Annotated in this window: 44 protein-coding genes (2 of these 44 cut by a window edge); 33 read left to right on the top strand and 11 right to left on the bottom strand. The window is 46.7% G+C overall.

The features are described 5' to 3' along the window. From ACE3MZ_RS10350 to garR, 3 genes are all read right to left on the bottom strand, one after another. A protein-coding gene (locus ACE3MZ_RS10350) for a GntP family permease (protein ID WP_411346351.1) crosses the window boundary here: on the bottom strand, nt 1-1,006 show its 5' portion. It extends 353 nt beyond the left edge of the window; only the first 1,006 of its 1,359 coding nucleotides appear in the window; the start codon lies at nt 1,004-1,006; the stop codon falls past the left edge of the window. Nucleotides 1,007-1,072: 66 nt separating this feature from the next. Further along, nucleotides 1,073-2,518, bottom strand: a complete 1,446-nt coding sequence (locus tag ACE3MZ_RS10355) for a four-carbon acid sugar kinase family protein (RefSeq protein WP_411346352.1) — start codon at nt 2,516-2,518, stop codon at nt 1,073-1,075. A 130-nt stretch (nt 2,519-2,648) separates the two neighbouring features. Further along, nucleotides 2,649-3,566 carry a 2-hydroxy-3-oxopropionate reductase gene (garR, locus tag ACE3MZ_RS10360; protein ID WP_411346753.1) on the bottom strand — a complete coding sequence of 306 codons (918 nt, stop codon included), beginning with the start codon at nt 3,564-3,566 and terminating at the stop codon, nt 2,649-2,651. A 179-nt stretch (nt 3,567-3,745) separates the two neighbouring features. Between garR and ACE3MZ_RS10365 the strand changes: the two genes are divergently transcribed. The 4 genes from ACE3MZ_RS10365 (at nt 3,746) to ACE3MZ_RS10380 (ending at nt 6,007) form a co-directional block, all read left to right on the top strand. Continuing rightward, nucleotides 3,746-4,366, top strand: a complete 621-nt coding sequence (locus tag ACE3MZ_RS10365; RefSeq protein WP_411346353.1) for a GntR family transcriptional regulator — start codon at nt 3,746-3,748, stop codon at nt 4,364-4,366. A 107-nt stretch (nt 4,367-4,473) separates the two neighbouring features. Beyond that, nucleotides 4,474-5,025, top strand: coding sequence for a GNAT family N-acetyltransferase (locus ACE3MZ_RS10370; protein WP_411346354.1), 552 nt, complete (start codon nt 4,474-4,476; stop codon nt 5,023-5,025). Nucleotides 5,026-5,027: 2 nt separating this feature from the next. Continuing rightward, complete coding sequence (locus tag ACE3MZ_RS10375) at nt 5,028-5,579, top strand: NUDIX domain-containing protein (RefSeq protein ID WP_411346355.1); 552 nt, start codon at nt 5,028-5,030, stop codon at nt 5,577-5,579. Next, nucleotides 5,576-6,007 (top strand): VanZ family protein, encoded by a 432-nt coding sequence (locus ACE3MZ_RS10380; protein WP_411346356.1) that lies wholly within the window; start codon nt 5,576-5,578, stop codon nt 6,005-6,007. Before ACE3MZ_RS10375 ends, ACE3MZ_RS10380 begins: the two co-directional genes overlap by 4 nt. Nucleotides 6,008-6,228: 221 nt before the next feature. On the opposite strand, the gene ACE3MZ_RS10385 is transcribed toward ACE3MZ_RS10380, so the two are convergent. The 3 genes from ACE3MZ_RS10385 to ACE3MZ_RS10395 form a co-directional block, all read right to left on the bottom strand. Next, entirely contained in the window at nt 6,229-7,314 is a 1,086-nt protein-coding gene (locus tag ACE3MZ_RS10385) for a S66 peptidase family protein (RefSeq protein ID WP_411346357.1), read from the bottom strand. A 230-nt stretch (nt 7,315-7,544) separates the two neighbouring features. Beyond that, nucleotides 7,545-8,522 (bottom strand): aldo/keto reductase, encoded by a 978-nt coding sequence (locus tag ACE3MZ_RS10390; protein WP_411346358.1) that lies wholly within the window; start codon nt 8,520-8,522, stop codon nt 7,545-7,547. 20 nt (nt 8,523-8,542) lie between these two features. Further along, nucleotides 8,543-9,325, bottom strand: coding sequence for an ABC transporter ATP-binding protein (locus ACE3MZ_RS10395; protein ID WP_411346359.1), 783 nt, complete (start codon nt 9,323-9,325; stop codon nt 8,543-8,545). Nucleotides 9,326-9,430: 105 nt separating this feature from the next. Here ACE3MZ_RS10395 and ACE3MZ_RS10400 point away from each other — a divergent pair, with 105 nt between their 5' ends. From ACE3MZ_RS10400 to ACE3MZ_RS10435, 8 genes are all read left to right on the top strand, one after another. Continuing rightward, entirely contained in the window at nt 9,431-10,396 is a 966-nt protein-coding gene (locus tag ACE3MZ_RS10400) for an ADP-ribosylglycohydrolase family protein (protein ID WP_411346360.1), read from the top strand. A 1-nt stretch (nt 10,397) separates the two neighbouring features. Next, nucleotides 10,398-11,141 (top strand): DUF1361 domain-containing protein, encoded by a 744-nt coding sequence (locus tag ACE3MZ_RS10405; protein WP_411346361.1) that lies wholly within the window; start codon nt 10,398-10,400, stop codon nt 11,139-11,141. A gap of 19 nt (nt 11,142-11,160) precedes the next feature. After that, the gene (locus ACE3MZ_RS10410) at nt 11,161-12,945 is read left to right on the top strand and encodes a sensor histidine kinase (RefSeq protein ID WP_411346362.1); all 1,785 of its coding nucleotides are present in this window, start codon (nt 11,161-11,163) and stop codon (nt 12,943-12,945) included. 57 nt (nt 12,946-13,002) lie between these two features. After that, complete coding sequence (locus tag ACE3MZ_RS10415) at nt 13,003-14,613, top strand: response regulator (protein ID WP_411346363.1); 1,611 nt, start codon at nt 13,003-13,005, stop codon at nt 14,611-14,613. Between the two features lie 883 nt (nt 14,614-15,496). Beyond that, on the top strand, nt 15,497-17,161 hold the full coding sequence (locus ACE3MZ_RS10420) for an extracellular solute-binding protein (protein ID WP_411346364.1): 1,665 nt from the start codon (nt 15,497-15,499) through the stop codon (nt 17,159-17,161). A gap of 123 nt (nt 17,162-17,284) precedes the next feature. Then, nucleotides 17,285-18,178, top strand: coding sequence for an ABC transporter permease (locus ACE3MZ_RS10425; RefSeq protein ID WP_367057191.1), 894 nt, complete (start codon nt 17,285-17,287; stop codon nt 18,176-18,178). 27 nt (nt 18,179-18,205) lie between these two features. Continuing rightward, nucleotides 18,206-19,084, top strand: a complete 879-nt coding sequence (locus tag ACE3MZ_RS10430) for a carbohydrate ABC transporter permease (RefSeq protein WP_411346365.1) — start codon at nt 18,206-18,208, stop codon at nt 19,082-19,084. 535 nt (nt 19,085-19,619) lie between these two features. Further along, entirely contained in the window at nt 19,620-21,695 is a 2,076-nt protein-coding gene (locus ACE3MZ_RS10435; protein ID WP_411346366.1) for a beta-galactosidase, read from the top strand. Nucleotides 21,696-21,857: 162 nt separating this feature from the next. Here ACE3MZ_RS10435 and ACE3MZ_RS10440 read toward each other — a convergent pair whose 3' ends face one another. Further along, on the bottom strand, nt 21,858-22,889 hold the full coding sequence (locus ACE3MZ_RS10440) for an arabinogalactan endo-beta-1,4-galactanase (RefSeq protein ID WP_411346367.1): 1,032 nt from the start codon (nt 22,887-22,889) through the stop codon (nt 21,858-21,860). Between the two features lie 838 nt (nt 22,890-23,727). Between ACE3MZ_RS10440 and ACE3MZ_RS10445 the strand changes: the two genes are divergently transcribed. From ACE3MZ_RS10445 to ACE3MZ_RS10455, 3 genes are all read left to right on the top strand, one after another. Then, the gene (locus ACE3MZ_RS10445) at nt 23,728-25,260 is read left to right on the top strand and encodes an N-acetylmuramoyl-L-alanine amidase (RefSeq protein WP_411346369.1); all 1,533 of its coding nucleotides are present in this window, start codon (nt 23,728-23,730) and stop codon (nt 25,258-25,260) included. Nucleotides 25,261-25,562: 302 nt separating this feature from the next. Beyond that, complete coding sequence (locus ACE3MZ_RS10450) at nt 25,563-26,762, top strand: SH3 domain-containing protein (protein ID WP_411346370.1); 1,200 nt, start codon at nt 25,563-25,565, stop codon at nt 26,760-26,762. 192 nt (nt 26,763-26,954) lie between these two features. Then, nucleotides 26,955-28,574 (top strand): ATP-binding protein, encoded by a 1,620-nt coding sequence (locus ACE3MZ_RS10455; protein ID WP_411346371.1) that lies wholly within the window; start codon nt 26,955-26,957, stop codon nt 28,572-28,574. Between the two features lie 217 nt (nt 28,575-28,791). Here ACE3MZ_RS10455 and acsA read toward each other — a convergent pair whose 3' ends face one another. After that, nucleotides 28,792-30,516, bottom strand: coding sequence for an acetate--CoA ligase (gene acsA, locus ACE3MZ_RS10460; RefSeq protein WP_411346372.1), 1,725 nt, complete (start codon nt 30,514-30,516; stop codon nt 28,792-28,794). Nucleotides 30,517-30,996: 480 nt separating this feature from the next. On the opposite strand from acsA, the gene ACE3MZ_RS10465 reads away from it, so the two are divergent. The 7 genes from ACE3MZ_RS10465 to ACE3MZ_RS10495 all read left to right on the top strand — a co-directional run bounded on the left by ACE3MZ_RS10465 (nt 30,997) and on the right by ACE3MZ_RS10495 (nt 40,173). Then, complete coding sequence (locus ACE3MZ_RS10465; RefSeq protein WP_411346373.1) at nt 30,997-32,103, top strand: acyltransferase family protein; 1,107 nt, start codon at nt 30,997-30,999, stop codon at nt 32,101-32,103. A gap of 328 nt (nt 32,104-32,431) precedes the next feature. After that, on the top strand, nt 32,432-33,064 hold the full coding sequence (locus ACE3MZ_RS10470; RefSeq protein WP_411346374.1) for a GNAT family N-acetyltransferase: 633 nt from the start codon (nt 32,432-32,434) through the stop codon (nt 33,062-33,064). Nucleotides 33,065-33,184: 120 nt separating this feature from the next. Next, nucleotides 33,185-34,363, top strand: coding sequence for an acetoin utilization protein AcuC (locus ACE3MZ_RS10475; RefSeq protein WP_411346754.1), 1,179 nt, complete (start codon nt 33,185-33,187; stop codon nt 34,361-34,363). Between the two features lie 334 nt (nt 34,364-34,697). Next, nucleotides 34,698-35,255, top strand: coding sequence for an imm11 family protein (locus ACE3MZ_RS10480; RefSeq protein WP_411346375.1), 558 nt, complete (start codon nt 34,698-34,700; stop codon nt 35,253-35,255). 187 nt (nt 35,256-35,442) lie between these two features. After that, nucleotides 35,443-36,576, top strand: coding sequence for a glucose-1-phosphate adenylyltransferase (locus ACE3MZ_RS10485; RefSeq protein WP_411346376.1), 1,134 nt, complete (start codon nt 35,443-35,445; stop codon nt 36,574-36,576). A 21-nt stretch (nt 36,577-36,597) separates the two neighbouring features. Then, a complete protein-coding gene (gene glgD, locus ACE3MZ_RS10490; protein ID WP_411346755.1) occupies nt 36,598-37,701 on the top strand; it encodes a glucose-1-phosphate adenylyltransferase subunit GlgD in 1,104 nt (367 codons plus the stop codon). Nucleotides 37,702-37,734: 33 nt separating this feature from the next. Further along, complete coding sequence (locus ACE3MZ_RS10495; protein ID WP_411346377.1) at nt 37,735-40,173, top strand: glycogen/starch/alpha-glucan phosphorylase; 2,439 nt, start codon at nt 37,735-37,737, stop codon at nt 40,171-40,173. Between the two features lie 129 nt (nt 40,174-40,302). On the opposite strand, the gene ACE3MZ_RS10500 is transcribed toward ACE3MZ_RS10495, so the two are convergent. Further along, on the bottom strand, nt 40,303-41,583 hold the full coding sequence (locus tag ACE3MZ_RS10500) for a helix-turn-helix domain-containing protein (RefSeq protein WP_411346378.1): 1,281 nt from the start codon (nt 41,581-41,583) through the stop codon (nt 40,303-40,305). 344 nt (nt 41,584-41,927) lie between these two features. On the opposite strand from ACE3MZ_RS10500, the gene bglX reads away from it, so the two are divergent. The 3 genes from bglX to ACE3MZ_RS10515 all read left to right on the top strand — a co-directional run bounded on the left by bglX (nt 41,928) and on the right by ACE3MZ_RS10515 (nt 47,880). Beyond that, on the top strand, nt 41,928-44,183 hold the full coding sequence (bglX, locus tag ACE3MZ_RS10505; protein WP_411346379.1) for a beta-glucosidase BglX: 2,256 nt from the start codon (nt 41,928-41,930) through the stop codon (nt 44,181-44,183). Nucleotides 44,184-44,918: 735 nt separating this feature from the next. Then, nucleotides 44,919-45,776 (top strand): BglG family transcription antiterminator LicT, encoded by an 858-nt coding sequence (gene licT / locus ACE3MZ_RS10510; protein ID WP_411346380.1) that lies wholly within the window; start codon nt 44,919-44,921, stop codon nt 45,774-45,776. A gap of 175 nt (nt 45,777-45,951) precedes the next feature. Then, nucleotides 45,952-47,880, top strand: coding sequence for a beta-glucoside-specific PTS transporter subunit IIABC (locus ACE3MZ_RS10515; protein WP_411346381.1), 1,929 nt, complete (start codon nt 45,952-45,954; stop codon nt 47,878-47,880). Nucleotides 47,881-48,642: 762 nt separating this feature from the next. Here ACE3MZ_RS10515 and ACE3MZ_RS10520 read toward each other — a convergent pair. Beyond that, complete coding sequence (locus ACE3MZ_RS10520) at nt 48,643-49,944, bottom strand: oligosaccharide MFS transporter (protein WP_411346382.1); 1,302 nt, start codon at nt 49,942-49,944, stop codon at nt 48,643-48,645. A 230-nt stretch (nt 49,945-50,174) separates the two neighbouring features. Then, entirely contained in the window at nt 50,175-51,149 is a 975-nt protein-coding gene (locus ACE3MZ_RS10525) for a family 43 glycosylhydrolase (protein ID WP_411346383.1), read from the bottom strand. A 540-nt stretch (nt 51,150-51,689) separates the two neighbouring features. Here ACE3MZ_RS10525 and ACE3MZ_RS10530 point away from each other — a divergent pair. The 8 genes from ACE3MZ_RS10530 to ACE3MZ_RS10565 form a co-directional block, all read left to right on the top strand. After that, nucleotides 51,690-52,115, top strand: coding sequence for a chemotaxis protein CheW (locus tag ACE3MZ_RS10530; RefSeq protein WP_411346384.1), 426 nt, complete (start codon nt 51,690-51,692; stop codon nt 52,113-52,115). 419 nt (nt 52,116-52,534) lie between these two features. Next, a complete protein-coding gene (locus ACE3MZ_RS10535) occupies nt 52,535-53,206 on the top strand; it encodes a phospholipase D-like domain-containing protein (RefSeq protein ID WP_411346385.1) in 672 nt (223 codons plus the stop codon). Between the two features lie 188 nt (nt 53,207-53,394). Further along, nucleotides 53,395-53,961, top strand: coding sequence for a GNAT family N-acetyltransferase (locus tag ACE3MZ_RS10540; protein WP_411346386.1), 567 nt, complete (start codon nt 53,395-53,397; stop codon nt 53,959-53,961). A 193-nt stretch (nt 53,962-54,154) separates the two neighbouring features. Continuing rightward, nucleotides 54,155-54,700, top strand: a complete 546-nt coding sequence (locus tag ACE3MZ_RS10545; RefSeq protein WP_411346387.1) for a GNAT family N-acetyltransferase — start codon at nt 54,155-54,157, stop codon at nt 54,698-54,700. A gap of 12 nt (nt 54,701-54,712) precedes the next feature. Beyond that, entirely contained in the window at nt 54,713-55,252 is a 540-nt protein-coding gene (locus tag ACE3MZ_RS10550; protein ID WP_411346388.1) for a GNAT family N-acetyltransferase, read from the top strand. A gap of 1 nt (nt 55,253) precedes the next feature. Then, the gene (locus ACE3MZ_RS10555) at nt 55,254-55,958 is read left to right on the top strand and encodes a response regulator transcription factor (protein ID WP_411346389.1); all 705 of its coding nucleotides are present in this window, start codon (nt 55,254-55,256) and stop codon (nt 55,956-55,958) included. Next, nucleotides 55,955-57,418, top strand: coding sequence for an ATP-binding protein (locus tag ACE3MZ_RS10560; RefSeq protein WP_411346390.1), 1,464 nt, complete (start codon nt 55,955-55,957; stop codon nt 57,416-57,418). The genes ACE3MZ_RS10555 and ACE3MZ_RS10560 overlap by 4 nt, the downstream gene beginning before the upstream one ends. Before the next feature lie 99 nt (nt 57,419-57,517). Next, nucleotides 57,518-57,671, top strand: partial view of a PepSY domain-containing protein gene (locus ACE3MZ_RS10565; protein WP_411346391.1) — the beginning only. It continues 878 nt past the right edge of the window; only the first 154 of its 1,032 coding nucleotides appear in the window; its start codon is at nt 57,518-57,520; the stop codon falls past the right edge of the window.

Consider the following 57,671-nt stretch of genomic DNA (forward strand, 5'->3'; position numbering starts at 1 on the left):
CACCGACACCACTGGCAGTCAGAATTTTATTAAATCCGCCACCTGCACCGATCAGCAATACGATGGAAGCGACTGGACCGAGACAATCATTGGTAAAGGTGAGCAATTGCTTGCTGTTGAAGCCGCGTGCATACCCGAATGAATAGAGCGAGAATAGTAGCGCGATCAATAGTGCAATTACGGGACTACCAATAAAATCAACGACCTGACGGAACATATTCGTTTCCGGCAAAATCAGACTGACAACGGTAGAGATCAGCATCAGAATCACCGGCAGCAAAATCGTAAACAATGTAATGCCGAAGCCGGGTAATTCCTTTTGCTTCGTTTCGGTAAATTGCTCCATCAGCTCGCTGCTGCCTTGAACTACAATCCGTTTGGAAATCCAGCTGCCGTACAGTGGACCGGCAATCGCTGCCGCCGGGATAGATACGATCAGCGCGAGGAAGATTGTTTTACCAACATCCGCGCTGAAAATGCCTACTGCCAGCATTGCCGCCGGATGGGGCGGAATCAGACTATGTACAACCGCAAGCCCAGCGAGCAGCGAGATGCCGATTTTGATCAGCGAGGTGCCGGTTTTCTTGGCGATGACAAAGACGAGCGGGAATAGCAGTACAATACCAACCTGAATAAAGACGGGAATCCCGCAAATGACAGCGACAACCATCATCGCCCAGTGAACATTTTTCTCGCCAAAGACGCGTACCATTGTATTGGCAATACGCTCGGCACCGCCGGATTCCGCCATCAGTTTACCAAGCATCGTACCGAGTCCCAGTACAATTGCGATAAAGCCGAGGACACTGGCGACTCCTTCCTGAAACGAGCTAACGATATCTTTGAGCGGCATACCGGCGATCAGACCCATAAATACCGCACCGAGAATGAGGGCGATAAACGGATTCATTTTGAAGCGGGCAATCAATACGATCAGCCCGATAATAGAGATGGCTGCATAGAGCAGCAGACTAGCATTATGACTTAAACCGAATACAGCGTACATAGGTTGTCCCTCCTGCATACATTTGGTAGGGAGAGCAGTGAAGGCTCTCCGTCTACCGATTGGAATTTACGAGTGATGCTGTTGTATGTTGTCTACAGTTTCCCGGAGTGTGGTATCGTTGCCGACATTGCCAGGGAATACGATATAAGGAATGCCATGGAATTTGGCTTCTGCACCTGTCAGCCAGACCGGGATACCAGCGCTCACCTGACCAAGTACTAGCGCACGTTGAATGGATAGACCACGGGTAGCGACATCACTTGAAGTGATTCCGCCCTTGGCGATAATAAACTTCGGAGCGACCTGCAACGATTGCACAATATGCACCAGCGCCGCAGAGACGGTAGCACTAATCTGGAAATTGTCCACCTTAGTACTTGCGGTAATCAGGCGACGACTGCTATACACAACGACATTGGTTCCGCTAGATAGATGGGTATTGGCTGCATGCTGTACACGCTGGATTTCTGGCTCACGGGTAGCATCATCCAATAGCTGCTCCACATTCATTTCCAATCCGATCACATGCTCCAATTGCAATAACTGCTCCAGCTGGCGCGTTGTCTTCTGTACGTACGAGCCAACAATGACGATACCGCCGTGCTCACTTTGCGCATCCGCAATGAGCTGATCCGCCGAAAGGTAATCTACATCGTTAATGCCTGCATACGATTTGACAAAGGAAGCTGCTGTACGGAAAATAAAGCGTTTACCATTATGCTCTGCCCGTAGTAGTGCCAATGACAGCAGATCCATATCAGCGTACGAGATGACATTTGCGATAATCGGTACATTGTCTGTTGCCTGCATGAGCAGTGCATCGACCTGTTGGGGATGGCTACGCAGTTGCTCTAGCGAAATGACCAGACATTGAGAGGCGGTGAAGCGATCTGCCGTTTTCTCGGCTACCCATTGTGTAAGATCGCCGTTCTTGTATCCGAATACGCTATCCTGCGCAAATTCGGTTTCGTGCACTGGAATCAGCACATCGTTATCTAGCATATAGTGGGTATTATTGATCGTAAATCGTCCGCCTTCTAAGAAAGCCGGAATGATCAGGTGCCCGTCAAAAGAATGCCCCTGTCGCTTCGACACCTCCTCTGCCAGCACATCGATTTCCAGTGGATAATACCCGCGCAGCATCGAATCACTGCGGCTAATGAACGTAAATTCCTGTCCAACCTTGTCTGCCACTTTGCATACATTAGCGGCAATTTCGCGATTGATGCGCTCAGCGCTATCCGCATCCATTCCGCGTGTATTGGTCAAAATATAAAATACCGGCTCTGGCGCTAGAAAAGCCTGTCGCAATAGTTGCTCATCCCACTGCGTGAGTACATAAATATCATGTACCGTCTGTACACCGGTTGGATCATCATCCAACACGATGATTTTGCGATTGCGTTGTTGTTGCCATTGCGCAATCTGCTGCCGTGCGCCGTCCAGCGGCGCTTCAGCAGGCAGATGTTGCGAAAGTTGTTCCAGTGTTACTTTGGAAAAAGGGGTATTCATTCTGCTCACCTCATGTCGTGATTTTGGTAGTATTTGTACGGCGGGCTAATATATGCGATAAATTGGCGGGTATTGGTGAAAATGACTCTTATCCCATACAGTCATGCTAATGATCAGTGGATCACAGATATCAATTTGCGGAATTCGCTCGAACCTCAACGCCTGCCAACTTTTCAAAATACTGCACGATACCGCCGTGATCATCTGCTGCTTTGCCATCAACTTTTAACGTATGGAAGATTTCGAGCAGTTGGCTGCTGAGCGGTAGCGGAACTCCGATGTCATGCGCTGTTTCCATTACATTGGTCATATCCTTCAGATTAATATCGATTCGTCCGCCAGCGACAAAGTTACGTTCCAGAATGAGCGGTACTTTGGCATCCAGTACGGCACTGCCTGCCAGACCGCTACGAATCGCCTGATACATATTGCCAATATCGATCCCGGCTTTGGCAGCGAAGACGAGTGCTTCCGACATCGCAGCAATATTCAGGTTGACGATAATCTGATTTGCCAGCTTGGCAGTCGCCCCAGAGCCATTATCGCCAACTCGAATCACCTGACTACCCATCACTTGCAGTATTGGCAAAATGGAAGTGAATACGCTCTCATCTCCGCCCACCATAATAGCCAACGTGCCGTCGATCGCTTTGGGTTCGCCACCACTAACAGGGGCATCGATCATATGTAAACCGGCAGCTTGTACAGCGGTGGCAATATCCCGTGAGATGACTGGTGATATGGAACTCATATCGACAATAATAGTGCCCGGAGCCGCCCCTTGCAGAACACCATTCTCACCAAGTACGACCTGCTGTACATGACTGGAGTTCGGCAACATCGTGAACACGATCTCGCTCTGCGCTGCCACATCTGCCGGAGTTGCACCACTATTCGCACCTTGTGACATGAGATGATCTACGGCGGCTGTATTAATATCAAATACTGTCACCTGATGACCAGCTTGTAGCAAGTTACTCACCATAGGTCGTCCCATAATACCTAACCCGATAAATCCTAAACGTTTTTGCATTGTATTTCCTCCTATCCTGCTTTTGAAAGCGGTATCAGTCTCTCTTCGAAAGTTATTGTACACAATAATTTAATTTTTGTATACAATTTTGAATAAAATGTATTCTTTTTAAATTTGATCTCTTGAAAGCTTCTTAGTATCAGGTTGTGCATTAAAATGATTTTCGCTAAAGTAAACTACAGAGGTGAACAACAATGGAACAGGATCATGGCAAAGTGCGTTCCGCTTATGCACAATCGTATGAAGTGATGCGGGATATGATTTTGAACGGTCATTTAAAACAGGGAATCAAGTTAACAGAGGAAAAGCTGGCTACCGAGCTGGGCGTCAGCCGTACACCGATTCGTGAAGCGATCCGCAAGCTGGAGCAGGAAGGGCTAATCGTCAACAAACGAGTGGTCAAGCTGACGGAGACGGATTTGCGTAATACATTTGAATTACGCATGCTGCTCGAAGGGTATGCTGCGCGCAGTGCCGCCACATTTCTATCCACCGTTGAGCTAGATAAGCTCAAGCACTGTGTGCAGATTGGCAGAGAAGGTAGCAAGGACGAGATTATGGAAGCTAACCGCGAATTTCACGAAATCATTATGCAGGCGAGCAACAATGCGCGGATGATCGATCTATTTGATCAGATGCAATCGGTCATTTACTTGTTCCGGCAAAAAGTTGTACTGCATGATCGACCATTTCTGATCGAAGAACATGCGCGGATTTGCGAAGCGATTCAGGCGCATGACGGCGATACGGCAGAGAAGCTGATGAAGGAGCATTTGCAGGCGGATTTAGACTTTTGTCTGCATTTGATTCGTTAAGGGGTAGTATGTATTCGTAAGTTGATCGTTCATAAGATGATCTCAAAGAAGCAAGCTAAGATTGCAAACAAGTATGAAATCCACACAACCCAAGGAGGTCGCACAACATGATTATCCGCCATGCCAGACCGGGCGATGAAGCAGGGATTGCCATCGTTCATGTACATAGCTGGCAGAAGACCTATGCTGGGTTGCTGGATATGGCGTATTTACAGCAATTGTCCGTGCCGCAACGTCAGCAGGCATGGCAGGAGCAATTGAAACGAATGAATGAGCAGTATCAGTTACTAGTGTTAGAGAATGAAGCGGGCGTAATTACCGGCTTTATTAGCGGTGGAAGCAGTCGTGAACTATCTGTATCCAACATAAACGGACAGCGCGAAGGGGAGATCTACGCGCTGTATTTGGTATCATCTGCACAAGGGCAAGGCTGGGGTGGACAATTGCTGTCCCGAATGCTGCAATGGCTGCAACAACAGCAGTATGATCATGTGATCGTCTGGGCACTGCGCGACAATCCAGCTGTGCGCTTTTACCAACACTATGGAGCTGTACCTTACAAGGAACAAACGATCAAAATCGGCGGCAAATTGTACCGCGAAACCGCACTGCGATGGAGAGATATACAGAAGCAATCTTACATAGTAAAGGAGTGGTGAAGATGAGTATACGCATATCCTGTCTCTGTCTGTTTGAGCATGAGGGACGATATTTGTTTCAAGAAGCGATCTATGCCAGCAGTGGACGCATCATGTACCGCCCAATCGGTGGAACGATGGAATATGGCGAGCGCAGTATCGATACCGTTGTGCGCGAAGTGCAGGAGGAGATTGGTGCTGTTATTGAGCAGCCTAGCTTACGTTATGTGATCGAAAATCATTACCAAACCAATAGACTAGAAATCGCCGAAATCAACGGTGTACAGGTGGAGGAGCTGCCTGAACAGCCGCAATATGGACATGATCTGGCTTTTATTTATGAAGGGAAATTGCCGGATCAACAGTGGTATGAGCAGGAAGTGATCGAAGGTATAGAAGGAGAGACGACGTATCGAGCAGTGTGGAAAACGCTAGAGGAGATAGAGCAACATCAACATGCATTGCTAGTACCGAATGGATTGTTGGAATTGCTGCTTTCTGATACGACGGGGGAGCACTACACTTCGTTTGAGCATCATAGAGTACAATCGTCATCTTCCATGCAATCTGTATGATGCGAACAAGAATCGCTGCTTTTTTGGTGATTGGGTATACGATTTTGCTGGTGTATTGGATGTTTTTCGGATTTGGTCGTCATGCGCCGGACGAGGATACGCCGTATCGGTATAATGTGATTCCACTGCGAACCATTGCTGATTTTGCAACGATGCGTATTGGGACGACGATGGATCAGTGGATTAATTTGCTAGGAAATGTCGCCGTGTTTGTGCCGTTTGGCTTATTGATTCCAGTCGTGCGTAGTATGAGGGTGTTGCCGTTTGCAGGTGGATTTGCATTATTCATTCTGGTACTGGAAATCTTGCAGTTGATAACGAGACGTGGAACATTCGATGTGGATGATATTGTGCTGAATACGCTGGGCGCTTGTCTGGGCTACGGTATTTTGCATGGCGTTCGGCATCTATTAATAAGAAGAAAATGATAACATCCCCTGTGGCTGCATCTGGATCGTACACTGACTTGGGAACGGATTATTTTCAAAGTTCCGGTAGGTATAAGTCAGTTTGTCGATATGAGCAGCACAGGGGAAATTGTGGTAAGAATACGTATGAAGTTAGGATTGAAGGTAAAGCTGTTAATCAAGTGATGCTTTGCTACATCTAGTAAAGCTTTTTTCAGAAGGTAGCTTTCGAAATGTAGCGCTTAAATCAGCGTCTGAACAATATTTCCTTTGCCGTCTGTCACTGTAATCTCTGCTTTTGCGCCGTTAATCAACGTTACCTGCGGTGGAATATGACCGATATCCACGTTGTAAATAACCGGGAAATCCAGCTCATCAAACGCACTGTGTAACGCATCGATCAGTTTGAAGTTTTTTACCGGTACATAACCAGCAGGACGACCGATCAATACAGCACTGGTATACTGGAACCAGCCACTTTGCTGTAATTGCCACAGATGACGGTATATATCGGCGGCGTTCATCTCGCAGCTCTCTAGATACCAGATGATACCGTCTTCTTTTCCATATTGCTCAATAAAAGAGGGAACTGGTGCCCAAACGGTTCCTGTTAACGGCGTTAGTACATCCAGACATCCGCCCAGCAGTCGACCAGACACACTGATCTCGGCTTGCTTCTGTTGTTCCTGACCGAGAATCTCCCAGCGTGTCGGCGCATCCAGCTTGAATCCCGCTTTGCTAAAATCACTAGTTGATTGGTAATGAGCAGACGACTGCTGTTCCACTGGTTGCCCGGCAACGGCGGTCAACAGATCATGCCAGCGCGATGTCGTCTCGTCATCCGCCCGTGCAATATCGACGCCGCTCGGTCCGTGAGCACTAGCATAACCAGTATACAAGGTATATACGAATGTTAACGTACTCGTATCAGAAAAGCCCAGAATCCATTTTGGTGGCAATGTCCGAATTTGCTCCCAATCTAGTAGCGGCAGTAGTTCCATCAGAAATTCGCCGCCCCACGGTGGAATGATGGCTTTGATCTGCGGATCAAGCAGGAATTGTTGCAGCTCAGCGGCACGTTCTTTTTTCGGTACACTTACGCATTTGTCATCTGTCCATACACTGGTGCCGATCACTGGCTCATAGCCAAGTGATGTCAAATAATCGCGCATATCATGAACAAGATGATGCAGCTGGGTGGGCACTCCACTGGATGGCGCGGTAACGGCAACCTTGTCGCCGGGCTGTAATGCAGGTGGAAACTGTATGTGCTGTGGATATGTAAAATTCGAATCGGTATGAGCGGAATGCTTGGAGAAATGGGACATCGGTTAACCTCCTTTGAATAGGAACAACATAGTAATATAACTAGAAGATGCGTAGAATGTGCATCCAACATAGAGTATGAAATCATTGCATATAACGCATAGTATAATCGTAACGTATGCAGGAAAAGGATGTAAACATGGATCAACAGATTGCATATCCATGTACATCCCGTATACCTCTGTAAGAGGCTAAACCTACATAACAAGGATAGAGAGAACGATCATGCTACTTACCAGAGACGATAGGTAGCGAATGGTTCGCTATAACGAAACGGCTTGCTCAGATGCTCCAATTCGGCTTTTACTTCATCGCTCAGCGTAATATTGACGCTATGCATATTATTGTGTAGCTGGGAAACAGACGTGGCACCAGCGATGATGCTGGATACTGCCGGTTGCTCCATCAGCCATGCTAATGACAGTACCGCCGGATCGATAGACATCGAGCGCGATAACCAGCTGATTCCGTCAGCCAGACCGATACGTTCGCCAGTCATCAGACGATTAAATGAAGGGTCTTTATCCGCACGCGATCCAGCTGGTGCTTCGTCCTCTTGCGAATATTTGCCAGTCAGAATGCCACCTGCCAATGGAAAATAAGGAATGATACCTACGCCCTGATCCAGACAGAGCGGAATCAATTCCTGTTCCGGAGTGCGGTCGGCAAGGGAATACGACGTTTGCAAAGAGATAAAGCGCTCTACTCCCAAGCGGTCGCTCAGACCTAGCGCCTTCATTAGCTCCCATGCAGCATAGTTGGAAGCGCCGATATATCGAACTTTACCGGACTGCACCATATGCTCCAGCGTACGCAATGTTTCGTCCAGCGGCGTTTTCGGATCAAACGTATGAATCTGGTATAGATCAACATGATCGGTTTGCAGTCGGCGCAGACTGTCGTCCAGCTCACGCTGCAAATGATAACGCGATGACCCTTGCTGATTGGCACCATCCCCGCGTGGTAATCCTGCTTTGGTGGCGAGAATAACCTGCTGCCGTTTGCCATTTTTCAAGCCTTCGCCAATAATTTCCTCCGAAGCAGTATTGGCGTAAATGTTGGCAGTATCGATAAAGTTAATGCCGCTATCAATGGCAGCATGCAAAATTTGAATCGATGTTTTTTTATCGGCACGTTTACCGAAGGAATTGGTTCCGAGACCGAGCAGGGAAACTTGCAAGCCGCTGCGGCCGAGATATCTGTATTTCATAGATGAATGACTCCTTTCGGCTAGTTGCCAGTTAGACGGATGGAATAGCGCTCTCCAGGTTCTGGGCGCACATCGACACCGGTTTGGAAAAATTCGCTCAGACGCTGGGAGTCCAGCATATCCGCTGTATTGCCAGCGGCGAATATATCGCCATCGCGCAGCAACAGCGTTTTGTTAAAGCAAGGCATAATCTCTTCAATATGATGGGTGACATAGATTAGTGTTGGTGCGTTTTCCTGCATGGCAATTTGTTGAACCCGGTGCAATAGCTGATCGCGTGCGAAAATATCCAGCCCGGTACATGGCTCATCCAGAATGAGCAATTCCGGTGACGCCATCAGTGCGCGGGCAATGAGGATACGTTGCCGCTCTCCTTGAGATAGGGTATCATAAGTGCGTCCGGTCAGATGCTGCGCATCCAGTTGACGCATCAGGAGTTGTGCTTGTTCGCGATCACTGTCGGCAACTTCGGTATAAATGCCGATTGATGCAAATTTGCCGCTCAGTACGATCTGTTCTGCCACATCGCGACCGTGTAATCGCTGCTGTAATGAAGTACTAACCCAGCCGATCTTTTTGCGATGCTCGCGCAGATCGACCTCGCCGAATCTCTCCCCAAGTACAGAGATATTTCCGGTGGTGGGCCAGATGTATCCGTTGATCATGTTAAGCAGTGTCGTTTTGCCGGAGCCGTTCAGACCTAGCAGACACCAGTGTTCGCCAGGCTGTACTTGCCAAGACACGTCGCCGATGATCAGCCCGGTTTCCCTGCGCCAGCTGGCGTGCTGAATATCAATAATCATGCTGCTCACTCCTCTATAGATTACATACGATTATAGCATCAATGTTATGTGGAATCATACGCATAAACAAGGAATATACCAACTTACCGAAAGGAAAGATACCTTATGAATACAAATGAACGTGTACGCGATGGCATTATCGGGCTGTTTGTCGGTGATGCAGTAGGCGTACCTTATGAATTTCAAAATCGTCAGGAAATTGCCGCTCATCCAGCAACAGATATGATTGGCTATGGCACGCACAATCAACCGCCAGGAACATGGTCTGACGATAGTACGATGACGTATTGTTTGTTGTACAGTTTGATAATGCATCCACAATTGAATACAGATGATCTCGGTCGTCGATTTATTCAGTGGTATCGGCAGGGATTATGGACAGCGCATGATGAGCTGTTTGACATCGGTATTGCGACTCGGCAAGCGATTGCCATCATCGAAAGTGGCACTGTACCTGTAGAAGAAGCGGGCGGAACGGACGAGTACAGCAATGGCAACGGTTCGCTGATGCGTATTTTGCCACTTGTGTATCGACTGGATGGACTAGATATTGCTACACGGTATGAATGGGTGCGCCGTGTATCTTCGCTTACGCATCGGCATCCGGTATCGCTACTCGCAGGCGTGATCTATATTGAATTGGGACTGGAATTGCTACATGCCAGTGGACGTTCGATCGCCGATTGTTATGCGGCGGCATGCCAGACGATACAAATGAATTATGCACAGCATGCTGAATATGCACGATTTGAACGTGTGGTAAACGGTTCGCTGACTCATGCTTCTATAGAAGAGATTTCATCAAGCGGCTATGTGCTGCATACGATGGAAGCATCGATCTGGACACTGCTGCATACAGATCATTATGAAGATGCGGTGCTGAAGGCAGTTAATCTTGGGCTGGATACCGATACGACTGGTGCAGTAACGGGCGGGCTTGCGGGCATTTATTACGGATATGAGCAGATTCCTGCACATTGGCGGAAGCAACTGGTGCGGCGGGAAGAAATTGAGGAAGTTTGTGAGCGATTTGCCGCGACATTGTCTCATGCAGGGCAAGGAGGAGCGTAGCATGAATGATAGTATCTGGGGAACAAAGCCGTGGACAGGCAAGTTGATATTGTTAGGTGCGCTCTTGGTCGCGACATTGTTTTGCGTCTGGCTCGGTATGCATCTGCGCGTATATACGGGACGTGAGCTGTATCGCTTTTTGAACTGGGATATATTCCTTGCGTGGGTGCCGGTTGTACTTGCACTTATACTGGATGGCATATTGAGTTTGTATACACAGCGGCGCATGCGCTGGCACGGTAAGCTGCTGGTTGGATTTGTGGGCTTGTGCTGGTTGTTGTTTTACCCGAATGCGGCTTATCTAGTGACAGATCTGATTCATCCGTTTGTGCATTATCGTCCCAATGGACGTTTTGTTAAGGATCTGGAATTCTGGTATCATCTGTATTTATTTTTCAGTGCTGGTTTGCTTGGTTTGGGGTTGGGCGCTTATGCGCTATCGTCGGTGCAGCAGCATATTGCTGAAGCTTACGGGCAGGTGCGCGGCTGGATTTTCGCGGCGATGATTCTGGTATTGAGTAGCATTGGTATTTACATTGGGCGGTTTATTCGCTGGAATAGCTGGGATGTATTTACTGATCCCCATAAGATCCTAAATGATGTTATGATGATCATAACAGACCCGTCGGAGCTTCATTTTATGGCCGTATTTACCGGCATGATCCTGATGATCAGTGTGCTGGGTTATATTTTGATGAGAGGCGGCATGTATATGATCCGCCGCACCAGCCAACGCTGGGGATGATGAAGGAGTGCGAAGAACGATGTACCGCTATAACCTGTTCACCAAGATTGTCCTGCTTGTCGTATTGATGCTGATTCCGGTAATTGTGCTGTATAGTTATTCCAATCGTACGACTGCGGATGTGCTGAGTGAGGAGCTTAACAAGTCCAATATGAATCAGCTTAGCTTTTTTCAAAATCAGGTGAATACGAATATTGAGCTGCTGGCATCGTGGCCGAATCTGCTCATTCATGATCCCGATATTGTGAGCTTTAACGATCTGTATTTGCAAAATGATTATCTAAATCTGGATGCAATCAATTTGGTCAAGCGCATCCAGAGCAAGCTGGCAATTCAGGAAAGTTCCTCAAACTGGCGCAGCCATCTGTCCATTTATTCGCCGTCTTTGCAGCGACTTGTAACGGATAACGATGTGACCAGCATTAACAAAAGGGAAGCCTTGCAAAGCTTTCATTCTGGTTGGCAAGTAAGTCGTGAACCGGGCGGGAATATGACAGGTACGACGAATGGCACGGCGATCACGTTGCCGCCGACGTTTCTATTCTCATGGACATCCATTTCACCATATAATGCAACCGTAGAAGCAGACAATATCAGTACCGTTGTCAAAGTACAATTTGATAGCGGTAACATACAGGATATGCTAGATAAATTCAAAAGCGATGGACGCCGCGATCCATTTTATTACAATCCGTCCTTCGGCACCATCTATAATCGTTCGGCAGATCACGGGCTGACTGATCAATTGATTGCGTCCTTGCATGAACAGCCGCTGCAAGATTTGGAAAGTCGGACGATCAATGTGCAAGGCAAGCCGTATATGGTCAACGTAGTGCGTTCCGAGGCGACGGGCTGGTATATGGTTGATTATATTCCGCTGGATGATATTTTGAAGCCGATCTACGATTCGAATCGGTTATTTTATTTGGCGATGATCGTACTGCTGCTCATGAGCTGCCTTGCTTCTTATCTGCTGTATGCGCAGGTGCAGGTGCCGATGCGGCAATTGATCTACGGATTCAATCGACTCAAGCAGGAAGATTACTCCGTTCGCATCAAGCCGAAGGGACGTAACGAATTTGCATATTTGGCGGATCGCTTCAATTCGATGGTATCGCAGATTCAGACGCTGTTTGAGCATGTGTATTTGGAAAAGATTCATGTGCGTGAGGCACGGCTGAAGCAGCTGCAATCGCAGATCAATCCGCACTTCTTCTATAATTGTTTTTCATTTATTACGAGTATGGCGAAGCTGAACAACCAGCAGGCAGTGATTGCGATGTCCAAAAATCTATCCCAGTATTACCGTTATACAACGCGTCAGGAGCGCGATCTGGTGCCGCTAGCAGAAGAAACGGCGTTTGTTAGCAACTATTTGGCAATTCAGCAAATGCGCATGTCGCGGCTTCATTATACAATTGAGTTAGAAGATGAACTGCGCGAAGTACCGATTCCGCCGCTTATGATCCAGCCGTTAGTTGAGAATGCAGTCATTCACGGGGTAGAGCCATATTCGGCAGCAGGGCATATTGGCATCAAAGGCTGGCGCGAACAAGATCGCTGGTATATTAGCGTCGAAGACGATGGCAAAGGCTTAGATGAGGAACGCCGCTTTAAATTGTGGAACAGCTTGCAGCAGCCGCTTGGTGAGGAAATGGGCTGCGGGCTGTGGAATGTGCATCAACGGATGCAACTGCGCTTTGGCGAGGATGCGGGTGTCATTTTGTCGCAATCCGATCTGGGCGGACTAAAAGTAACACTGAGTTGGCAAGTAGAAATGGCAGATAGCCGTACCATTGCGTAAACGGCTTGAGTGCAATGGACAGAGTAACAGAGAAAGAGATCGGGGAAGTGAATGAACATGGTAAATATTTTGCTGGTGGATGATGAATCGTATGTAACGGAAAGTTTGGCGCTGACCATTCCGTGGGAACAACTGCGCATTGATCAAGTATTTTGCGCCGAATCAGTGAATCAGGCATTATCGCTGCTCACGGAAAAGGAGATCGATATTGTGGTAACCGATATTCGGATGCCGGATCGCGATGGGTTGGAGCTGCTAGGCGAATTGTCCCGCAATTGGCCTGCCGTACGCTCGCTCGTGCTGACCGGACATTCGGATTTTGAATACGCGCAAAAGGCGATTCGATTGAAAGCGAGCGATTATATTTTAAAACCTGTGGACGACGATCAGTTTATGGAGAGTGTCGGCAAGGCAGTGACTGCGATTGAGCAGGAATGGGGACAGCTGGATAAATACAATCGGCTTGCCTATCGTCGTCAGTCGGAACTGGAAGTGCTGCGTGATGGATTGCTGAGCGATATGTTACTTGGGCGTGAACTGAATGAACGCGAGCTGCTGGAACGACTGAGCAATTACGAGATTGCCTTACAGCCTGGGCGTGTAGCACGGATGTTATACATGTCTACAGGCGATTCGCTGCGTGGGATGGAGGAGAGTGAAGCTAGACTGCTGGAATATGCTGTTGGTAATATTGCTGTTGAATTGCTCGGCAGTCAGGCACCTGTCTGGTTTGGTCGCGCTCCGCACAGTGGGCTAGTCATGCTCTGGCAGACGTCTGCCGATGCGCTTAGCGATGAGGAGAGCCAGCGTTTGCAGGAGTTGGTCGATAGTGCACGTACGTATTTGAAAATGACATTGTCTGTCTATGTGAGTGAGCCATTCGCGTTTCCCACGGAGATTGCGACTGCGTATCGCCATGTACTGCGCTCTGCTCAGCATTCATCCGGCAACAATGAGCCGCAGATTCACCTGCTACAACCGGAAGGCACCGTTCGTGAACGTCCAGTAATTATCAAATATATGGAGCCGCTGTATCGTCCGCCTACCCTGATCCATCTGTTGGAATCCGGTCAATGGAGCGGTGCACGCGATAAAGTAATGGCAGTGCTAGACACATTGGAGCCGTTACCGCTCACCCATGAACATCTGTATGAAGTATATTTGGCAGTTAGCAATGCGTTGGTGTACATGTCGCACCACCATGGACATATGCTTGGCGAAAGTGATGCGGGCGGACTTGATCCATTTTCCGCTCAACATATTACAGGCTCGCTGGATCGCCTGCGCAGCTGGTGCATCAATGTATTGGGACGCTTAGAAGTCCAACAAACCGCATCCCACGCCGAACCAAGTCGCAGCCGCGTCGTCAAACAAGTACAAGAAATCGTCTCCGAAAGTCTCGGTCAAGATGTATCCGTCAAAAGCATCGCCGACCGCGTCTATCTACATCCCGTTTACCTGTCCAAAATCTACAAAGCGGAAACGAGCGAAGGTCTGGGCGACTACATTATCCGCATTCGCATGGAAAAAGCATTATACATGCTCAAACATACCAATCGCAAAATTTACGAAATCACCGCCGAACTAGGCTACCAGAATCCACAATACTTTAGCAAACTGTTCAAAAAGCACTACGGCATGACACCAAACGAATTCAGAGATAGCTGAGAAGAAATCAATAATTGCGCTGGAGCGAGGACCGCTCCGCAAAGGGACAAAGGCATGAACTCCAGTGGACGGACGAGAATCTACGAATGAGAAGGTAATTGTAGATTCTCGCCCATTTCCATTTCAAACGCTAGAAAAAGCATAATCCATCGTCGACCAAATCAAACACAACAACAAGCCCAATGCGGTTGTATATTTGCTACACATAACAAACAAAGCAGATGCTTCAATGACAAACACCAGCACGAACGCAATGAGCCACATTTAAAAAAAGACGGATTGCCCACCAAATACGTCAAAAACCCATTTAAATAATACAATCAGTGTTACTAAAACAAGCACAAATAAAAATCAAGAAAATGAATTCTACATACATAAGCAATACAACATTAACGATAAAATTCTGTGATCAAATACTATCCACAAAGCAATAAACCAACAAGAGAACATCGCAAAATCTCCATTCACTAACCTACTACTCCCTCCCCAAAGTTGGATTATTGCCACCCTCCTTCATCGAAGTTACTTTTAACCCGATCACTATACATGAGGGAAATGCGTCTAAGCGGAGGGAAGGGAATTGGGGAAAAGGACGACTTTGGAGCTGCGGGAATCTTCATTCTCTCCTAATCCAAAAGATTCCCGCGGCTCCACCTGAGTCCGTTCCCCAATCCCTTCCCACAGCGAAGTATACCCCCCCACCAAACTAAAGGTATAAACAAACTCCACACCACCCAGTGGCAAAATCCCCCCCCAACATGTTGCAAAAGGTGCAGGAATATTAACTTCGTATCATAGGCGGAATCGTAACCCTCCCGTATAATAAAAACATGAACAACAGATTACGACATGCAGTGTTTAACCTGAAGGGGGAGCAAGAAACATGGGAATGAAAAAATTAGCTGCGGTTCTGCTGACAACCGTGCTGACAGCTGGAAGTTTAGCGGCGTGTGGCGGCGGTGGCGGAAGCAGTACAACGGCATCGGCTACAACTGAAAACGCATACAAAGAGAAATACGATCCACCGGTAACGATCTCAACCGTATGGGGAGTCGATCCGACACTGCAATTTAAAAATGGGGAAACGATTGAAAACAACGTAGCGACCAAATGGGCAAAAGATAAACTCGGTATTGATATCAAATCACTCTGGTCTGTAACAGACACGAACGGAGCATTTGCTACCAAAATGCGTCTGGCAATGTCTTCTGGACAGGAAATGCCTGATGTTGTAACGATCGGCGACGCACAACTCGCACAGGATCTGATCGACTCTGGTATGTTCAGCGAAGTAGGACCACTGTTTGACAAATATGCATCTGATACATGGAAAAAAGCGATGGAGCAAGATCCGAACGCATGGAACCCATACATCCGCGAAGGCAAAAAGATGGGGATCCCGGTTCTCGATTATGCATACAACCACGATTATGTACTCTGGATTCGTCAAGACTGGCTGGACAAGCTGAACATGAAAGCACCAACCACGATGGACGAGCTGGAAACCGTAATGGCAGCATTCAAAGACAAAAACCCGGATGGTCTGTCCCCGGATAAAGTCGTTCCACTGAGCATCGGCTTCAAATCGTCGATGAACACATGGATGGGCGATCCATCTTGGATCTTCGGCGCTTACGGCACATTGCCACAACAATGGAATGTAGCTGCTGACGGCACGCTGCAATACGGTTCGATCCAACCGGGCATGAAGCAAGGTCTGGAAAAACTGAAAGAATGGTTTGACAAAGGCTACATCCCGAAAGAAGCAGCACTGTGGGATGAGAACAAAACATCCGAACCAGCTGTTGCAGGTACGGCAGGTATCATCCCAGGTCCTTACTGGATGAGCGGCTGGCCTCTGCAAGACACGGTGAAAAACGCACCGGGTGCAGTATGGAAGCCAATCTCGATTCCTGTAGGTCCTGACGGTAAAGCAATGCGTCACGGCACAAGCACAACGAACGGTGTCATTCTGATCAACAAAAACATGAAACACCCTGAAGCTCTGTTCACGTACGAAAACTACATGTTCGATAACCTGGCGAACCCGACCAAAGATAGTGAATTTAATAACGGTCTGTTCAAAGGATATGACTACGATCTCGACGCATCTGGCAAAAACGTACCAATCGACAAAATTGATGGCGGCTACGTAAACAGCGTTCGTTACTTGCTTGTACGCGACGGTGCTCGTATTCCGAATGCACAAATGGATGCGCTGTTGAAACTGGCTGACGGTTCCCAACCGGAAACTCGTCTGGAACGCGACGTTGCTACCAACTATGGTAAAGAAACACCGGATGCAGCCAAAGTGCTGATGTCCCAAAAAGACATTTCGTATCCTGACATGTTTACTGGTCCAACCACACAAAGCATGAAAACCAAAATGGACTATCTGAACAAAATCCAAAGCCAGACCTTCAACGAAATCATCTACGGCAAATCTCCGATCGATTCGTTTGATACGTTTGTACAAACATGGAAATCGTCCGGTGGCGATGATGTAACCAAAGAAGTCAACGACTGGTATAGCAGCATCAAAAAATAAACTAGAATAGCAAACCAACTGTAGCAGGTACAGCCGCATACAAGGAGATAACGACCTGGACTCCGGGTCGTTATTTTCTTAAATGGCTATGCCCGCATCGCCCCAACTGTAGGAGGAGAGTATATGAAAACATTAAAGAAAACGTGGCCGTTCCACGTGATGCTGCTACCGTCAATGATTTTCCTGCTGTTATTCAGCTACCTGCCGATGGGCGGGATTGTGATGGCGTTTCAAAATTACAAGCCTTGGCTCGGTTTCACCGGTTCCGAATGGGTCGGGCTGGACAACTTCCGCTATCTGTTTGAACGTCAAGATAGCGTACAGGTGATCTGGAATACGCTGATCATCGCTGTACTGAAATTGATCTTTAACCTGCTTGTCCCATTTGTATTTGCGATTTTGCTGAATGAAATCCGTCGCGTCAAATTGCAACGGACGATTCAGACGCTTGTCTATCTGCCTCACTTTCTATCCTGGGTTATTCTGGGCGGTATCCTGATCGACCTGCTGGCAACGGATGGTTTTGCCAACCGGATTCTCAGCTCGGTCTTCGGCATTCAGCCGATCTTTTTCCTCGGAGATAATGACTGGTTCCGCTTTACGGTGATCGTATCGGATGTGTGGAAGGAATTTGGTTATAACACGATCATCTTCCTCGCTGCTCTGGCAGGCATTAACCCGGCGCTGTATGAAGCTGCCGAAATGGATGGCGCTACTCGCTGGAAACAGACACTGCATATCACGATGCCAGCAATCTTCCCGATTGCAGCCGTTGTCGGCACACTCGCACTCGGTAACGTTTTGAACGCTGGTTTTGACCAGATCTTCAACCTGTACAACCCGCTCGTTTATGAAAAAGGCGATATTATCGATACATTTGTGTATCGCACCGCAATCTTGAACGGCGAAATGGGCTTCGGTACAGCAATTGGTCTGTTCAAATCGGTTATCAGTATGGTGCTGATCCTGCTCGCTTACCGTGCTGCTGCCAAATGGGCGAACTATCGCATCTTCTGATGACTTACGAGGGAAAAGAGGGAAACTATGTACTATAAAACAAGCGGTTATCGCATTTTCAATGTCTTCAATATTATCTTTCTAGTCTTCCTGTCCATTATGTGTATCATTCCACTGATCCACGTACTGGCAGTATCATTCAGCTCCAAAGCGGCAGCGGACGCCAACTTGGTTGGACTGTTACCAATCCAATTTTCCATCGAAGCGTATAAGAAGACAATGTTCAATCCAGTCTTCCTGCATTCAATCTGGATTTCCGTACTGCGTACTGTTATCGGTACAGCGATCACCTTGTTCCTGACCTTCTTGGCAGCTTACCCGCTGTCCAAGGAAGAATCGGTATTCAAAGGACGCACCATTTATTCGTGGTTGTTCGTATTCAGTATGGTATTTACCGGCGGTCTGGTGCCATTTTATATCGTCATCCAGAAGCTTGGTCTGATTGACTCCTTCTGGGTACTCGTACTGCCAGGTGCGGTAAACACATTCCTCGTCATCCTGATGATGAACTTCTTCCGCGGCATTCCAAAAGAACTGGAAGAAGCAGCATTTATGGATGGTGCAGGTCCATTCCGCACACTGTTCACCATGTATCTGCCGATCTCGATGCCATCGATTGCGACCATTACGCTGTTTAGTATGGTATTCCATTGGAACTCTTGGTTTGACGGTTTGCTGTATCTGAACAATTCCAATCAATTTCCACTGGCAACGTTCCTGCAAACCGTTATCATCCAGCAGGATATGAGCTCGATGAGTGCCAGTCCAAAAGAGATGGAACTGATCTCCCAGACTACAGTCAAAGCAGCGCAAATCTTTATCGGTGCAGCGCCGATCCTGATCGTATACCCATTCCTGCAAAAGTTCTTTGTAAAAGGGATGACGCTCGGTTCGGTAAAAGAATAGGTAGCAATGATTGTCCAGAAATATAGTCAATCGTAGCAAGAACAATCGGTGGTTTGAAGATGGCATGAATGTCATAAGTGCATCCAATCTTGCCACATAGTAGATCGACCAAGTAGCCTGTCACCATCATAAGTGGAGTCGAAACAGAGAGAAAAGCAACGGCTGGCGATGATCCATCCCAACCAACGGCTCCACCCTGACCATTCATTCAAGCCATCACTTGGAATGAATAATCCGGTAAGGTCACTCAATAGCTCTGTCACCGTAGATCTACCCAAGCTGTATGATTGCAATCCAATGATCACAAACGAGAATGGATCATACAACACGTATTCTAATACACGCATCATCTACAAGCATCATTCAAATTGAATAGCTCAAAGCGGCTAAAGTCTGCACGCCGGTCTGCATTTCAGCGCTGTACCAGCAGTGTAGAAAATGCAGTCGGTGTACGGGCTTTATGCTTTGATGATTACAAAACGTTCGTCAATGCATTGATATTTGTATGTTCAAACCCATCATAAAGGAGCTTACTATGACGAATCTAACGAATAACGTAACCCCAACCTGGACTGCCATGCTGCATGGTGCCGATTATAACCCGGAGCAGTGGAGACATCGCCCAGACATTCTGGAAGAAGATATCCGTCTAATGAAGCTGGCAAAATGTAATGTGATGTCGGTTGGCATTTTCTCTTGGGTATCGCTGGAGCCAGAAGAAGGCGTCTATACATTTGAATGGCTCGATCAGGTGCTGGATCGGTTTGCTGCCAATGGCATTTCTGCATTTCTAGCAACACCAAGCGGTGCGCGTCCGGCATGGATGTCTGCCAAATACCCGGAAGTATTGCGCATTGAGAAGAATCGTGTTCGCAATCTGCATGGATTCCGTCACAATCATTGCTTCACTTCACCTGTTTATCGTGAAAAAGTGGAAATCATGAACACTTTGCTGGCAGAGCGTTACAGCGATCATCCAGCTGTTATCGGTTGGCATATTTCCAATGAATACGGCGGCGAATGTCATTGCGATTACTGTCAGGAAGCATTCCGCGGCTGGGTAAAAGCAAAATACAACAACGATCTGGAGCAGCTCAATCGTGCATGGTGGACGACATTTTGGAGCCATACATACACCGATTGGTCACAGGTTGAATCGCCAGCGCCACACGGGGAAACGCAAGTACATGGTATGAATCTGGATTGGAGACGTTTTGTTACCGATCAGACGGTAAATTTCTGTCGTCATGAGATTGAGCCGCTGCGCAAAGTAGAGCGTCTGCTGCCAGTAACGACGAACTTTATGGAATTTTTTGAAGGATTGAACTACTGGAAATTCGCTGATCTGCTGGATATTCTGTCATGGGATAGTTATCCGACATGGCACGATCTGGATGGCGACGGCATGCAAGGCGCGAAGATTGCTATGATGCACGATATTGTGCGTTCGATCAAGCAACAACCGTTCCTATTGATGGAGAGTACACCAAGTTTGACCAACTGGCAGCCGATTAGTAAAAATAAACGTCCGGGCATGCATCTGCTGTCTTCGCTTCAAGCAGTAGCGCATGGTTCCGATTCCGTCCAATATTTCCAATGGCGTAAAAGCCAAGGTTCCAGTGAAAAGCTGCATGGTGCAGTTGTCGATCATGCCGGGCATGAGCATACGCGCGTATTCCGTGATGTACAAGATGTCGGTCAAGCGCTAGAACAATTGCAAACTATTCGTGGCAGTCAGGTGAAGGCAGAAGTAGCAGTTATTTTTGACTGGGAAAATCGCTGGGCAGTGAACGATAGTCAGGGTCCACGTAATAGTGGCATAGGATATGAGCAGACCGTACTCGACTTCTACCGTGAATTCTGGAAACGAGGCATCGCTGTCGATGTGATCGATATGGAGCAAGATCTGTCTAAATATAAAGTTGTTGTCGCTCCGATGCTGTATATGGTTCGTGATGGCGTAGGCGCAAGCTTTGAGAAATTTGTGAGTAGTGGCGGTACATTGATCAGCAGCTACTGGTCAGGCATTGTGAATGAGAACGATCTGTGTTTCCTCGGCGGTTTCCCGGGTCCACTACGCAAAGTGTTGGGCATCTGGTCAGAAGAGATTGACGGATTGCATGAAGGTGAGCGCAATCGCATCATTCCGAATGCAGGCAATTCTCTATCGCTAGAAGGTGAATATGCGGTGCAGGATCTGTGCGATCTCGTACATCTGGAGAGTGCACAAGCATTGGCAACGTATGGCGATGATTTCTATGCAGGTCGTCCAGTACTGACAGTCAACTCATTTGGTGAAGGCGAAGCGTATTATGTCGCAGCTCGTACCCGCGATCATTTCCTCGGCGATCTGATCGAAGGGATTGCAGATCGTGCGCAGGTTACGCGTACACTGACGACTGTACTGCCACAAGACGTAACCGCTCATGCACGTGTACAGGGCGACAGCGAATTTGTATTCCTGCAAAATTACAGCGGAGAGACACGCAGTGTACAGCTGGATGATCGCGATTATTCCGATCTGCTGAGTGGTGATAACATCGTTGCAGGTAGCAGTGTTGAGCTGGAATCGTTCGGTATCCGTGTACTGAAAAGAGCAGTAACCGTTTAATTCCAACTTTGAATTTCAAATGAACAAAAGATTGTGAATCAATAAAACAGCCGCAGTATCGTTACACAATAACGATACTGCGGCTGTTTGGATTATGTGTCTGGATGTACACGGATGTGCGTCCGTCTGCATCCATTGTTGCAGTAGATCAGTTCTTAGAGATTAGTTCAGGAATGCGTCCAGCGCTACCGTTACTTTCCCTTTGGAATCAAAAGCACCTTTGGTGTATGCGTACCATGTGCCATACGATTCAGGCTCCCAGTAAAATACGCCCAGACCTTTACCACCCGACACGGAGCGAGTTTTGGCAAGAATATCGGTCAGGAATGCTTTGGCAGTCGTTGGATCACTTGCATCCATACCAACTTCACAGACCATGACTTCTTTACCATAGCGAGATACCATATCGTTCATATTGGTCAGCGCTTGTTGATCCAGCGTTTGCCAGTTGCTTTTATCTGGATAGAGGGACATGCCGATGACATCGTACTTCGCACCATTGGCTTTCAGACCATCGAACATCCAGCGGAACAGGGCGTTGTCGTATCCATTGGACAGATGCACGATCACTTTTGTACCGGAATTTACCTTTTTGACTGCATCATAGCCGGAGTTGATCAGCTGGGCAAAATTGCTCATGCTTTTGGACGCGCGTCCATCTTCCCACAGCATACCGTCGTTGGTCTCATTCCCGACCTGTACCCATTCTGGTGTAACGCCTTGCGATTTCAGTGTATTCAGCACATCGTAAGTATGATCATAGACCGCTTGCTTCAGACCGCTGAAGTCTTTGCTAGTCCATGCAGATGGTTTCGATTGTTGAGCCGGATCTGCCCATTTATCGCTGTAATGGAAATCAATCATAATGCGGAAGCCCATGTTTTTGGCACGTACTGCCTGCTTCACAACGTCTGCTTTATTGGAGAAATTGATCGATGGATTCACCCATACGCGCAAACGGATCGAGTTTACCCCGTGATCTTTCAAAATTTGCAGCGCATCTTGCTTGTTACCAGCATCATTATAGAAAGACCAATTGTAATTTTCCATCTCTGAGAGCCAGCTTACATCCGCACCTTTGGCAAATGCCGTTGCTGCTTCCGCACGCGGAGCAGGGGAAGTCGCTACGCTCAGCCCGCCGATCAATGTAAAACTGAGAGCCAGCGCCGTAATCCGTTTCATCATTTTTCTCATCGTTAAGTGTTCGCCTCCAGCATGTTTGTATACGTTTACAAAAACCATTATTCCCAATGTGTTCTTCGCGAAGGAACATATTCATTGTAGCGTGAACACGTCGTTATGGGTACAGGCAAAAAGTCAATATTTCAGCACTTTTATAAAGATTGTGATGACGAGAAAGTATCATTTTGGCAATCATCCATACCTCATTGCCTCCATTCGGCAGAAAGGCAACATGTTTGCCCTCTGGCAGCAAGCAAAGTTTACAAGCCGTCAGATTCTGATTATCATAATAAAAGATATACATAGTGTACGGCATCATCAATCAGATGAAAGCGTACCACAGGACACACGCAGGCAGAGTGCAAATTTGTTCGCAGGGTAACATCATTTGCAGACGAAGGGAGGCAGAGGCAACAACAGGTTGGTCTCGGGATCAATCGTGTACCGATATGGACAGCAACATCGACCGACATCATTTCGTCATCATTAATACAGGCAGCAAATCCGCGATATTGCATAAGAGCTAGAGCATCGATTTGGTGATATTCATCGCCAACCAGCTTGCATGGAACATCGCAGAGGCAGAGAGTTGCCATTCATATACAGATGAACATGGACAGAACGGACAATGAAATGATGTCAAGACTGTGCAAACTGTTATGTGCAACCGATATAATCGATAAGATATTTTGCTGAGTCAGAGTCATCATCGCTTGTATGAACTTACTATGCTTGAATATCGCATGCAGATGAATCGGTACGAACATGCAGAGATGGCGCAGACAAACACAATACGGACTGGGGTATGACATAAGCTACAATCGTCAACCAGAGAATGGCAGGGGGATTTATGAACAAAAAACACAACTGGATACTGGGTTTGATGCTGGTGTTGTTCATGCTGGTGCTGCCAACGGCAGTACATGCAGCGGATCAGGCACATATTAACCTCAATGGCAAAAGCATTGACGTGCCATCCAACGTGCAGATCACAAGTGTCAAAGGCAGTGTAATGGTGCCGTTGCGTCTCGTCGTAGAACAGCTCGGTTACAAAGTAACATGGTCTGGTTCTACGCAGACCGCTACGATCAAGCAAGGCAGTACCGTCGTAGCACTGACTGCGAACAGCACAACAGCTAATGTGAACGGGAATGCGATTGATCTGGAAGCAGCCCCATTCGTAAAAGGTGGAACAACGCTCGTTCCACTGCGCTTTTTGAGCGAAAATACAGGCGCCACGGTCAAATGGGATAATAGTTCCAAAACTGTCTTTCTGAGCACACCGTCCAAGTCGCCAACGACTACACCAACAACCGGAACGACGGATAACGGTTCATCCTCGGCACCGACAAGCGGTACGGCAACGACTGCTAATGCAATGGTTGATTCGATTAGCTTCAGCGACAATCGCATGACGATTACAGTAGAAGGCAATGTAACGCCCAAGTCCAGCTCGCTGACCAATCCGGATCGGATTGTACTCGATCTGCCTAAGACAGCATTTTCCGCTGCTTTTCTGAATGGACAGCAATTGAGTGTCGGTGATGTAGGCAAGGTGGATGTAACGGGGTATCCGCAAGTGTCGGGTATTCGCTACTCACTGTTTAGCAGCAATCCATCTGCTGTACGTGTAGTGCTGGATCTTAATACAGCGCAGAAGTACAAAGTCATTACCGATACACCGGGCGTAATTATTGTGGAACTGGATGGAGATGTGACTTCTTCTACAGGTGGCACTACGACTGGCACCAATACCCAGACTGGCGGTACACCAACTGGTACAACGGACAACGGTTCGACAGCTGTACCGGTTACACCAGGTTCCGGTCCTGGCGATGACGGTAAGAAAATCGTCGTGATTGATGCTGGTCATGGCGGTTCTGATCCGGGTGCAATCAGCATTACGAAGAAGAACGAGAAGGACTTCACGCTGGCAGTCGTCTTGAAAATTCAAGCACTGCTTCAGCAAGACCCCAATATTGACTTCGTACTCACGCGTAGCGATGATAGCTACCCGACATTGCCGGATCGCGTCAAGATCGCCAACAATCTGCATGCTGATGTATTTGTTTCCATTCATGGCAATAGTACATCTTCGGCAGTATCACCGAGCGGCACAGAGATTTATTACACGCGTCCCGACAGTGTAGAATTTGCCGAGATTGTTCACGATCATGTCGTTCAAGCACTTGGTTTGCCGGATCGTGGTATTCATGCCAAAAGCTTACATGTAACACGCGAAACGACGATGCCTGCTGTATTGGTCGAAGCCGGATACTTGAGCAACATTGGCGATGAATCGTTAATGTACAGCGATGATTTCCAGCAGAAGCTGGCACAAGCCGTCGTTGATGCGATCAAACAATATCTGAATGTGCAATAACATTGAAACGTTAACAAAAAAGTGAAGCTATTGTTATTTTTGATCGACAGCATTTGATGAAGTGTGGTATAAATGTGGTAAGCAACTGTGATGAGAATATGACGTCGCTGTCATTTTCTACTCTACACAGTCAGGCTTACCACATTTTTTTATCATTTTGCACATATTTCATCATATTTTCTTCACAACTTCTGTTGTTTTTGTCATTTTTGATTAATGGTTCTGACGGGATTGTCAGATATTATACATAACCCCATGATTACGCAGCATGAACAGCCCCATAACCGCTGAGGAGGACATCCATGAAAAGAAAGCTCATTACACTACTGACTGCTGCTGTATTATTAACTTCCGCTCCGGACATAAGCCAGGCAGCTGTAACGACCGTACCGGTCGGTAAAGTGAATATGCCGGTGAATTTCCGTTCCGGTCCTAACACAGACAGTTCCGTGTACAGTACACTCCAACCGGGAACAAGTATCAAAGTGCTACGTCAAGTGAACAATTACTGGCTGCGTGTCAAAGTCGGCGTCAAAACCGGCTATGTATCCGCTAGCTATATCGACTATAAACCTTCGGCTGAATGGGTCGCTGCAAATAGCAGCACGTCTGTCAGTACCAAAGATTCCGATACAACCACATCTGGCAGTGCGACTGGTAATGGTACGGTGACTAATGCTTCATCATCCGTAGTGAAAACGGGCAGTAATGTAACCGCATCCGCTGCTCCGACAGGTAGCGCACCTTCGGCTAGCCTTCCTACTAGCACGGTCATTACACCGCCTGCGGTACATGCACCGGGCACCGGTCTGGTGGAAAGAGGCGTGAATTTTCGCGCCGAGCCGACAACTGGTAGCGCAGTGCTGCGCGTATTGCCTGTAGGCGAATCCTTCAGCGCTCTGGAACAGCCAAGTGCTGCATGGATTAAGATTCAGGACAAAGATGGCATTACTGGCTATGTATCCGCAGATTATGTGTCGTATACATTGCCAGCTTCGCAAACAGCTGTATTGGCGGAAGTGCCCTCGCAAACGGTAGATGAAGTCGATGCGCAACCATTCAACCCACCAGCTCCATCGATCAGTTTCCCTTCCTTGTCTACCGGTTCGCCGCTAGATGAAGCGTCTGCTGATCGTATTATTGCCAGCGCGCTTGCATTGCAAGGCGTAACACAGTATGGCTTTGGTAAAAATGAAGCTCCGACATTGTTTGATTGCTCCTCCTTTACTCGCTATATCTTCGGATTGGAAGGGATCGATCTGGCATGGGGAACGCGGTATCAAAAAGATGTCGGTATTGAGGTAGAACGCGGACAATGGCAAAAAGGGGATCTGCTCTTCTTCTCCGGTGGCGATCCTAACGTCATTACGCACGTAGGCATCTACGCTGGCGATAACAAGCTGATTCATAATAGCCCAAGCCTGAACGGAATCGCCATTTCCAATCTGGATCTGCAATACTGGGTGGATCATTATGTAACTGCACGCCGTATTTTGCGTTAACTGCACACAGACCTCTGCCTGTTCGGGTTGGAAAATAAAACCTGAGCAGGTTTTTTGTGTCTGAAATGCACCAAAGTGTTGTGTCCAATGGGTAGATGCATGGTAAAAACATATGTTTGTATGGTATGCTAGAAACATTATGATGGTAACGTATACTTACTGCAATTGATTACACCCACTTAGGGAGGCAGCATGAATATAGATCCTAAATTTCCAGCAATCGATTGGGAATATATAGTACAAAATCTAAAATCGTCTGTTACGATCGCAGATGCGCGCAAACCCAATTGCCCGCTCGTGTTTGTGAACAGCCATTTCACGGATCTGACCGGATATACCCATGAAGAGGCAGTCGGTCATAACTGCCGCTTTTTACAGGGAGAGGATACCAATCCGACTGCGGTTCAGATGTTTCGAGATGCCTTGGCAACCCGAACGTCAGCAACGATCGAAATTTTAAATTATCGCAAAGATGGGACTTCCTTCTGGAACGAGGTCAATTTGGACCCGATATTTGACCAGAATGGAGAATGCCATTACTTTGTCGGTATTCAATTTGATATTACCAAACGTAAAGAAGCGGAATTTCAGGTAATGGATGCCAAAGATCAGGCAGAGAGCGCCAATGTCGCGAAAAGCCGCTTTCTGGCGAATATCAGTCATGAGATTCGTACACCGCTAAACGGGATTATCGGTATGACTGAATTGATCTTGCTGAATGAAGTAGAGGAAGATCTACGAGACAATATGAAAATTGTGCAAAATAGTGCGGAAACATTATTAACATTGATCAATGATATTCTTGATTTCTCCAAAGCAGAAGCAGGCAAGATGAGCCTGGAAAGTATTGAGTACAATCTGTACGAATTGATGGATATGACGATCAAGGCGCACCGTCCGCTCACCTTGCAGAAGAAGATTAATCTGAATCTTCATATTGGTCATAATGTACCGGAGATCGTCTATGGCGATCCACATCGGCTCAAACAGGTATTGAATAACCTGATTAGCAATGCAGTCAAGTTTACTCGTCATGGCGCAGTCGATGTGTCTGTGAATGGCGCAGGTGATACCGGTGAAGAGATTCAACTGCATTTCCGAATCAAAGATACCGGACTGGGTATTGCTGCCAAAGACCTGAACAAGCTATTCCAGAGCTTTAGCCAAGTAGATGATTCTCAGAGCCGCGAGTTCGGTGGCACCGGATTAGGTTTGGTGATCAGTCAACAGATTGTGGAACTGATGAATGGTAGCATTACAGTGGAAAGTGAGCAGGGACAGGGGAGTACATTCCAGTTTACGATTCCAGTACGTTATCCAGCCAAATCGAATCCGCGTAGCGATGCTAGTACAGTAGTTAAGAAGCTGTCCGAAACCGTCGTCGCGCATCAGCCCAAACTTGTCCATGGATTGGATAAACAATCTGCGCGTCTCAATGTATTATTAGCAGATGACGATCGGATCAGCTGTATCATTACATCGCGTATGTTGAACAAGCTAGGGTATTATGTCGATGTGGTGGACAACGGTCTGGAAGTGATTCGTATGCTAGAGCAGGATGACAGTTATGATCTGGTATTGATGGATATTCAAATGCCTGTAATGGACGGTCTCAAATCGACGCAAGCGATCCGCAATTCCAATACGATCGCAAATCGGAATATTCCAATCATCGCAGTAACCGCCAATGCCTTCAAAGATGACGAAGACAATGTGATTGCAGCTGGTATGAATGGAGCGCTGTCCAAACCGGTTCAGATAGAGCGTCTTGCTGAATTAGGACAACAATTGGAAAAACAGAAAAATCGGTAACTACAGGTCACCTGACGAACAAATGAGTATTTTATGCAACTGCAACAAGCTTGTATCGTCTATTGGTGCAGTATTTCAATAGACAAGTGCAAAAGATAATAGAGTTAAAGTATAAAAGTGTAAAAGCCATTTCTCAGTTATAGAGAAATGGCTTTTTTGATGAATGTTGTGATTCTTGTTACGATTTGATTTCTAATAAATCATTAATTATTACTCATTAATCCTCCAGTGTAGAGAGATCTCCTGTTGGCAATTCCAGTTCCCATGCTTTCAATACACGGCGCATAATTTTACCGCTACGTGTCTTCGGCAGCTTATCTTTGAACTCAATCTCGCGCGGAGCAGCATGAGCGGAAAGTCCCTCTTTGACAAAACGAGTGATTTGCTGCTTCAATTCATCAGATGGTTCAAAGCCTTCGCGAAGGGAGATGAAAGCCTTAATAACCTCACCACGTACAGGATCAGGCTTGCCGATAACACCTGCTTCGGCAACGGCTGGATGCTCTACCAACTTGCTCTCTACTTCAAAAGGCCCAACCCGTTCGCCAGATGTATTGATCACATCATCAATGCGCCCTTGGAACCAGAAGTATCCATCTTCATCCATATAAGCGGAATCTCCTGAAATGTACCAGCCATCAATCCGCATATACTCTTCATACTTGGCAGGGTTGTTCCAGATTTTGCGCATAATTGACGGCCACGGCGTTTTGATCGCCAGATTGCCCATGCGCAGCGGTGGCAATTCATTTCCTTGATCATCAAGAATCGCAGCTTCGATCCCCGGTAGCGGGCGACCCATAGAGCCGGGACGAATATCCATCCGTGGATAGTTACAGATGAGCTGTCCGCCCGTTTCCGTCATCCACCACGTATCGTGAATTCGTTGCTTGTACACGCGATGTCCCCAACGGATGACTTCTGGATTGAGTGGTTCACCGACACTGAGTACGTGACGAAGTGAGGAGAGATCGTATTGTTCAACCGCTTCATCCCCAGCACCCATCAGCATACGGAAGGCGGTCGGCGCACTGTACCATACGGTGACTTGATACCGCTGAATCGTCTCATACCAGTCTTGTGGGCTGAAGCGACCGCCGCGAATGACGTTGGTGGCGCCATTCAGCCATGGCGCAAAGATACCGTATGACGTTCCGGTAACCCAACCCGGATCGGCAGTACACCAGTAAATATCGTCAGGCTGCAAGTCGAGCACGATTCGTCCGGTATATTCATGCTGCACCATCGCCCCGTGTACATGATACACGCCTTTCGGTTTACCGGTCGAACCTGATGTATAGTGCAGAATCAATCCATCTTCCTGATCTACCCATTCGATCTCTGCTTCATCGGATGCTTCTGCTACTGCATTGCCCCAGTGAATCTGACCTTCGCTCAATTCTGCTTCGTCTCCATACACAATAATGTGCTTTAATTCTGGCAATTCGGCAGCAGGGACACGATCTACCAGTTTGGGTGTGGTGACAATCGCAACCGCACCGCTATCTTGCAAACGATCCCGTACCGCAGTCTCCATAAATGCTTCGAATAATGGACCTGCAATAGCACCAACTTTGATAATACCGAGCAGAGTGAAGTATAGCTCTGGCGTGCGAGGCATGAAAATAAACACCCGATCACCTTTGCCAATGCCCAGCTTGCGCAGCATATTCGCCGCTTTGTTCGACTCACGACGCAATTGTTCAAACGTATACGATTCATCGCGTTGCAGATCGCTGTAGTGAAGAGCGATTTTATCCTTTAACTCAGATTGTGCATGACGATCAATCGCTTCATAAGCTAGATTGACCTTACCGGTTTGATGCCAGCTAAATCGTTTCTCGACATCTGCCCAGCTGAATTGCTGACGTGCCTGTTCGTAATCCATTAGATTTGCTTGCCCAGCTTCTACAGCAATGACTTCAATCGTGTCTTTTCCCATAATGACCTCCACAAATCAGAAATAGTGATGTTCAGTTGAGATGATTTCTTTCATTTACCATATATAGCGCTTACAAAATAACATACTACCATTTCACAAAATGTTCAAATGTTTCTCCTCTATTGACCCAAATCATGCAAAAATCGTCTCAATTTACGAAAAAAAGCTGAAAATGCAAACGGATTCATGAATATTAATCATAAAATTAACACATTTTTCCACATCTTATTTTAAACATAGTGTACAATATACAAAAATTAACAACAGTTATTCAAAACGAGAACTTTTCAGAAGGCAGTCAAATCTGTATACTAGTGTACCGTACAACAAAATGGTAAAAGAGAATGCCACAATCTGGTGATACGCACCATAATGAGAAAGAATGACTGCTATTCTGGCGATCCTACATACAAGGGAGGTATGCGAAACGCGAACTTTGAAACAATATTACGAATTGGATAAAGGAGGATGTATAACGTAATGAGCAATCAATCAATCAAGGCAACACCCAAACGGACGATCAGCGAAGTGTCGATCGTACGCGCCATTGCCTGCATGAGTGTAGTGTTGCTGCATTCGATCAAATTTTCAACAGGGGAAAGTACAGAGGGACCGGTTCAATTCGGGATGTGGACACTAGCAGGCTTGCTGTCATTTGGTACATCGACGTTTGTATTTATTTCGGCATTGATTCTGGCGTATTCCTATCCGAAGGATTTACCGAAAGGCTTTTATAAAAAGCGGATTCAATTTCTGTTTATTCCATTCGCCTGCATGGCAGTCTTTTACGCGATTACATCGGGCATTATGAATGACTGGTCGATTCCGAAGCTTATTGTGTACAACATGCTAGGTGCATATCACGGCTGGTTTGTGCTCGTCATTTTTCAATTTTATATTTTGCATCAACTGTATGCGCGATATATTGACCGTTTTCGTCCGATCACGGTATTGGCGGTATCGCTCGTAATCAATGTAGGCTACCTTGCCTTTTTCAATCTGGTACCACCGATCAGCGACAATCAGTATATTGCGTACATATGGGATCGTGGATATTGGATGCCATTTACCGGTTGGTTGTTTTATTTTTCGCTAGCCTATTATTGCGGCAAAAATTATCAACAATTCCTTGCCATTTTGGAAAAATACAAATGGTGGATATTGGCAGCCTTGCCGGTGTCTATTGGTCTGATCATTTACAACAATGCGTTCTCCAGCTTTGGATTTGGTTCCAAGCGCATGGATATGATTTTGTTTACCGTAGTCGTTATTTTCTTAATGTTCCTAGCATTCCGCCGGGTAACGACGATTCCGCCAGTGATCAATCTGATCAGCCAATATTCATTTGGCATTTACCTTGTGCACTGGTTCTATCTAGAAATGATGGACTTGGCAATCGAGACGTTTGGCATTCAGATTGGGTATTTGGAAATTCCACTGTTGTTCTTCACTGGAATTGCGCTATGTATCGTGACGATCAATCTGTTTAATCGCTTCAAACTGGGACAATACGTAGTTGGACGCATCAATGTGCGTCGTCCTGCAAGTGAGAAGCGTTCCTTCGGCACAGCCGCAGCTGAAAATTAAAAATTCTCCGCCACCTATTCAGTTGCATTGGTAAGCAGGAATGCAAGCAGCGAATACGTGAATAAAACAAGAATAGCCTTCTCCAATAACCTGTACAGTTCTGGATCTGTATAAGGCGGGAGAAGGCTTTTTTGTGATTTTGCATATATTTTATGATTTTATTATATTTTATGATTTTGTATATATTGATCTGGAAGCATATTCACGTTGTCATACTGGAAATGACATCGTAGTATTCAGCAGGCATGCAAATATTGTAAAATCAGCTATAATCAAAGCAAGCATCATTATCGTAAGCGTTATCATAACGATTAGAAAGGATACCGTTATGGAACATATCAAACTCAAACAAACCGAGGTACTGGAGCATAACCATCTTCGACTTGTATTGGAAGGACCGGTGCCATCGCAACGGATTGCTGCATGTCAGATGCATGCGCAATTGGATGCATTTCGCCGTCCTATTGAACAGCAAGAAGCTTTAGTCGAAATTGCCGAATTGCCGGAAGGACGCATCATTATGGCAACAGACGGTGATCTGATCGTTGGCTATGTCACCTTTCACTATGCTGATGAATACGAGCGCTGGTCGGAAGGCAATATGGAGGATTTGATCGAATTGGGTGCGGTGGAGATCGCTAACGATTATCGCGGGCTAGGACTCGCCAAACGATTGATCCAGCTCGCTTTTCGTGAATCTCAGCTGGATAACGTCATTGTGTTTACGACAGAGTATTACTGGCATTGGGATCTGGAGAGTACCGGTCTCAGCGTCTGGGACTATCGCAAAATGATGGAGAACCTGATGAAAAATGTAGATATGGTCTGGTTTGCTACGGACGACCCGGAAATTTGCTCCCATCCTGCCAATTGTCTGATGGTGCGTGTGGGGCGACAGGTGCCGCAGGAGTCGGTGGAGGCGTTTGACCGTCTTCGTTTCCGCCAGCGGTTTATGTATTGAGTCCGAGCAGCAGCAGTGACAGACAATGAATCGTCAAAAGGAACAGCAGACAGAAGCACAACAATCGCACTATCCAAATGGTCAAATCGTTATTCGCTTAGTAGGAGAGGAGACATGACAATGCCAGAAGCAGCGTATGTGTATCACCCGGATAGTCTGAATTATGTATTTCGCCGCGATCATCCATTTGATCAGCGTCGCTTGGTGATGACGATGGAATTGCTGCAACAGGTTGGCGCACTAGATGACTCCGCTCTGATTCAGCCGCCATATGCGTTAGATGAACAGTTACTACGCAGCATTCATATTCCGCAGTATGTCGATACCGTGAAGCAGCTCAGTCTGGACGACCCGGAAGAGCGCTATATTAGCCTTGCAGGTCAATATGGTCTCGATTACGATGAGACGCCTTTTTTTCCAGGAATGCATGAGAGTGCAAGTGCAATCGGAGCCGGATCGGTTCATGCTGCTGAATTGGTCATGAGTGGGCAGTATAATCATGCTCTGCACCTGGGCGGCGGGCTGCATCACGCATTACCACAAAAGGGAGCAGGCTTTTGCATTTACAATGATGCTTCTTTGGCGATTCAGCATATTCGCCATCAGTATGATGCCAAAGTGTTGTATATCGATACCGATGTGCATCATGGAGATGGCGTGGAGATGAGCTTTTATACCGATCCACATGTGTTTACGTATTCGATTCATGAAACTGGCAAATATCTGTTTCCCGGCACTGGGCGAGTGGAGGAGCGAGGTGCAGGCGAAGGATTCGGTTGTACGATCAATCTGCCCGTAGAGCCGTATACGGAGGATGATTCATGGCTGGAATGCTTTGGCACACTGCTGGATCAAGTATTACAGCGTGCACAGCCAGACATTATCGTTAGCCAGCATGGCTGCGATGCCCATGCGCTGGACCCGCTCTCCCATATTCATTGTTCGATGCGCATTTATCGCGAGATGCCTCAGCTTATTCATCAGGCGGCTCATGAGTGGTGCCAAGGACGATGGGTGGCATTAGGTGGCGGTGGATATGATATTTGGCGTGTTGTGCCGCGAGCATGGTCATTATTGTGGCTGGAGATGAGCGAGCATCCATTACTGCAAACACTTGATCATGATCCGCAGCTAGTATTGCCAGAGTACTGGATGAATCGCTGGCAAGCGCAAAGCCCTGTCGAATTACCACGTACATGGCTAGATGATGTGAGTCGCTGGGAACCGATGCCGCGGCGGCAGGAAATTATGAAGCAGAATCGGCATGTATGCGAACTGGCTGCTTCTTATTTGAAGTGAAATTGCATCACAGCTATCTGCAGAAAGTAGTCAAATGGATCTTCATCTGTCACATCATCGTAACAAAGCCGCTCTGCCAGGCATACAGGGCGGCTTTATGAACTTATGGTGTAAAAAAGTGGCATTATGGGTGGATTCGGGTATATAGACTTAGCTGGATACAAATGTCGTTACTCATTCATTTGCACAAAACGCTCAACTTGTTGCCTATTGGCAGAAGGTGAAATGAATCTTCATGTCGAAATAAACAGCAGCAGGTAATGAAACAGAATCATCATGTTTGGATCAAGCAATACATATGATGATTTCCATGTTGCGAAAGGATGAGGTATGTATGTGTTATGTCCTGCTGCCGGCGGATATTTACCCGGACCGTTACTGGTTCAAGTACAATTTCAACGAATCTCCAGATCATCTCAGTTTCAAAAAAGGCACGCCGCAGCGCGATTGGGCGAAACCTCCCCGCTTTCATTTGCAGGGAAATATTGATCTGGATCGGTTGCTGCTGTTTGACTGGTTTATGACCGATGGACCCGATCTGATCGGACCGCGTCTTACAGCTATTATTCGTCAGTATGCGCCGAACGATGTGCAGCTGGTTGAAGCAGAGGTTATGGTCAATGGAGAGCCACTGCGTGGTTTTCATGTACCGAATATCACGACCGTGATCAATTGTCTGGATATGGAAGAATCGGTTTATGTGCCGCTATTGCCCGGTATACACGGCAGTCCGCCACATTTTATCTCGGTTGCCTTCCGACCCGACGCGTTGAAAAGACATGGACTTGTACGTTCCAACGAAGATATTAGCCTGATTGTGGCATCTGACGAATTTGCACAGGCTTGCCAGGCACAGAGTATTACCGGTATTCGATTTCAGCAAAATATCTGACTTTCCGTGGCGCGCCCTGATAACACAGCCCGTACAACAGCATATGGTGAGCTGATTCCAGCGGGAAAGTCTCCTTACATTTTCATTAGCGGCCAGTACTTGTTAAAACATGATTTTGCATTTGGTCTCTCTGCGTTATCGTATTTCAGCTAAAGAATATGACAACTTACACGAAGGAGGCTTTTCCATGAGTAAAAAAGAAGTCGTGGCTATGCTGCTTGCCGGAGGTCAAGGCAAAAGGCTAAAAGATTTGACCAAGTCCCTGGCAAAGCCAGCCGTTTTCTTCGGCGGCACGTATCGGATTATCGATTTTCCGCTGAGTAATTGCGCCAATTCCGGCATTGATACTGTTGGTGTATTGACGCAATATGAACCGACACTCCTGCATGCATACATAGGTGTAGGCAATGACTGGGATATGGATCGCAAAAATGGTGGTGTGTTTGTTTTGCCACCGCATGAACGGCAGGAAGGCAGCAGCTGGTATCAGGGAACCGCGGACGCCATTTATCGCAACCTGAAATTTGTGGAAAGCTTTGACCCGGAACATGTACTCATTCTGTCCGGTGACCATATTTACAAAATGGATTATCAAAAAATGATCGATTACCATAAAGAAAAAGATGCGGATTGCACCATTTCCGTAGTCAATGTGACGTTGGAAGAAGCGAGCCGCTTCGGCATGCTGAACACACATGACGATCTCAAAATTTACGAATTCGACGAAAAACCAAAACATCCGAAAAGTACACTTGCTTCCATGGGTGTCTATCTGTTCAAATGGGATGTGCTCAAATCTTACCTGATCAAAGATGAAGACAATCCTGCTTCTTCCTATGACTTCGGTAAAGACCTGATTCCTTTATTGCTTGGCGATAATAAAACATTGTATGCGTATCCGTTTGATGGATACTGGCGCGATGTCGGTACGATTCAAAGTCTGTGGGAAGCGAATATGGACATGCTGTCCGAGAATCCGCAGCTGGATCTGAATGATCCAGAATGGCGCATTTTCACCCGTAGCCCGAATCAACCGGCTGCCTTTATCGCACCTTCTGCTAATGTGCAAGATAGCATTATCAATGAAGGCTGCATCATCAATGGCGAAGTGAAGCATTCTGTGCTGTTCTTCAATGTGGAAGTAGGCGAAGGCAGCGTTATTACCGACTCCGTCATTATGCCAGGCGCCAAAATTGGCAAAAATGTACGTATCCACCGTTCGATCGTCAATGAAGGTATTATTATTGAGGACGGCGCTCAGATCGGCACCGAACAAGCCGAGAATAGTGAAATCGAACTGATCACAAGCAATCAATCATAAGAGACAGGGACGGTGACTGGAATGAAAGGATTTGTAGGCGTTATTAATCTTGATCATGAACTGGATCAACTGAAGGAACTGACGTATTTCCGCTGCGGAGCGGCCGTCCCGTTTGCAGGTCGCTACCGACTGATCGACTTTGCTCTGTCCAACATGATGTATGCGGATGTACAGGACATTTCATTATTTGTACGTCGGAAATATCGCTCGCTGATGGATCATCTGGGAGAAGGTCGTCCATGGGATCTGGATCGTAAGCGTGGCGGATTATTCATTTTGCCACCGGATTGGCATGACCCGACCGACACTTCCCTTGGTGATTTGCAACATATTCACAACAATATGGACTTCTTTTACCGTAGTCTGGGTGATACGGTTGTGCATACCGGCACGCAGCATGTGAACAAAGTCGACTACAAGGATGTATATGCATACCATCTGGAAAAGGGCGCCGATGTAACTGTCGTTTACAAAAAAGTCGATGAATTGTTGCCTGAACATGGAGCATGTCGTCGGATAGAAGTGGACGAGAATGGCTTTGTCACTGATATTCATCAAGATCGCAGCCATCATAACATCTACATCGAACTGTTTATTATGAGCAAGGAGCTGTATCTGGAGCAAGTGAACTACTGCATCGCGCATGGTAAGAGCTATTTCTTCCGCGATGTCATCCAGAACAATCCGAACAATCTGAAGATTGCTGGATATGAATATAAAGGCTATAACGCCGTTATTAACTCGGTGGAAAGCTATTATAAAAACAGCATGGATCTGCTATGCCCGGATACGTATCAGCAGTTGTTCCATGAGAAGCCAGTACAGACCAAGATCAAATACGAAGCACCAGCCAAGTATTTGGAAGGCGCGAACGTTCGCAATTCACTTGTTGCCAATGGCTGCGTACTGGGCGGCGATGTTGAGAACAGCATCCTGTTCCGCGGTGTAAAAGTGGAAAAAGGCGCCCGTGTCGTCAATTCCATCATCTTGCAGAAATGTACGATTGAAGCGGGAGCGGTACTGGAAAATGTCATTCTCGATAAAGACGTACAGATTTCCCACGACCGTACGCTGATCGGCGATGTAAGAAGACCATATGTAACTGCCAAGAGCACTCTTCTTTGATGCCGCAAAACTGACTTCAGGAGGAATGGCCACTTGTTTACCACTAAAGAGGAATTTAAACAGATTTTTCAAGATAATGTTGTTTCCAAATTGGGCAAGCCGCTGGAGGAAGTCTCGCACGAAGATGTGTATACGATTCTAAGCCGGATGATGAGGGAATTTGCTGGTCGTGAATGGGCGGCAACGAATCGGGAGTTGCGCCAAGATCAGGAGAAGCAGGTATATTATCTGTCACTTGAGTTTCTAATTGGCCGTTTGCTCGGTAATAACTTGCTCAATATGGGCATGTTCCATATCGTGCAGGATGGGCTAGCTGAGTTGGGAATTTCGCTGGACGATATTGAGGAGCAGGAAGCGGATGCTGGTCTCGGCAACGGTGGTCTTGGTCGTTTGGCTGCCTGTTTCCTCGATTCACTGGCATCGCTTGGTTATGCCGGACACGGCTGCGGTATCCGTTATCGGTATGGTTTGTTCGAGCAGAAGATTGTAGACGAGAATCAGGTGGAACTGCCGGATGATTGGCTGCAAAAAGGATTTGAATGGGAAGTTCGCCGTGCCGATCGCCGAGTCGAAGTACGATTCGGTGGGCAAGTAGAGACGCGGGAAGAAGAGGGGCAATTGCGCTTCTCCCTGCGCGACTATGAAGCGGTATGGGCGATTCCATATGATGTGCCAGTTATCGGCTATCGTGGTGGTAAGGATGATTACCATATCAATACGTTACGATTGTGGAGTGCTGAACCGGTTCGTGAGATGGCGAATCGCAATCTAGGCGGTTCCAGCAACTATTACAGCTATCTCAACTACAATCGTTCGGTAGAATCGATCTCTGAGTTTCTGTATCCTGACGATTCTCATTATGAAGGACGTTTGCTGCGCTTGAAGCAGCAATACTTCCTCTGCTCCGCTGGATTGCAGAGTATTCTGCGTACGTATGACAAGCTGAATGTAAGCTACGATCAGCTGCCAGACAAGATTGCCATTCATATCAATGATACGCATCCGACGCTCGTAATCCCTGAGCTGATGCGTATTCTGATGGATGAGAAGGGCTATAGCTGGGATCGTGCATGGGATATTACGACACGAACGGTGTCGTATACAAACCATACGATTTTAAGCGAAGCATTGGAAAAGTGGCCTGCTCAGATGATTCGTGATCTGACACCACGTGTGTATATGATTATCGATGAAATCAATGCACGTTTCTGCCGTTTGCTCATGGATAAGTACCCGGATGATCCAGATCGGGTTGCACATATGGCAATCGTTTACGATGATCAGGTAAAAATGGCGCATCTGGCGATTGCGGGCAGTTATAGCATCAATGGAGTGGCTGCGCTGCATACCGATATTTTGAAAGAGCGCGAGATGCGTAATTTCTACGAATTGTATCCACAGCGCTTCAACAATAAGACGAATGGCATTACGCATCGTCGCTGGCTTATGCACGCCAATCCGCAGCTCAGCGATCTGATTAGCGAATCAATTGGCAAGCGTTGGATTACACATCCGCAGGAATTGACGAATTTGATCAAATTCAGTGAAGATGCGTCCTTCCAGCAGCAAGTCGCGGGCATCAAGCAGCATAACAAGCAGCGACTGGCTCAATACATTGAGCAGAAGTACGGAACAGTTGTGAATACGGAATCGATCTTCGATGTGCAGATTAAGCGTCTGCATGCGTACAAACGCCAATTGCTTAATATTTTGCATGTGATGTACTTGTATAATCAGATTAAGTCTATGCCATCGCAGAGCACCGTGCCGCGTACGTTTATCTTTGGAGCCAAAGCAGCTCCGGGTTATTATCTGGCAAAAAGCACGATCAAGTTGATCAATCGGGTCGCCAATGTTGTTAACAACGATCCAGATGTGAAGGATAAATTGAACGTCTTTTTCCTAGAAAATTACTCGGTATCGCTTGCCGAGAAGATTATCCCCGCAGCCGATATTAGCGAGCAAATCTCGACCGCCAGCAAAGAAGCTTCCGGTACGGGCAATATGAAGCTGATGATGAACGGCGCGCTGACCATAGGTACGATGGACGGGGCGAATGTGGAGATGTTCGAGATGCTGGGCAATGCCAATATGTTCATCTTTGGACTGAGTGCCGATGAAGTGATGAATTATTACCAGCATGGTGGTTATGTGGCGCGTGATGTGTACAATAGCGATCCACGTATCCGCGAAGTGGTCGATCAATTGGTCGTACCGGGAGCGTTTGCATACAACTCGTATGAGTTTGAATCGTTGTATCGTTCACTATTAGATGGCAATGACGAGTACTTTATGCTCAAGGACTTCGACTCTTATGCAGAATCGCATGTGCAGATCGAAGCCGCCTATCGCAACCAGAAGGAATGGCTCAAAAAGTCGATCCACAACATCGCTCATTCCGGCAAATTCTCCAGCGACCGCACGATTAGTCAATACGCGGCAGAGATCTGGAAGATCAAGCCAATCCATTAGCAGTTCAGATGATCAACACCGGTGCAGGATACTCTCTGCACTGGTGTTTCTTTTATAATGGATGGACGTTCTACAGGTAGACATACATATTACGTTCAAAACGATGGGCAGGCTTTAACTTGTCGCATTCTATCGCTGCATATGCTTGTCCAGCACCACCCGTTCACCACCGCTTCGCCGACTGCTATATTGCTTCGGCGTCATCCCAACAACCTTTTTAAAAATCTTCGTAAAATAACTCTGATCGTGAAACTGCAACATCGCTGCAATCTCTGCAAACGCATAATGGGAACTGATCATCAGTCGCTGTGCTTCCTGCACACGAACCTGCTGTAGAAATTCCACTGGCGATACACCTGTTTCCTGCTTAAAACGCCGTGACAAATAATCTCCGCTCAATCCCGCCGCTTCTGCCAGTTGTTCCAATTGCACGGGCTCATACAGATGATTGAACATATAATTTCGCGACTTATTCACTTCCTCCGAATACTGCTGCCGCTGACTTTCCAGCACGCGATCTACAAAATCGGTATGGCACTTCCGCAGCACATCCTGTACCTCTGCCGGATTCTGACATTCCTCAACACCCTGAATGTAAAAATCACTCAGTGTATACCCAATCTCTGCATTCACCCCGCCATCCATCGCTGCCCGTGTAGCAAGAGTAATGGAGCAAATCGCCAGATTTTTCTCGCTGCGCAGCAGGCTTTTTTTGGATAGCACGCCTAGCTTTTCTGTTGGAAATCCCAGCTCCCAGCGTACCAGATCTTCTTTACGCCCATCACGAATGTATTGCATGAAGATTTTCTCCATCTCCGGGTTATGATGATAGGTCGTTTGCGGATAATGCTCATATTCATCATAAGGGGAGGGAAGGGGCGTTCGCTGGGTTGCCTGCTGGATATGAATATGCAGATTATGCTGAATCACCGCCGCAATATCGAGCTGCTCCTGATATAGCATATAATGAATCATTACCGCTGCATTATAAATACGCTCCTTCGAGATCAGCGGCACCTGATGGTAAAAGTCCTGAATGACATCCTGCTGTCGAAAGGACAGATGATAATCGCGAATAATCCCATTGACCAGCTCATCCGGCACAATCGCATGGAAAAAAGGTCCGGCAATCAACGTTCCTTCCTCCGTATCAGCGTCCCTCAGCGGAATAGTCAAATAATGCTCCAGCACATTGGTCGCCCGCACAGCCGGATAACGATCATGTTCCGATACCCGTGTCGCCAGCAACGATAACGTCTGTTCTTGACTTTCGTATATCGGATTAAAGGGACGCGCTGGATGCTGCTCCAGCAGTTGCCCCTTTTGATCCACTACATAGAGAGTAACCTGATATTCCGTATGAAGAAGTTTAAGCAAAAAGCGCAATGTATTACTAAATGACGGTTGCATGGTGCTACCCTCCATTTCTATCGAATAGATGCTGATCTATATGGTATCTAACGTATTCAGATTGTATCCAGAACTACACATTTATGAATGTAGCCAATGAGTTGTTATAGCAATCCTTATCTTTTGCAATCCAAATCCAGAATGTACAATTTCTGCAATTCTGTCGAGGAAGAAGAGATGGAGCTGCTCTCAATTCGCATATATTGTCTGTTATTTTACCAAAAAAGCAGGAATATAACCATAAATCAAATCCCTAAACGCCTACATTAATACTGTAAGCTGTATCACACTGCAATACCGAATACAGCAGGTTCACTTATTACAACGAAATGAGGATGATCCCAATGACAAATGTACAACATACGGAGACTCAGGAATTAGCGGCACTTGTAGCGCCTTATCATAAAACAGGTGTAACACCGCGTAGTGAAGAACATATCACTGCGGCGGTTGAGGAACTGCTTGGTCAGATGACACTGGCAGAGAAGATCGGTCAGATGAGCCAGTGCGCCGATTCAGAATTTGCTTTTGGTGGAGATGTAGAAGCCGATCCAACCGATATTTTGGTGCGGGAGGGACGTGTTGGTTCCATTCTGGGTGCATTCAATAGCCGCCGTACGTTTGATTTGCAAAAGCTGTCGGTCGAGCAATCTCGTCTACGCATTCCGCTGTTATTCAATGCAGATGTGATCCACGGCTACCAGACGATTTTCCCAATTCCGCTCGGCTGGGCAAGTAGCTGGGATTTGCAGCAGATTAAAAATGCCTGCGTCATCGCCGCTCGTGAAGCGACTGCATCTGGTATTACGTATAATCACGCACCGATGGTCGATATTACGCGCGATGCACGCTGGGGACGTGTAATGGAAGGCGCAGGAGAAGATCCATATTTGGGTTCCTTGATTGCCAAAGCTCAGGTAGAAGGCTTCCAAGGTGAAGATCTGTTCAGCGAAGAAACACTGATTGCTTGCCTGAAGCACTTTGTCGCTTATGGTGCATCCGAATCCGGTCGTGATTATAATACAGTCGATATTTCCGAATGGACGCTGCGCAATGTGTACTTGCCACCGTTCAAAGCTGGTCTGGAAGCAGGCTCCGCTTCGGTCATGAACGCATTTAACTTTTACAATGGCGTACCGATTGCCGGTAACAAATTCATTCTGAATGATCTGCTGCGCAAAGAGCTTGGCTTTGACGGTATGCTGATCTCTGACTATGGAGCGATGGATGAGATTTATATTCACGGCGCCGCTCGTGATCGCAAAGAAGCAGCGCGCATGTCGCTGGATGCAACGATGGATATTGAGATGGTGACACAGCTGTATGAACAGTATTTGCCGGACCTGATCGCTGAAGGTAAAGTGGACATTGCTCAAGTAGACGCTGCCGTACGCCGCATTCTGACGTACAAATACGTGATCGGTATTATGGATGATCCGTTCCGTTATATTCGTCCTGACAAAGAAGCGGAATACCATTTCCATCCAGAGCATCTGCAAGCAAGTCTGGAGCTGGCACGTAAATCAATTGTCCTGCTCAAAAATGAAAATCGTATCCTACCGCTGTCCAAAACAAGCGTACTGAACGGTGACAGCACGATCGCCCTGATCGGTCCATTCGCAGATAGCAAAGACTTGCTCGGCGCATGGCAATTCTCCCGTTACGGTGAACAAACTGTAACCTTGCGTGAAGGTTTCCAGGCAAAAGGCATCAGCGACGACAAGCTGCTGTACGCACAGGGTAGCGCAGTAAACGAAGCTATCTCCGGTGGCATCGAGCAAGCGCTGCAAACTGCCCGTCAAGCCGATGTAGTCGTACTTGCACTGGGCGAAGATAGCGAAATGTCTGGCGAAGCTGCATCGCGTATGGACATCACCATTCCCGCACCACAGCAAAAGCTGGCGGAAGCAATCGTTAAGCTGGGCAAACCAGTCATTCTCGTATTGACCAATGGACGCCCACTCGTGCTGGACTGGTATGAACAAAACGTCGATGCCATCGTCGAAACATGGTTCCTCGGCTCGCAAGCCGGTCATGCCATCGCCGATGTCCTGCTGGGTGATTACAACCCATCCGGTAAACTCACGATGAGCTTCCCGAAACATGGCGGACAAACGCCAATTTACTACAACCGTTTCAATACCGGACGCCCGCTGAATGACCAAAACAAAGACGAGAAATACATTTCCAAATACTTGGACGGCCCTAACGATCCACTGTATCCATTCGGTTACGGTCTAAGCTACACCAACTTTACCTATTCCGCCTTGAAATTGGATCGGGATATCATCAAACGCGGCGAATCCATCACCGTGCGTGCAACTGTCACCAATACAGGGAACGCAGCAGGCGAAGAAACCGTACAAATGTACATCCAAGATCTGTACGGCAGCACCGTCCGCCCAGTCAAAGAACTCAAAGGCTTCCGCAAAATCCAACTAGCTCCGGGTCAAAGCACACAAGTCGAATTCAAAATCTCTGAATCCGACCTGCAATACTGCAACGCGAAGCTCCAATGGATCGCCGAAGAAGGCGAATTCAAAGTATTCGTCGGCACCAACTCCAACGAAGTCATCGAACGCACCTTTGAACTCATCTAATTGCCTTTCAAGACATCTAATCCTTGAATTAATCTAAAAATAGTTCTCTTTTGAATCTTTTTGATTAAATATAGCCTTTTAAAGGGATAAAGCCTGCCATCACTACAAGCAGCCTTTATCCCTTTATTTGATCCAAATACAATCACCAAACCAATTATTAAAAAAATGAACATCCAACCCCCAACGTCCTATATCAAAATAACGCCAAACTAAGCCACCACTCCAATCCCCCAAATCACCATCCAACTATCATCACATCCAGAATAATCCCTATACTTCAAGCCCATATCCTCACACGCCCACCAACCCTACCACCTTCCTCATCACCAAGATCTTCTCCCTACCACTACCCACTACAATGTTGTGTGTGCGGCGGAGCGGAGGGGGAGGAAAAATGCCATAAGGTCGACTTTGGAGAGTGGAGTTTTTACCGCTCACTACCTCATCCGTAAAAACTCCACTCTCCACCGGAGACCGTTGGCATTTTCCTCCCCCGCAGCGGTCCCCCTCACACCCAATATATCCATCCATTTCAATCCGTCCAAAGTAACAATTACACACTCCCACTCGAAAAGGCTTACAAAAACGGTTGTCATTTTATGTCGGCTATGTTAGTATGAAAATATAGAAACCAAAAACACGGATTGTTACTGAGTAATCAGGCAAAACCGAAACTGACAATAGTGTCAATTTTGGTTTTGCCTTTTTGAGCATTCATATAAAAAGGTGATGAAGATGAGGATATCGCAGGTTCTGAATAACAATGTCGTCACCGTTGTTGATTCCGGCAAACAGGAACTGGTCGTTATGGGCAGGGGCATCGGATTCAAAAAACATCCAGATGACTTGGTTGATGAAGCGAAGATTGAAAAGGTATTCAAGCTGGAAAATAAAGAGATCTCAGACAAGCTGACCGCGTTGCTATCGGACATTCCGATGGAGTATGTGGAATGCTCAGACGAGATTATCCGATACGCACAGACGGTACTGGGCAGCCAGCTTCATGACAGCATCTATATTTCGCTTACCGATCATATCCATTTTGCGATTGAACGGCACCGACAAGGATTGGAAATCAAGAACGCCCTGTTATGGGAAATCAAAAAGCTGTACCGCAAAGAGTATTACATTGGAATCAAGGCACTCCAGATGATCGAAGATATGCTGGGCGTCTCGCTTCCCGAAGATGAAGGCGGCTTCATTGCACTGCATTTTGTCAATTCTCAGCTCAATGGACAGATGAGCGAAACTGTTAGCATGACGAATATCGTCAAGGATGTGCTGCGGATCGTAACTCGCCATTTTGTGATCGAGCTGGATGAGGAATCGCTGAATTACTTCCGCTTCCTCACGCATTTGAAATTTTTTGCCCAGCGTGTCATTAGTGGCACAGCAAGCGAGCAGGGGGATAGCCCGCTGCACGATATGGTCAAAAATCAGTACCCTCAGGCATATGCCTGTGCGCTGAAAATTCAGGACTACACGCGCAAGATTCATCAGCGTGACCTGTCCAATGAAGAACTGCTGTACCTGACCATTCATATCGAACGGGTCACCAAAAAGGAACATGTCGATTCATCAGAAAGCAATTGAATACCGGCTAGAGGGATTGTTACTTTGGGTAGGCAAAACCTAAATGTCGAAGAATGTTTACATCAAAATGTGCGGATGTTGCGCACCGATGGTATCATTCCTCTGCATTTAGGTTTTTTTATATCCTAAAATGGATTACAAACATGTAGAACAGCAATATAGAGGAGTGTTCATTGTGGATAAAGCAAAAGTAGCTCAGGACGTATTGAAACTAGTAGGCGGCGAGCAAAACGTAGATCAGGTGACTCACTGTATGACGCGTTTGCGTTTTAACCTGCATGATGATAACAAAGCAGACAAAGCACAACTGGAGAAAACAGAAGGCGTTATGGGCGTGATGAAAAATGGCGGTCAATTCCAAGTGATCATCGGTAACGAAGTAGCTGGTGTATACAAAGAAATGACTGCAAAGATGTCTGGCGGCGGTGCCAAACAAGCACCAGTAGAAGGCGCAGCTCCCGAGCAAAAACGTAACGTAATCAGCGCACTGTTCGACTTCATTTCCGGTATCTTTACACCGATCCTGCCAGCGATTACTGGTGCAGGTATGATCAAAGGGATCGTGGCAATTCTAGTCGCACTTGGCTGGATGTCCAGTACAAGCTCGACGTACATTATTTTGTCAGCGATTGGCGATGGGGCGTTCTACTTCCTGCCGATTATTCTCGCTGTTAGTGCTTCACGCAAGCTTGGCAGTAACATTTATATCGGGGCGGCATTGGCTGCTGCGATTATGCACCCGACGATTACAGCATTGCTGTCTTCTGGTGAGAGCGTAAGCTTTGCTAGCATTCCAGTCATTGCAGCAACATACTCATCGACGGTTATCCCAATCGTTATTGCAATCTGGATCGCATCGTATGTAGAAAAAGCAGTTGATCGCATTACCCATTCTTCTATTAAATTGCTCGTCGTACCAACGGTTACTTTGCTGATTATGGTTCCACTGACGTTAATCGCAATTGGACCACTGGGTTCGATTATCGGTAACGGACTGTCAGGCGGTATCTCGTGGTTGTTTGATAATATGTCGATTGTTGCAAGTATTCTGATTGGCGGTACAATGTCCCTGCTGATCATCACTGGTATGCATTATGCCTTGCTGCCAATCATCGTTGGTTCGATGACATCGCTTGGTTATGACTTTATCATTCCATTGATGTTTGCAGCGAACTGGGCACAAGCAGGTAGCGCATTTGGTGTCGGTCTACGTTCCAAAAATGGTAAAACCAAATCGCTCGGCTTCTCAACTGGTCTGACAGCGGTTATGGGGATTACAGAACCGGCAATGTACGGTGTAAACATGAGATTCAAAAAGCCGTTTATCGCCGCTCTGTCTGGTGGTGCCATCGGTGGTGCCTTTATGGGAATCTTTCACGTCAAAGCTTATGTTATTACCGGTCTGGTCGGTTTACCTAGTGTGGCTGCATTTATTAGCCCATCGATCAGTACACTGATCTATGCAATCGTTGGTGGTTTGATTGCACTGGTTGCCGCAGCGGTTATTACGTACATTATTGGAATTAAAGAAGACGTACAACAAGAAGCAGAAGTGGCTGCTGTAACAGAGCAACCGTCTACTAATGCAGCGGAACAAGCAGACGCTGTAGCAGCGACTCTGATCGAGAACGAAACGGCTCCACGCGCGATGAAAGCTACTCAAATTCTGAGCCCGATGAATGGCGAAGTGAAACCGCTAAGCGAAGTACCTGACCCTGCATTTGCTGAAGAAATTATGGGTAAAGGCGTAGCGATTGAGCCATCCGAAGGACGCGTTGTCTCACCAGTTAACGGTACGGTATTCTCAGTATCCAAAAGCGGTCACGCGATTGGACTCGTTAGTGAAGACGGTACAGAAATGCTGATCCACATCGGTATCGATACGGTGAAGCTAAAAGGCAAACATTTCACGCCACACGCTCGTTCCGGTCAAGAGATCAAAATCGGTGATCTGTTGATGGAATTTGATCTGGAAGCAGTACGTAGCGAAGGCTATGCGACAATCACACCAGTCATCGTGACCAATATCCACGATTACAACAATCTGGATCGTGCTGATCATGTACAAGTGCAACAGGGTGATCTGCTCTACAAGTTGAACTAATACAGTAGAATGTAACATCAATTGCAATATCGATAGGTTTTAGCTTTAGTACGAATTGCAAAACTGATGATGGTATGTATTCCAAATCAGACAAATCAGTTATCACCTGCCATTCATCGTTCCTATCCAAAGAATCAATAGAATGCCAAAAGCCTGTAACCGAAGCGCATGATGAAGATGCGCAGGTTACAGGCTTTTTTCGTTTGATTGAAGGAAAATACAGTAGTACGTGCAGCAATACATGAGCAAGATACCTGCTACATACAAGCTTCTATCCTGACAAGATAAGCGTAGTAACAGTACAGTTTACAGATCGCCGCTGAACATTTTGATCACGACAATACCGCCCCATACAATCACGATACCAAGTGCTGCGTATAACCGATCTTTTACAGATGGATTCAATGGTCTAACCCCTTTGTTCATTTTGTGATAACCTCACATCATATGACCACATTGTACCAGACTGACAGAATGCCGCAAGCGAATTTGCGAAAAAAGAGGACAAGTGTAAGAGTATGATGATGCTGTAGTGTAGTCTGGAATTATAATCAAATAGGGATAACGCCCAGTATTGGTGTGTGGCAAGATCATCGTACTGAAAATATAACCATTGTTGTTAGGTGGTATAGTACTGCAATAGTGGCTATGCTCGTTATCCATACTTTATTATCGGAAGATCTGCCGAAACGAATAAGAGCCAAACGCTACTTAAAAGCAAGTAGCGTTTGGCTTTTTTGTTAGTGATATAGTTTGAATAATTTATACTTTCGATACGCTCATAGCAGGTGACGCTTTGGTAGAAGCTGTATTCGTTGCTCCAACCGGATCGCGTCGTCTGCGGTCATTGGATAGCCCGAAGATCGAGATGATCGTAATAATCAGTACGATAGCACTCAGGAAATAATACGTATTCTGAAAACCAATATTGGTGTACATCTGACCGGCGATACTGGAGAAGATAACGATTGCTGCCTGCTTGGCAAAGTTGAATGCCAGCAGGTAGATCGTTGCTGAAAGTCGTACATCAAATACACCGGTGATGTATTTGAAGATGGATACGAGCAATAACGGCATTTCGACAGCGGCAATCAGGCGCAGCAGTGACAAGCTAATGGTATCGGTTGCAATAGCGCTCCCAAAGATGCGAACAAAGGTCAACAAACCGAATAATAGCAGTCCATTTTTGGCACCGATGCGATTGATGATCCATGGCATGAAGATCATCAGCACGGCTTCAATTGCTGTTTGCAGCGATACTAGCTCACTGAAGCGCTGTGTACCGATCTGAGTCGTTGGGAAGAACTGATTGTAATAGTTCGGGAATTGCTGGTCAAAGACATCGTATACACTCGCCGTACCGACAATCAGTAAGGAAAGGAACCAGAAGTTTTTCAGCTTGAAGATGGAGAAGACGCGTTCCTTCGTAATCTCGCTGCCACCATCACCTGGTTCTGCGGCTTCAGCTGCTGCGGTAGATGGATCGACTTTAACTGTTTTTAACAGAATACCGAGAATGGCTGCCGAACCAGAAGCAAACCAGAAAATGCTAATCGGATTCGCTAGATACATCATACCGCCGATCAATGTCGCCGTTGCACCAGCGATCGAACCGAACAGACGCACGCGACCATACTCAATCGAACTAGCGCGACTGGCACGCTCGATGTATGCTTCTACCACACCGACACCTGCTTGGAATACAGCACTGAGATAAATACCACCGATGATGGCACCGACCCAGATATTGTATTTTAGCAGCGGGATGAACAGCCAAGTGAAGAATGGACCCATCAACAGTGCCGCAACTACTACAAACCAGAATAGATTTTTGCGGAATCCGAGTTTATCGGAGATGACGCCGAAGAATGGTTGATAGCACAGTGCAATCAGCGAAATTGCCGAGAAGACCAGCCCGGTATGACCAGCATCCAGTCCCGCTTCTTCCTTGAGCCAGATTGGCAAAAAGGCAAGTACGACTGCCCAGATTAAGAAATAGAAGAAAAACAAACCGCCAAAGTTCCAGAAGTTCCATTTTGGTAATTTCAGATTACGTATATTCATGATATTGCCTCCTATCCACAGTACTGCTACGCCGTTTGGTTTATGTAGGGCGAGCAGTGAAGCTTATTTGGTTATCCCGTATGAAATGATGAATCTACTGTCGCCCTATTCCCGTCAGAGAATGGAAGACGAGAACAGGACGACAGCTTGAACATTGAACATGCATTTGACTGCCCAAAGCTGATCATTGTGCGATGGACAAGCAGGTTCTATAAAGTGTCTTATGGTGCTCAAGAATGAACGAATCCTTCGTCTGGTACTGGCTTGCCAAAGTTCGGCGTACCATCTTCGTTCCAAGAGATTAGCTGCGCACGAGTGTGGCGATTAGGATCGTACAGCGGATCGCCAACGATCTCGGTATAGTTACGTGCATGATAGATCAGTACGTCATGCTGATCATCCTCAGTACGTGTGAAGCTGTTATGACCTGGACCGTATTGACCATTTTCCGGTGCGCTACGGAAGACTGGCTGCTCCGATTTGTGCCACGAGTTTATATCCAGCAGATCGCTGTTCTCGTCAGCGGTGAGCAGACCCATGCAATAGTTGATGTCTGTTGCACTCGCGGAATACGTAATGTAGATTTTGCCGTTCTTTTTCAATACAGCAGGACCTTCGTTTACGAGGAAGCCGATAATCTCCCAATCCAGTTCAGGTTTGGTCAGCATCAATTGCGGACCTTTGAGTGTCCATGGGTTCTCCATTTCGGAAATGTACAGATTGGAGTTGCCCGGAATGTCATAATCACGCTGTGCCCAAACATAGTACAGTTTGTCGTTGTGCTGGAACGTCGTTGCATCTAGTGCGAACGATTCCCACTCTGTCACGACCTGTCCTTTTTCTACCCATTCGCCTTCTAATGGATTACTGGAACCGTTCTCAATCACATACATGCGATGGTTGAACGTATCGTTGACCGGATGATCGACATTCGCTGCGGCGAAGTAGATATACCATTTACCGTGAATATAATGAATTTCCGGTGCCCAGATTAGCTGGCTGAGTGGACCTTCGTCATGCTTGCGCCATACGGTAACTGCGGGCGCTTCAGCGATACCTTGAATGGTTTTGGAACGGCGAACTTCCAGACGATCGTATTGCGGCACGGAAGCAGTAAAGTAGTAGTAACCGTCCGTATGTTTGTACACCCACGGATCGGCACGCTGCTCAACGACCGGGTTTTTGAAAGAGTATTCTGAATTCATACTTGGACAACTCCTTTTATAAAGTGGAATCATGTCGGCATAGTCATGTAAACGCCTGCAAACAAAGGATGAGGAGTAGTTCTGATAGGCATAGTTCCGCTGCATTGCAAAATATACAGATCAATAGAAATGAATACGGCATATCTTATGTAGAAAGCAATGCGTATCACTAACCCTTAATGCAACTATACACTCTTTGCGAGGGAACGCTTACATACACCAACAAAATAAATGTACGTACAAATATAATTAATATAAACATTAATAATAAATATTTACGTACATGATATGATTAAATCCTAGCACTTTTGCTTACCGAAATCAACACTCTGACGGAACTTTGCAAAACGAAATGCAGCATGCCTATTCTTCAATAGAGAAGGATGTCTGTTTTGACGCGGAAATCCCTACTCTTGTACGTACATCGTTTTTGCGAGAATTTCCTTAACACAAGCAGCTAAACAAATGGGTGTCTGCGGTCGATATAAACATATATATCATGGATTTGTAAGCCAGAAACCAGTTGAGGAGCTAAACGCTATGAAAATCGAGCTTATTGTCTTTTACGTGGCGAATCAGCCGTATGCAATCAGCTTTAATGAGATTGAAGAAATTCAAACTTCCAAAAAAGGCACACCGTTGCCGTTTGCCGAAGAATGGCATGAAGGTCTGATCACGATTCGTGGATCACTGTATCCGCTTGTGAATCTGCGCAAACTGATGGCAGTATCTTATGACGGTCCCAAAGACACCGACAAGATGATTCTGCTCAGTCGTGCTCGGGTTGCCCTGCTTGTAGACGAGCTGGATAATACAGCGATTGTGGACGAAAGTGATCTGCGGGAAAATCCAGAAGTGAACAGCCGCGATATTTTACCGAACGCGTTTGAAACGGATGGCGGCAAAATTGTACCAATCGTGAATGTAGAGACACTGCTGGCATACACACGCAGCTCGTACGTATAAGTCGGGATATATGTAATCACGTAGCTTCATTGGTACGATGTTAAGCAATAATCGAAATGAATACGTAGCTAATGAATCCCTTGTTCTCCTAAACTGTCGCTTGTAATGAGCGATAGATGGGAGAACAGGGGATTTTGGCGTTGATTTGTAAAAGGTGATTTTACCGTATGTTCGCATCTGGGTGTGAAATCTCGTATAATGAAATGAAATCCTTTCGTTGGCTATACGGATTAGCGTCCCTCTCTACATTTGCTTTATGATGAACAGAGAGTTATCGAATACGTCACAATCTACGCCTCCTTGGAGCGGATGGATGTTCTTATATGCAATGGTTGTATAGTCTCATAGGAAGAGGATGAACGGTAACCTCTATGTGTAATATGCAACATTGCTTATCTTCTCCGAAAGGAATGAATACGATGAATCAACAACTTTTCAACGATAGAGACGCACGTCGACATGGACGTGGCAAATGGATGCTTCCCGGCGCGATAGTACTTAGCGGCAGCTTGCTGCTAAGCGCATGCAGTTCGGCAACTAGTACGGATGCAGCTGCTGAGACGACGCCTAATACCAATACTACAGAAGCGTCATCTGCGGGAACATCAACGAATGGCGCAACTACAAATAGTTCGGCTTCGATTGATTATGCCTTTACATCGCAGGGGCAAGATGCTGAAGGTATGGTCTTGGATGCGATCAAAGGTGCAACGACATCTATCGATCTAGCTATGTACAATCTGTCACGCGGCAAAATCATTGATGCCCTCGAAGAAGCCAAACAGCGCGGAGTAGACGTACGTATCATTAGCGAACAAACCAAAGTGACCACAGCAGATCTACAGCCATTATTAGATGCTGGCATTCCGATCAAAACCAATACCTTTGACGGCAAAATGCACGAAAAATTAATGCTGATCGATGGGAAAACCGCACTCACTGGTTCGTTCAACTATACAAAGGCATCCAGCGAACAAAATGATGAGATGATTATCAATATCCACGATCCATCGCTAGTGGGCGAATGGGTAACGATATTCGATCAAATGTGGAATGATACGCAGCGTTACGGGGATTGGACAGGGGAATGAGCTATTTGCTATAAACATGATACACGGATTGCTATACCTTCAAATGAAGTGTCTACGTAAAAGAGTACTGTTGTTGAGACAGTACTCTTTTGCTTATATGGACAACAGGCTTTTCCAGATCGAATTGTGCTAAACTAGAACTAGTTATTTGATATCCATTCCAATATACATACAAAGGAGCGAACCCTATGAAAATTGAAGACGTATTTGGACAACTGCCCGTACTGGAGACGGAAAGGCTGATTTTGCGACCGCTCAAATGGGAAGACCGAGACGATATGTTTGCTTATGGCTCCGATCCTGAAGTGACGCGCTATGTTACGTGGTATACACATCAAAAAATAGAGGATACGGAAGAATTTATCCGTACTGTTCTGCATAACTATGAAACTGGGCAACTCGCTCCATGGGCTGTCGAAGAGAAAGCTTCCGGCAAAATGATTGGCACCGCCGGTTACGTTGGCTGGCAAACACGCCATTTCCGTGGTGAGATTGGGTATGCACTTGCACGTCCGTATTGGAACCGCGGCTATGCAACCGAAATTACCAAACCTGTTCTGCAATTTGGTTGGGAAAAAATGAAGCTCATTCGGATCGAAGCGCGATGTATGCCCGGCAATATCGGTTCGTCCAAAGTCATGGAAAAGCTTGGCATGCAATATGAAGGCTTATTACGCAAGCATCTGTACGCCAAAGGCAGCTTCCATGATGCCAAAATGTATTCCATTATCCGTGCAGTTGACGATTACATTTGAGAGACGTCATCTATGCTATGCAAACTGAACCATTCTACAATCGACCCCCAGCAAATTGCTCAATTACTGTCGATCTGCATGTGGACAGATGGCGATCTATCGCAGCTACTACGCCAATCGACAGCAGCATACGAACAGTATAGAATCTAAGCGTCTTACGTTTTGGCTGTACACGGTGAAAGGAGAGGCAGATATGGATGGGAATGCAAAACAGGGGTTTCGGTCACCGGAGCAGTCGGACGTGTCACGGCAACAGCTAGAGTTGTATTTATATGATCCGCAGTATTTGGACGATCTGTTAGAATTCACTTTGCCGCCAGAACAGCATCGGTTTACAGCGCTGCCAGCGGAGGTACTATCGATTTCGCTGCGCGATCCTGAACGTCATCCGATTGTAATGGTAGTGAATGGACGCGCTGTTGGTTTTTTCGTCCTGCACGAAGGAGATGGCATCATAACCTATCAATCGTATACAGATACGCCGCCAGACCAATTAATGTTACTACGTGCCCTGCTAGTGGATTCTTCTGAGCAGGGACACGGATATAGCAAGCAGGCGATGAATCGACTGGGAGAATTGGTGCGGAACCAGTTTCCACATATTCGCGAAGTGATTCTAGCTGTCAATGAATTGAATGAACGAGCGTGTCAGGTGTATTTGGCAACTGGATTTGAAGATCGTGATATTCGTCGTCAAGGAGCGCTTGGGTTACAGCGAATATTGCATTATTTGATATGACGGGGGATTCCTATGCAGACAACAATCACGTTTGATACGATTCAGGAGCAGCATTTGCCTGAAGTGTTGGACATTTACAATCATTATGTACAACATACGACTATCTCTTTTCATACTGAGCTACAGACGTTAGAGCAGATGCGTGAGCAGATTTTGCAGGTGCCGGAGCGTTATCGTTCCTATGCCATTTTGGAACAGAACAATGAAGCGGAAGAGCAGAGTGGACAGCAGTTGCTTGGCTACATACTGATCACCCGTCACAAAAATAAGCAGGCGTACGATACGACTGCCGAGATTACCGTCTACTTAAAGCCTGATCAGACAGGCAAAGGGCTTGGAAGCCAGTCGTTAACATTTATCGAGCAAGCGGCTGTAGACAGTGGCTTTCATACGCTGGTAGCGACCGTTTGTACGGAAAATGAAAACAGTATCCGGCTATTTGAACGCCGTGGATATGAGAAATGTGCTCATTTCCGCGAAGTCGGACGCAAATTCGATCGCTGGCTGGATATTGCCAGCTACCAGAAAATTATCGGTAAACAGGAGGAATGAGATGCCCCGCATATTAATCGTTGAAGACGAACACAAAATCTCCCGTCTGCTGCAAATTGAGCTGGAAGCGGAAGGATACGAGGTCACCCAAGCTTACAATGGGGCACAGGCATGGGATATATATCAGGAAGGACAATGGGATCTCGTATTGCTGGATGTGATGCTGCCAGAGATGAGCGGAATCGAGATTTTGCGCCGTATTCGTTCGGTCGATCCCGGTATAATTGTTATTTTGCTGACCGCGCGTGACTCGGTTGAGGACAAAGTTGCCGGGCTGGATCTAGGTGCCAATGATTATGTGACCAAGCCCTTTCAAATTGAAGAGTTGTTGGCTCGGATTCGTGCTTCGCTGCGTTTGCGGGAACAGCAGATCCAAGCGACTTCAGCAGACGTCCATATCGACGGTTGGTTGCAGGCAGCAGATCTGCGCCTGAATGAAGGCACACGCGAAGTGGAGCGTGCTGGACAATCTGTCGAGTTAACACCGCGCGAATTTGATCTGCTCGCGTATCTGCTCAAAAATAAACGTCAGGTATTGAATCGTGACCAGATTCTGGCGGCGGTCTGGGGTTACGATTATTATGGCGATACGAATGTGGTGGATGTCTACATCCGCTATGTGCGCAAAAAGATTGATCACGGTCATCAGCATGAGTTAATCCAGACCGTACGCGGCGTTGGCTACGCACTGCGAGAGCCATCATGAAGCTTCGTCACAAGATTCACTTATACTCGTCGGTCTTGTTTGCGTTACTGTTTATTGCGACCAATGTGCTTGTTTACTTTGTATTCAGTACCTTGACTATCCGTGAACAACAGAATCGCATCGAATCGCAGACAAGCAAGACAGCCGATAACATCCGTCTGTCATCGGCAGATACACAGGCAGCGGATCTATTGCGTGCGTATGTTCCGCTGGAAGGTATGATTCGCATTGTAACTGAACAAGGAAGCAACTCGCTGCTAGTCACTTCGTCTGGTGAGCAGGAGCTGTCCAAGCGTGCGGTGAGCTACAATGAGAGTCGGGTCTCAGAGGTGTTGAAGATTGGATCTCATCGGTATGTATTTGTATCCGTGCCCGTTATCTGGAGCGATGGACGTGTCGTGGATATTCAAGTGACTGAGAGCTTGCGGCAAACCGAAGAATATTTAAACGTGTTAGAATGGGCTTTGCTCATCGTAACCAGTCTGGCGATGATTCCAGTATTCCTGTCCGGTCAGGTGTTGGGACGGATTGTGATTCGTCCGATTACCGCGCTTACGTCGACGATGAAGGATATTCGTCGCAATGGCAAATTCAAACGCATCGAGCTACCAGAACGTTCGCGTGACGAACTGTATGAGATGGGCGAGAACTTTAACCGTATGATTGATCTGTTGGAAAATAATTATGATAAGCAAAAGCAATTCGTTTCCAACGCTTCCCATGAATTGCGCACCCCGTTAACGATTATCGAGAGCTATGCTAGTCTGTTAAAGCGGCGTGGGTTGGATCGGCCAGATCTATTTGTCGAATCGGTAGAAGCGATTCATTCGGAAGCAGTACGGATGAAAGAAATGACCGAACAGCTTCTGTTGCTTGCTCGCCATGAGGAGCAGTGGAATATGACACTGGAACCAGTTCATCTGCGTCAACAAGCGGAGCAACTGGCTCGTGAATTTCAGCAGGCATATCATCGACAGCTAGAAATTGAGATTGATGAACCTCTGCGTAGTGATGAAGCATTGCTGGTCATCCAGACCGATGCAGGCAAACTGCGTCAGTTGTTATTCATTCTGCTGGATAATGCGCGTAAGTACAGTAGTGACGGTATTACACTCACCCTTTCACTGGATCAGACTGATACATCTTCGCAAGTGGAGCGAGCATCTGTTTCTACTACTACTGCTCAGCGGAATCGATGTATCCGCATTACCGACCGCGGTATCGGTATTCCCGAAAAAGAACTGCCCAAAGTGTTTGATCGCTTTTACCGGGTAGATCAGGCGCGTGTGCGTCAAGATACGGGTGGCTCTGGTCTAGGATTAACGTTGGCGCAGCGTATTGCCGAAGTACTCGGTGGCTCGGTGCGGCTGGAAAGTGTAGAAAATGAAGGCACAACCGCTATCGTTACATTGCCTGCAACGGCGGAACATCTTGCGCTTTTCTCAGCGAATTCTAATTAAACGCCTGTATACTGTTTCTTAAGAGACGGTACACAGGCGTTTTGGCGTTATTGCACCGACGATGGTTGTTGTTATGATGTATCAGAGGGGGAATATGAGATGAAAAGTACAAACAGACGCTGGTGGCTGACCGGAGCGGCTGTATTGATTATAATAGCCTGTGTGTGCATTTTGACGTGGAATACACTTCGCCAAGCACAGCCACAATTGACGGCGGCTCAGATCAATGAACGCGTGCAGGCAGAATACCCGG

The sequence above is a fragment of the Paenibacillus sp. WLX1005 genome (assembly GCF_046603685.1).
Lineage (GTDB): Bacteria > Bacillota > Bacilli > Paenibacillales > Paenibacillaceae > Saccharibacillus.

Bases quoted from the DNA above. Each gene is read 5' to 3' on its own strand.
- glgD (WP_411346755.1), top strand. From the start codon at position 36,598: ATGAAAGGATTTGTAGGCGTTATTAATCTTGATCATGAACTGGATCAA.
- licT (WP_411346380.1), top strand. From the start codon at position 44,919: ATGAGGATATCGCAGGTTCTGAATAACAATGTCGTCACCGTTGTTGAT.
- ACE3MZ_RS10470 (WP_411346374.1), top strand. From the start codon at position 32,432: ATGGAACATATCAAACTCAAACAAACCGAGGTACTGGAGCATAACCAT.
- ACE3MZ_RS10500 (WP_411346378.1), bottom strand. From the start codon at position 41,583: ATGCAACCGTCATTTAGTAATACATTGCGCTTTTTGCTTAAACTTCTT.
- ACE3MZ_RS10400 (WP_411346360.1), top strand. From the start codon at position 9,431: ATGAATACAAATGAACGTGTACGCGATGGCATTATCGGGCTGTTTGTC.
- ACE3MZ_RS10530 (WP_411346384.1), top strand. From the start codon at position 51,690: ATGAAAATCGAGCTTATTGTCTTTTACGTGGCGAATCAGCCGTATGCA.
- ACE3MZ_RS10465 (WP_411346373.1), top strand. From the start codon at position 30,997: ATGAGCAATCAATCAATCAAGGCAACACCCAAACGGACGATCAGCGAA.
- ACE3MZ_RS10540 (WP_411346386.1), top strand. From the start codon at position 53,395: ATGAAAATTGAAGACGTATTTGGACAACTGCCCGTACTGGAGACGGAA.
- acsA (WP_411346372.1), bottom strand. From the start codon at position 30,516: ATGGGAAAAGACACGATTGAAGTCATTGCTGTAGAAGCTGGGCAAGCA.
- ACE3MZ_RS10355 (WP_411346352.1), bottom strand. From the start codon at position 2,518: ATGAATACCCCTTTTTCCAAAGTAACACTGGAACAACTTTCGCAACAT.
- ACE3MZ_RS10365 (WP_411346353.1), top strand. From the start codon at position 3,746: ATGGAACAGGATCATGGCAAAGTGCGTTCCGCTTATGCACAATCGTAT.
- ACE3MZ_RS10455 (WP_411346371.1), top strand. From the start codon at position 26,955: ATGAATATAGATCCTAAATTTCCAGCAATCGATTGGGAATATATAGTA.
- ACE3MZ_RS10485 (WP_411346376.1), top strand. From the start codon at position 35,443: ATGAGTAAAAAAGAAGTCGTGGCTATGCTGCTTGCCGGAGGTCAAGGC.
- ACE3MZ_RS10445 (WP_411346369.1), top strand. From the start codon at position 23,728: ATGAACAAAAAACACAACTGGATACTGGGTTTGATGCTGGTGTTGTTC.
- ACE3MZ_RS10415 (WP_411346363.1), top strand. From the start codon at position 13,003: ATGGTAAATATTTTGCTGGTGGATGATGAATCGTATGTAACGGAAAGT.
- ACE3MZ_RS10405 (WP_411346361.1), top strand. From the start codon at position 10,398: ATGAATGATAGTATCTGGGGAACAAAGCCGTGGACAGGCAAGTTGATA.
- ACE3MZ_RS10370 (WP_411346354.1), top strand. From the start codon at position 4,474: ATGATTATCCGCCATGCCAGACCGGGCGATGAAGCAGGGATTGCCATC.
- ACE3MZ_RS10550 (WP_411346388.1), top strand. From the start codon at position 54,713: ATGCAGACAACAATCACGTTTGATACGATTCAGGAGCAGCATTTGCCT.
- bglX (WP_411346379.1), top strand. From the start codon at position 41,928: ATGACAAATGTACAACATACGGAGACTCAGGAATTAGCGGCACTTGTA.
- ACE3MZ_RS10475 (WP_411346754.1), top strand. From the start codon at position 33,185: ATGCCAGAAGCAGCGTATGTGTATCACCCGGATAGTCTGAATTATGTA.
- ACE3MZ_RS10480 (WP_411346375.1), top strand. From the start codon at position 34,698: ATGTGTTATGTCCTGCTGCCGGCGGATATTTACCCGGACCGTTACTGG.
- ACE3MZ_RS10435 (WP_411346366.1), top strand. From the start codon at position 19,620: ATGACGAATCTAACGAATAACGTAACCCCAACCTGGACTGCCATGCTG.
- ACE3MZ_RS10520 (WP_411346382.1), bottom strand. From the start codon at position 49,944: ATGAATATACGTAATCTGAAATTACCAAAATGGAACTTCTGGAACTTT.
- ACE3MZ_RS10375 (WP_411346355.1), top strand. From the start codon at position 5,028: ATGAGTATACGCATATCCTGTCTCTGTCTGTTTGAGCATGAGGGACGA.
- ACE3MZ_RS10545 (WP_411346387.1), top strand. From the start codon at position 54,155: ATGGATGGGAATGCAAAACAGGGGTTTCGGTCACCGGAGCAGTCGGAC.
- ACE3MZ_RS10410 (WP_411346362.1), top strand. From the start codon at position 11,161: ATGTACCGCTATAACCTGTTCACCAAGATTGTCCTGCTTGTCGTATTG.
- ACE3MZ_RS10535 (WP_411346385.1), top strand. From the start codon at position 52,535: ATGAATCAACAACTTTTCAACGATAGAGACGCACGTCGACATGGACGT.
- ACE3MZ_RS10420 (WP_411346364.1), top strand. From the start codon at position 15,497: ATGGGAATGAAAAAATTAGCTGCGGTTCTGCTGACAACCGTGCTGACA.
- ACE3MZ_RS10380 (WP_411346356.1), top strand. From the start codon at position 5,576: ATGATGCGAACAAGAATCGCTGCTTTTTTGGTGATTGGGTATACGATT.
- ACE3MZ_RS10390 (WP_411346358.1), bottom strand. From the start codon at position 8,522: ATGAAATACAGATATCTCGGCCGCAGCGGCTTGCAAGTTTCCCTGCTC.
- ACE3MZ_RS10395 (WP_411346359.1), bottom strand. From the start codon at position 9,325: ATGATTATTGATATTCAGCACGCCAGCTGGCGCAGGGAAACCGGGCTG.
- ACE3MZ_RS10425 (WP_367057191.1), top strand. From the start codon at position 17,285: ATGAAAACATTAAAGAAAACGTGGCCGTTCCACGTGATGCTGCTACCG.
- ACE3MZ_RS10450 (WP_411346370.1), top strand. From the start codon at position 25,563: ATGAAAAGAAAGCTCATTACACTACTGACTGCTGCTGTATTATTAACT.
- ACE3MZ_RS10555 (WP_411346389.1), top strand. From the start codon at position 55,254: ATGCCCCGCATATTAATCGTTGAAGACGAACACAAAATCTCCCGTCTG.
- ACE3MZ_RS10560 (WP_411346390.1), top strand. From the start codon at position 55,955: ATGAAGCTTCGTCACAAGATTCACTTATACTCGTCGGTCTTGTTTGCG.
- ACE3MZ_RS10525 (WP_411346383.1), bottom strand. From the start codon at position 51,149: ATGAATTCAGAATACTCTTTCAAAAACCCGGTCGTTGAGCAGCGTGCC.
- ACE3MZ_RS10430 (WP_411346365.1), top strand. From the start codon at position 18,206: ATGTACTATAAAACAAGCGGTTATCGCATTTTCAATGTCTTCAATATT.
- ACE3MZ_RS10385 (WP_411346357.1), bottom strand. From the start codon at position 7,314: ATGTCCCATTTCTCCAAGCATTCCGCTCATACCGATTCGAATTTTACA.
- ACE3MZ_RS10440 (WP_411346367.1), bottom strand. From the start codon at position 22,889: ATGAGAAAAATGATGAAACGGATTACGGCGCTGGCTCTCAGTTTTACA.